We start from the raw sequence: 56,392 nt of genomic DNA on the forward strand, positions 1-56,392 counted from the left end.
ATCACGCCGGTGACGGAGTCTTCGCCGCCGATCAGGTACGACGTGTTGTTGCCCGGATAACCGTTCCACGGCGACGCATAAGCCGAAGACGACTTACCGAAGGTGAAGCCGGCGAATTGCAGGAACACATACTCGACCGCGACATAGCCGCTGCCGGGCGTCATAAGCAGGGTTGTGCTGTTGGCGCCGAGGTTCGAGGCGAGGCCGCCGGGAGCGAACGAACTCTGTCCCAGGGTGTCGTACTGGAAGTCACCCTGGCCGAACGTGCGCACTACGCCGTATTGGGTCGCAGTGCGGGTATCGACGGTGATCGCCATACGGGCACGGGAGACCTCGTGGTTGACGTAGCGATCGCCAAGACCAAGATCGCCGCTCCAGGCCGGCTGATCGTAGATGCTGCCGTTGAACGTGGTATCAACGCGCAGATAACCACCCAGCTTGATGCAGGTATCGGTGCCCGGAATGTAGAAGAAACCGGCACCATACAGGGAGCAAATCTTCACGTACTCGACCGCTTTGGCCTTGACGGGAAGATCGGCTGCCTGAGCCCCACTCATGGCGATAAGACCCGCCGCTGAGCCGAGCATAAGGCTCTTAACCATCTTCATGATAACCTCCAAGTTGCTCTGTAGGGAAGGTTCCGGATCCGCTGGGTGCAAACACCCTAAGGTTGGTTCCCTTAATCCCTTGAAACCCGCTTAGCCGCTTCGCGCCTTCGGACACTCCCGCATGAACGCGAGGGACTTAAGCGAACCACCTAGAACGGGACGACCTCGGGATGCCCCCCTCCGTCGCAACATCACAATTACCGAAGGCTTCTGCACACGCAACAAAGGAACCACTCCGAACGACCTCCGACTGCGCGTTTTTGGAACGGTGTTGCACAAATAACACGCATCCGTGATCGAGATTTCATCGCAAGCCATTGTTCTGCAATGCTGTTTTCGATTAGTTCCATTTGGCGCAAGATCGATGCCTGGGCATCGCCGACGGCCGGTTTTCCACCATCGCCTCGCAATTCCCGCCGAATCGAGCACCGCAAGCCATATCGCCAGCGCGAAAAAACGGAAAATGATTCATCCGACGGTTGCGCGAAACAACCCCGGCCTGCAGCCGTGATATCGCGACTCGCGCCGACGGCATCGCAGTGCCGATCGAACTGCGCGGACGATTTGAAGAGTAATTTGCAATCCCGATCGCTGCGACTCGTTCCGCAGTCGCCGTAGAGAGGACTCGCGAAAAACCCTTATTTTACGGGCCTATTTCTATCTTCAGTCATGACGGCCGATCGCGCGCGCAACAATCGATTCTCGTGCGACGACGTCAATCGAAATCGCTGCGACGACGGTCGACGGGCATGAAATACGAACCCGCGCCGCGAAAAGCAGATTGGTGCGCGTGCGATCGTCGGCGATCGCTGAGCCATTATAAGGTCGCGATGAGGTCGCGGATTTCGCCGCGCCGAATCTGCCGCTTGCGGCTCGCCCCTTCGTCGGGCATATCGGCCGTGATGGAGCTGTGGCCGAGTGGCTGAAGGCGGCGGTTTGCTAAACCGTTATAGGGTTGTAAAGCCCTATCGAGGGTTCGAATCCCTCCGGCTCCGCCACCCCTCGCCCTGCGGGCTACGGGTGGCGGGCCACATTGTTGGGCGTTTCCGACTCAGTAAACCAGACCGGTGCCGGGCGGCTTTTCCATTGCCGCGGCAAGCGAGCGATATTCCTCGCTGTCGGTGCCGGCCAGAGCGGCGATCCGGGTCAGATGATATTCCGCCTGTTCGCGGTTGCCCTGTTCGAGCTGCCACAATCCATAATACTGCCAGGTCCTGACATGGTCGGGGTCGGCCTGCAGCGCGCGCTCGTACCAGATCTGCGACACCTTGTAGTCGCCGAGCTTGCGATAGGAATAGCCGATCAGGGTTGCCACCGAAGCGTTGTCGTCGTGACCGAGCGCCTTCAACTGCTCGATTGCGGCGGCGTAATCGTTGCGGTCGTAGATCGTGGCGTAGGCCGCCCGGTAAGCCGAGACGAACGCCGCATCCTCGATGCGGGGCTGGAGTTCGCTGGTCTTCTTCTTGCCGTTCGTCATCGGCTTGCTGCTGCTCGCCGGTGGCGGCGGCGGCGATGACGGTGTCGGATCTCCGCCGGCGAAACAGACGGACATCAACGTGGGCGCAACCAGCAGCGCCGCCGAGAACATCGCCAGCGTTAGAAACCTGGTCGTAAATTTGCGCATTCGACTCTCCCGATTTTCCAGTGGGCAATTTGGAAGCCAAGATTCCCTGAGTCTGAACCCCGGTACGCGCGTCACATTCCATTAAAGCACGGCGCCCGTGCCGATTGATCGGGGGCCATATGCCCGTCATTCACTTCCGCGTGACGGCCGGTTCGTCCGGCACGGTCGCCGGCCTGCAAATCTACCAGGGAACACGGATGTGGTCCGGAGGAAGACCGTCCTGGTAGCGTCGAACCATTGCCGAATAAGCGCTTTCGATGTGCCGGGTCTGCAGCGCCGTGTCGAACAAAGGCGCGGTCGAGCGATTTTGCGCGAGCCTCGCCCTGATCGCAGCCAACGCCTGCGGCTGTGTCGCCAACTCGATCGCCATCGTCTCAAATTGCTCCCCGGTCCGTGCGATCAGTTCGGGCAGGCCGACCGCGGTCAACAGGCTCGCGGCAACCCTGCCCGCGAAGGTCTCGCCGATTTGCGTCAACACCGGCAGGCCCGCCCATAGCGCGTCACTCGCCGTGGTGTGGGCGTTGTAGGGCAGCGTGTCCAGGAACAGGTCCGCCAGGCGATGCCGCGCCAGATGATCCGCCGATGAAGGCATCCGGTCGGCGAATACCAGCCGGTCCGGATCGACGCCGGCGGCGGCGGCTTCCCTTTGCAAATTGTTCACCGCCGAGGGATTGTCCTTGGTCAGCCACAACACGCTGCCCTCCACGGCTCTGAGCAGGTTCATCCGCGACCGAAACACCCTTGGATTGAATTTATAGGCGTTGTTGAAGCTGCAAAAGACAAAGCCGTTTTCAGGCAAGCCGAATTCGGCGCGGGCGAACGGTCGCTCCGAGATCGCGCGGCTTCTGTCGTCATGCGGCATGAAGCTGTGAGGAAGTTGGACGATCTTCTCCACGTAATTGACGTGATCCGACATCGGCACCAGCACCGGATCGGCTATCATGTAATCGATGTAGTCGGCCCCCATCGTTCCGGCATAACCCAGATATTGCGCCTGGACCGGTGACGGACGCCGCGCGGCGATGCCGGGTCGCCCGTACTTGGTAAGACCGGTCAAATCGACCAGGATGTCGATTTCGTGCGCCCTGATCAGGCTGGCGATCTCGTCGTCGCCTTGCGTTTCGACGTCGACAAATCGCTCGAACGCGGCCTCCAGGCGCTGCCGCATGTCCGAATTGTCATTCGGCCCCCACGATATCGCCGTTGTCTCGAACCTCGATTTGTCGTGGTGCTCGAACAATCCGGCGGTCAGATAAGAAACCACATTCTGGCGAAAGTCGAACGACAAATAGGCGACGCGAATGCGATCGTGGACGTATCGCTCGCCCTGCCAAAGCGGTTGGCTGGAAGGCGGATGCATGACCTTGATCCACATCCTGGCGCATGCGAGCTGGTCGGCGGCCGATGACGGAACCGCGAGGAATTCGAACGGTCCGGCATTAGTGCTGCCGCCCCTCACCGCTGCAATCAGCCGCGCGCAGTCTTCTTCCCAGCCGTTCCAGTGACAGATACAATTCTTGGCATTGATGCGGGCGCTTTCCGCCGCGGTCAGGTCGGGCTTTAACGACAGGGCCCTGTCATAGGCGGCGAGCGCCTCGTCAAATTGAGTGAATTCGCGCCACACGTTGCCGCGGCCGTACCACGCCTCCGCGAGCCCGGACTTGCGCGCCAGCGCCTCGTCATAGGCGATGGCGGCCTCCCGATAGCGCCGCAGCTCGTAGAGCACGTTGCCGCGGCCGAGCCAGGCTTCGGCCAATCCCGCGGCCTTGTCGTAGGCGGCAAGCGCCTCCTCGAACCATTTGAGCTTGAGCAGGCCGTTGCCTCGGCCAAGCCACGCGGCGCCGAGTTCGGGTTTGAGCGCCAAGGCCCTGTCGCAGGCCGCCAGCGCTTCTTGCTCGCGCGAAAACTCGAGCAACACATTGCCGCGGCCGAGCCAGGCCTCGGCCATTGCGTCGTTGAATCCGAGCGCCTTGTCATAGGCGGCAAGCGCCCGGTCATATCGCCTGAGTTCGCGCAGCACGTTGCCCCTGCCGACCCAGGCCTCCGCCGATTGCGGCCTGAGCGCCAAGGCGCCTTCATAGGCAGCCTCCGCCTCCTGATACCGTTGAAGCTCGCATAGCACGTTGCCGCGCGCGACGAAGATCTCGTCGGCGCCGGAATTGAGCGCTTGCGCCCTGTCATAGGCGATCAGGGCTTCATCGAACCGCCGCAGGTCAAACAGCACATTGCCATAGCCGAGCCAGGCGTCGGCCGAGTTCGGGTTCAATCGCAGCGCCCGGTCGAACGAAGCAATGGCTTCGTCGTGACGCTTCAGCTGACCGAACAACACACCGCGGTTGAGATGAGCCTCCGCATAGCTCGGATCGAGCGCGATGGCCTTTTCGATGCCGGCAAGCGCCAAATCATATTGTTGCAGGGCCGTCAGCACGAAGCCGCGCTCGGCCAGCGCCGCAACGTGGTTGGGCTCGTGCAGCAGCAGTTCGTCGAATTTCAGAAGCGATTCCTGCAACCGGCCTTGCTTGAGCAGCGCGCCGGCCAGCACATAGAGTAGGTAGGCGTTGCCGCGATCCGCCTCCAGGGCCTTCAGGCACACCGCGCCGGCCGTTGCGAAATCCTGCAACTGGCACAGCACCGTGGCGTAGTTTTGCGCAAACTGGATATTCGTCGGCTGAACCGACAGCGAGCGACCCATCAGTCGCGCGGCCTCGGCGCGGTTGCCGTTGGCCGCCTCGATAATGGCAAGCGAATGAAGTGCGTTGGCTTCCCGCGGATTCGATTTGATGATCTTGCGGTAGAGCTTTGCGGCTTCGGCAAACCGGCCGCTTCGATGCAGCGAAAACGCCTGTTGCAGGCTGTGAGCTTCGTCACGCTTCGACATAAAATCCGCGTAACAGAATAGCCGCCCTGCTTCAAGTAAAGCCCCGGTCGCGGCCTGTTCCGGCGCCACGCGAGGGTCACGGCCTGCCTCGTCAAGCGCGCTTGCGCTCGAGCGACCACCCGTTGCGGATCAATGCCTGGCGCGCGGCGGCGTGGTCGAGGGGCCGGTGCGGTTTCAGAATGGCCTGCTCCAGCCGCTCGAGGGCGCAACGCCCGCAAGCGCCTGCTGCTCGCCCGCGAAGCGATGCATCTCGATGCTGCAATCGTGGTGCGTTCCCCAGACCGCAATGATCGCCGTTCAAGGTTACCGGCTGGTCTATGTGGCGCCTCGTAAAAACCCGGAGAGCCTATTGCGCGGTCATCCAGGCCCGGGCTTCACGTTGGGCCGCGGCAATCTCGACTTCCGACATCATCTCGGCGACCTCGCGGCGCAGCGGGATCGCATCGGTGCGGCCTTTCAGGGCCGCGAGGTTGAACCACTTATGGGCAGCTACGAGATTGACCACGCCGGAACGCCCGCTCGCCCAGTACAGGCCACGCTCGTACAGCACGTCGGGGATGGCGCTCGCCTGCACCGGTATCGCGGTATCCTGATCGATGGTTCCCTGAAACATCCGCCGTCTCCTTTTTGATCTTGTTGGCCGCGCTCGCGCTACCCGCGCGCGGCTCCCGTCCAAATGCCAAACGTCCCGTTATTCCCCACGCCGTTTGCCGGCTTGTTGGAATGATCATGACCGATCAAATTTGAAGGGCAGTTTAAGTATCGCGATGAACGGGATGTAAACGCTCAGGCGGCGCCGATAGGTGCCGGATTGCAGTAGTCCGCGTGTGACGCGGGTTTCCGCCGCTTTGCCAGATTTGGTTTACCCTGCGATTTCGCGGAACGATAACCATCGGGGCGATTCCACACTCCGGAGGCGGCGCAGCGCGCGGCTGCGGTGGCGGCCTGACCCGCCGGCAGTCGCCGGTGCGGGCGGCTTGGTGCGGCGGATATCGTCAAGTTGGGAAAATCGAGAGCGCCGGGGCAATAGCCACGCGGACGATGGGAACGAGGGCGTCGGCGAACACGTCAGGACCAGATTTCACGTTGGACCCGGAGGTCCGGTGAAATTGCGGAGTTTTCGAGATCCGCACCGAACGAAGAAAAACCGTTTCTTCTGCCGGACCGGTTTTCGTCGGAGCGCGAGTCTCCCCGAAAATAACGATCCAGCCGTTTGACCTGATGTCTCGCCGACACCCTCTTTCGTCGACAGAGCCGCCTATCTAAAATTCGCTTCGAGAAGCAAATCGTCCTGAAGGCTCTCGTGACGTGCCGGCATCAAGCCGCCGGCAATTTTCTTCAAGCGAGATTTACTTCTTCTTGGCGACCTTGCGGGTCTTCTTCGCAGTCTTCTTCACTGCGCTCTTCGCCTTCTTTGCCTTCTTAGCTTTCTTGGCCATGTTGCCCTCCTAATGTAGTGAGATGGCTTAATCGCTGCGTGCACTCGGGAATCGAAATGCACTACATCCCGAATACACCAACACATTGAAAAAAACAGCGTCCCGCTTAAGGAAGTGTTGACGCGCCGAAGCGAGAGCGCGCGCGGCGTATTGATCGACAACATCACGAAGCGTTGGCGCGGCGATGCGAATGTCGCGCGAAAACCTGCATCGGCGAATGTCAAGATTAGAAGAATCGGCTGTGCTGCAGCCATTTCCATCAATCACGCATCCGACCACCGATGCGCACATGATGTCGCTGTGTTGCATCGAAGCCGGCCGAAAGTGCGTTGCGCGGACTCTGAGTCGCCGATTTTGGCAATAAAAAAATTTTCATGCCCACCGGCTTCGCGTCTCATCGGCGCTCGCCAAAACCGGATTTTTGCGCGAATCGCGCGCAGCTGATTCGCGGAGCTCGAAGCGTTCGTCGCGTACGATGCCGCCCGTTTATGGTGAATGATCGGTGCACGCGCAGCCCCTCGAGCGATGCCGCGGCCATGATGCCGCCGCGATCGCAGGCGACGTTCAGATGCCGAGTTTGGACTTGAGCAGGTCGTTGACGGCTTGCGGATTGGCCTTGCCGCCGGACGACTTCATCACCTGACCGACGAACCAGCCGATCAGTTGCGGTTTGGCGCGCGCTTGCGCCACCTTGTCGGGATTGGCCGCAACGATGTCGTCGACCACCTTCTCGATCGCCCCTAAGTCCGTGACCTGCTTCATGCCGCGCGCCTCGACCAGCGCAGGCGGGTCGCCGCCCTCCTGCCAGACGATCTCGAACAGGTCCTTGGCGATCTTCCCCGAGATGGTGCCCTCGCCGATCAAGTCGACGATGGCGCCAAGCTGGCTGGCCGACACCGGCGACGAAGCGATGTCGCGGCCTTCCTTGTTGAGCCGCCCGAACAACTCGTTGATCACCCAGTTGGCGGCGAGCTTGCCGGAGCTAGCCTGGTCGGCGAGACCCGCCAGCATGGCCTCGAAGAAGTCGGCGCTTTCCCGCTCCGTCACCAGCACGCCGGCATCATAGGGCGAGAGGCTGAAATCGGCGATGAAGCGCGCCTTCTTGCGGTCCGGCAATTCCGGCAAGTTCGCCTTCAATTCGGCGACATAGGCCTCGCTGAACTCCAGCGGCAACAGGTCGGGATCCGGGAAATAGCGGTAGTCGTGCGCCTCTTCCTTGGAGCGCATCGAGCGCGTCTCGCCCTTGTTGGGATCGAACCGCCGGGTTTCCTGGTCGATGGTGCCGCCGTCCTCGAGGATGCCGATCTGGCGGCGCGCCTCGTATTCGATGGCCTCGCCGATGAAGGCGATCGAGTTTATGTTCTTGATCTCGCAGCGGGTGCCGAGCGCTGCTCCCGGCCTGCGCACGCTGACATTGACGTCGACGCGGAGGCTACCCTTCTCCATGTCGCCGTCGCAGGTGCCGAGGTAGCGCATGATCGAGCGCAGTTTTGTGACATAGGCCTTGGCCTGCTCCGAGGAACGGATATCGGGCTTGGAGACGATCTCCATCAGGGCGACGCCGGCCCGGTTGAGGTCGATATAGGACATCGTCGGGCTGCGGTCGTGCAGCATCTTGCCGGGGTCCTGCTCGAGATGCAGCCGCTCGATGCCGACGGTCGCGGTCTCGCCGCCGGAAAGCTCGACGACCACCTCGCCTTCACCGACGATCGGCGATTTGTATTGGCTGATCTGATAGCCCTGCGGCAGATCCGGATAGAAATAGTTCTTGCGGTCGAACACCGAGCGCATATTGATTTTCGCGTTGAGCCCGAGGCCGGTCCGCACCGCCTGACGCACGCATTCCTCGTTGATCACCGGCAGCATACCCGGCATCGCCGCGTCGACCAGCGAGACATGGCTGTTCGGCTCGCCGCCGAATTCGGTCGAGGCCCCTGAAAACAGTTTTGAGTTGGAGGTGACCTGGGCATGGATTTCCATGCCGATGACGACTTCCCAGTCGCCGGTTGAGCCCTTGATCAGCTTTGATGGTTTGACGGCGACGTTCATGACGGCTCGGTTGGGCTGCGTCCGAAGACGCGGATTCACGGCAAAAAGCGTTGAAATAATTGAATATTTCTTCGCTAACGATGGGTTTTCGGGCGCCTCGGGCTCGATTCTTCGAGACGATGCCGCACTACTATAAATTAGGCCGCCGCGTGAGCCGATGCAACCGGCCGTCTATGGCAAAACCTTCGCTCCCGATCGCAGCTTGATCCGCAACACCCCGGCCCGCTGGCCTGGCATTTCTTTTTTCAGATTTGCGGATTGGTTTGGCCGATTTTTTTGGCGATATTGCCAGCGTAAATGGCGTAGGGCTCGATATCGCCGCGCACCACGCTACCCGCCCCAACCACTGCGTGCTTACCGATCCGGGACGGGCCCAGCACGACTACGCCGGAAGCCAACCAAACACCTTCTTCCAGAATGATGTCGCGTCCTTCCTTCGGATAGGATGTCACGCGTTCAGGTCCGAACTTTGTGACGTCGTGTGTACCGGTCAACAGCATGACTGTATGCCCGAAAAAACAATCCTTGCCGATTTCGACCCGGCCACTGGACACATTGATCAACATGTCGTTCGGCGGGTACTGCGACTTCCAGGCGATTCGGCTCGGATCGCCAAAAACGCGCCCTACGTGCAGGAGCGTATTGGCGATATGGGGCGCATTGCGCCTCACCAATTCAATGAACTCTGCGTCCGTCATCGCTTCCTCGCGCAACCGCGGTCTCGTCAGCCCCAACGTATCACAACTATCATGAGCACCGAGGGAATGCCATTGCCCGTGCCTGCCGCAAGCCCACCTCGCCGGCCGCGGAGTTCTACAGAATGGTCGAGACCACGGAGCAAACGGATATCAGGTCTGAAAAATGCCCGCGCCAACACTTCAAGTGCGACTCTTTCTGATGCGGAATCCGCGGCGAACTACTAAGCTACGACGGAGCTCAGTGAAGGCCGGAGTGGACACAAAGATGATGAGCGAACCACCAGCGGACGGAATCAAGCTTCATATTGGCGGCTGGGAACAGCGCGAGGGTTGGAAGATACTGGATGCGATCCCGGGGCCGATCGTCGATTACGTCGGGAATTGCACCGACCTGACTTTTCTCGACGACGAGAGTTGCTGCGAGGTTTATGCATCGCATGTACTCGAACATCTCGGATATAATGGAGAGCTTCAAAGTACGCTCAAGGGAATCTACCGAATCCTCAAACCGGGCGGCAGATTAAGGGCGTCCGTCCCCGATCTCGAAACGCTATGCAAGATATATGTCCACCCCAACGTCACGCCTCAGGGGCGCTTTCACGTTATGCGGATGATGTTCGGTGGCCGGACCACGCCATATGACGTTCACTATTCGGGGCTGGATACCGCCATTCTCGGAAGCTTTCTTCACGAAGCGGGATTCCGCGAAATCGAGCGTGTCGAAAAGTTCGGGGTATTCCAGGATACCAGCGAGTTGCGTTTCAGCGACACGCTGATAAGCCTCAATATGATTGCTCGTAAGCCTTTCTAGTTTCTTCCACGCTGTGGATTCAATACTTACCGCCGGGCCGTCATGAACAATGCACAGAACGCACCCTTCTTCAACATCGCACAGATGCTGCCGGGCCTTCCGCGCCTGAAGATCGTGGATGTCGGCGCCATGAGCCTCGGCGAAGGTACCGACGCGTATTCTCCGCTCGCAAACGCCACGCCATGCGACGTCTATGGGTTCGAGCCTGTTGCCGCAGAATTTGCGAAGCTCAAGGCCTCGGCGAAGCCGGGACATCATTATTTGCCGTATTTCGTCGGCGACGGATCGGCGCGAACGTTTTACGAGTGCAATTTCGCAATGACCTCGTCCTTGTTCGAGCCGAACAGCGCTCTGCTCGCCAAATTCCAGAACCTCGAGGAGCTTGCCCGCGTTCAGAAAACCTACCCCGTCCAAACCACGCGGCTCGACGATATTCCTGAACTCAAGGGCACCGACTTTCTCAAGGCCGACGTGCAGGGAGCCGAATTGATGGTGTTTGAGGGAGCGACCAGGCTGCTCGACGAGGTGCTGGTCGTTCACGCCGAGGTGGAATTTGTCGAATTGTACAAGGGCCAGCCGTTGTTCGCGGAGATCGACACCTATCTGCGATCGAAGGGATTTGCGCTCCATTTGTTGGGGAAGGCGGGAAGGACGTTCAAGCCGCTTGTATTCATGAACGATCCGAATGCGATGCTTAGCCAAATCCTTTGGGGCGATGCCGTCTATGTGCGCGACTTCATGTTGTTCGACCGGCTATCCGGCCAGGCGCTGCTCAAGATGGCGACGATCCTTCACGAGACCTATCGTTCGGTCGATCTTGCCGCGGTCGCGCTCGACGCTCACGACCGCCAGCATGGAACCCAGTTGCAGCCGGCCTATCTGAGAAAGCTCGGTGGGGGCTGATCGGAGGCGATCTCCTTGTGGATATCGTCCGTGGGTGACACTGCTCGCGGCGTAGTCAATCTGCCACTTTTCCGTCGCTCGCGATCAGTGCGAAGACGATCTGCTCCCACTCGCTCTCGAGCGAATCCGCCGCGACCGGTTTGCCGGCCCGCCGGTACCAATAACCGGCATTTCCGAGATCACCCTCGACCCGGTGCAGGTAGGCATGGACCCAGGCGGCGTCGGTGGTCTCCTCATCCTGCACGATCTTGTGCGCCTCGTCCCAACCGCCTTTGGCCGCCCACCACAGCGCGGCGAGCGGCGCATGGAGGCCCGGCGCAGGTGTCGCGCCGGAAATACTGGCTTTGAATTCGGCGGCGTTCACCACCACCTCGGCGGCGTGAAGCGGCCGGCAGCCTGCTCGATCACCTCGCCGAGCGAAAACAGCGTTTCCTCGTCGAACGGACGGCCGATCAATTGCAGCCCGAGCGGCAAGCCCTGTGCATCCTTGCCGGCGGGAACCGCGATCCCCGGCAGTCCCGCCATGTTCACCGTCACCGTAAAAATGTCGTTGAGATACATCTCGATGGGATCGCCGCCCTTCTCGCCGATGCCGAACGCCGCCGACGGCGTCGCTGGCGTCAGGATGGCGTTGACGCCCTTGGCAAAGCAATCCTCGAAATCCTTCTTGATAAGCGTGCGGACTTTTTGCGCGCGCAGGTAATAGGCGTCGTAGTAACCGGCCGAGAGCACATAGGTGCCGATCATGACGCGGCGGCGGACTTCGGCGCCGAAACCTCCGGCGCGGGTAGCTTCATACATGTCGCCGATCGAACGGGCGGGCACGCGCAGGCCGTAGCGCACGCCGTCATAGCGGGCGAGATTCGAAGAGGCTTCCGCCGGCGCGACGATATAATAGGCCGGCAGCGCGTATTTGGTGTGCGGCAACGACACCTCGACCAGCTCGGCGCCGGCTGCTTTCAGCCAGGCGGCGCCCTCGCTCCAGAGCTTTTCGATTTCCGCCGGCATGCCGTCGAGGCGGTATTCCCGGGGGATGCCGATCTTCATGCCTTTCACCGATTTTCCGATCGCTGCCTCGTAGTCCGGCACTTCGCGATCGACCGAGGTGGTGTCCTTGGGGTCGTGGCCTGCCATCGAGCGCATCAGGATCGCCGCATCCTGCACCGTGCGGGCGATCGGCCCCGCCTGGTCGAGCGAGGACGCAAAGGCGACGATGCCCCATCGCGAGCAACGGCCATAGGTCGGCTTCAGGCCGACGGTTGCGGTGAACGCCGCGGGCTGGCGGATCGAGCCGCCGGTGTCGGTCGCGGTCGCGCCCATGCAGAGCAAGGCCGCCACCGCCGAGGCCGAACCGCCGGACGAGCCGCCCGGCACCAGTGTGGTGTTGGCACCCTCGCGCCGCCACGGATTGACCACCGGGCCGAAGCACGAGGTTTCATTGGACGAACCCATCGCGAACTCGTCATTGTTGAGTTTTCCCAGCATCACCGCGCCGTCGCGCCAGAGCTGCGAGGTGACCGTGGATTCGTAAGCCGGCACGAAATCGCCGAGGATTTTGGAGCAGGCGGTGGTGCGCACGCCCTTGGTGGCGAACAGATCCTTGATTCCAAGCGGGATGCCGGCGAGCGGACCGCCCTCGCCCTTGGCGATTCCGGCATCGGCCTGCCGCGCCATGGCGCGCGCCTGATCCGGGGTTTCCTTCACAAAGGCATTCAGCGCGCGCGCGGCCTCGATCGCGTCGAGATGCGCGTTCGTCAGTTCCAGCGACGTAAAGGTCTTGTTCGCGAAGCCGCGTCGCGCCTCGGCGAGCGTCAGCGAGGTCAAATCGGTCATTTATCAACCGGGCTGCAGAAGAATGGCGACAGCGTCTTGTCGTTGGCCGGATCGTCCTTGACGCAGGCCTTGTCGGCGGCTTCCAGCGCATCGAGCACGGCATCGACCGCCTTGTCGCGATCGGCCGCCTTGCCCTGCCGCTCCATCGCGTCGAGGTAATTCATGTAGGCCGCATAGGCCTTTTCATCGTCGCAGAGCAGACACATCGGATTTCCCGTCCAAAACTTATTCCACGACTTTCGGTACCAGAAAGAAATAATCGTCGGTCGCCGGCGCATTCCCGACGATGTCGTCGGGGATACCGCCGTCCGTCACCACGTCAGCCCGCTTCTTCATTTCCATCGGCGTCACCGAGGTCATCGGCTCGACGCCCTCGACATCGACTTCCGACAATTGCTCGACGAACGCCAGCATGGCGTTCAACTCGCCCGCTAGATGCGGAATCTCGGCCTCGGAGACCGCGATTCGCGCGAGATGAGCGATACGGCGAACGGTGGCGGCATCGACGGACATTATATAGGGCCTCGGACGGCGGGTTTCAGGGCCGTATAGCAGAGGGGGCTTTTGCGCCGCAACCGCAGTCGTCGTCCGCTCAGCCCGCTATTTGGGCAAGCCGCGCCAGCGCAGCTGCGGCCAGTGCCCGCGTTAGCTCGGCGGCCGGCATGTCGCTCCCCAGTCCTACCGCCTGCCCCGCCCAGAGATTGGTGAAATCGACCCGGCCGAGCTTCTCGGCCGCCGCCTTCAAGGGCGCGAGCGCGGTCGCGGCATGGGGAAAAGCCGGTGCGTCAGGGGAAATCGGGCCGACTTCGCGCATCACTCGGTTCCTGACCCCGCGCGCGAGGCGGCCGGTCATGACGTTGGTGATGACGGTAGAATCGTCCCTCGCCTCGGCTAGCGCGGCGCGCACCGCCGGGGTCACCTTCGATTCCGGACAACGCAGATAGGCGGTGCCGATCTGCACGCCGGCAGCCCCCAGCGCGAAGGCGGCTGCGATGCCCCGCCCGTCGGCTATGCCGCCGGCGGCGATCACCGGTACCTTCACCGCGTTCACCACCTGCGGCACCAGCGCGAAGGTGCCGGGCTGCCCGGCGATATCGTCGGTCAGGAACATGCCGCGATGGCCGCCGGCTTCCGCGCCCTGCGCGATGATGACGTCGACGCCGTTCTGCTCGAGCCAGATCGCTTCCTTCACGATGGTCGCGGACGACATCACGAGGCAGCCCGTGGCCTTGACGCGCTTCAGCAGCGCGGCCTCGGGAAGCCCGAAATGGAAACTGACGATTTCGGGCTTCAATTCCTCGACGAGATCGCACATCGCGCCACCGAACGGCGCACGGTTGGCGGCGTTGACGGGCGCCGCAGGATCGAGCCCCAACTCCTCATAGTAGGGTGCCAGCCTCCGCTTCCACCCGGCCTCGCGGCCGGGGTCGGCATCGACGGGCTGATGGCAAAAGAAGTTCATGTTGAGCGGCCCGGACACCCGCTGGCGGATGACGTTGAACTGCTCGCGTGCTTTCTCCACCGACAGCATTGCGCATGGCAGCGAGCCGAGCGCACCGCCCTGCGCCGCGGCCATCACGAGGTCGGCGTCCTGCACGCCCGCCATCGGCGCCTGCACGATGGGAAATTCGATCTTGAAAAGGTCGAGAATTCGGCGGTCCGGCCACATGGTTCTGATCTTTCGGATAAGAGGGATTGGCGCAAGCGCCAATCTGGACATCAAGCATAAGCCCGGCTAGCATTCATTATAAGTGATTTCTTTAGAACGCTGTCATCTTGAAAACGAAACGGTCAAGCTCATGGAATTGTCCGATCTGGTGACCTTCTCAACCGTTGCCCGCGTCGGCGGCATCACCCGCGCGGCCAGCGAGCTCAACACCGTTCAATCCAACATCACCCAGCGGGTGAAGGCGCTGGAAGCCGAGATTGGCACCGCCCTGTTCGAGCGGCACAGCCGCGGCATGACGCTGACGGGCGCCGGCCGAAGGCTGTTGCCGTATGCGGAGCGGATGGCCGCGCTGTCGCGCGAGGCCCTTCTCGCCGCTCGTGATGACGGCGAGCCCAAGGGGCCTTTGGCGATCGGCTCGCTGGAAACGACGGCAGCGGTGCGCCTGCCACAGTTATTGGCCGCATTTCACCGGCGATTCCCCGCGGTGCAATTGAGCCTGCGGACCGCGACGACGGCGGATCTGGTCGCCGCCGTGCTCGAGGGCGCGCTCGACGGCGCTTTTGTCGCCGGTCCGATCGAACATGCCGAATTGATCGCCGAGACCGCTTTCAGGGAAGAACTGGTGCTGGTGACGGCGCGGCACTGGTCCAGCCTCGCGGCCTTGCGCGCCGCCACGCCCGAATCGGGTCCGACAGCCCTGGTGTTCCGCGCCGGATGCACCTATCGGCAAAAACTTGAACAGGTTTTCGCCGAGTTCGGCTGGCCGTGTTCGGCGCGATTCGAATTCGGCACGCTCGACGGCATGGTCGGCTGCGCGGCAGCCGACATGGGCGTGACGCTGCTGCCGCGCGCGGTGGTCGAGCGTGGCGAGCTCAGCGGCAACATCCGCATCCACAGGCTCAAGCCGTCGCAATCGCGGGTCGATACCCTCTTCATCCGGCGCCGCGCCGCGCATCATTACAGCGCACTGCAAGGTTTTGCCTCCTGCCTGAAGGAAAACGCCGAGGTCATTGCGGCCTGAGGCCAAAGCGCCGCAGCGCGACCACCGCCCAGATCGCCTCGACCAGCCCGAACGGCCAGGCTCCCTGCAAAAATCCGTAAACCGATCCGAGCGCGCAGGCGACCGCGAAGGCCAGCACGAACCAGCGGCTGCGGTCCTCCAGCGCGTAGGTCAGAAGCATCAATGTGACCGCAAACAACCCGAATGATGTCAGCCGGTCCATGCCGTCAGCCTTTCGCCGCTTTTGCACGCATTGGGAGGCGCGTGGTATGCGCTATCCATGCCAGCCCTTATCCTGCCCTTGATCGATGCTGTAACACACTGGCCCGTGCGGGGCCCCCTTGTCGGTCTCGATCTCGGCACCAAGACCATTGGGGTTGCGGTATCCGATCCCGACCGCAGGCTTGCGACCGGCGTCGAGACCATCAAGCGCAAGGCATTCAAATCCGACGCCGCGCGGCTCTTGTCGATCGCGGCCGAGCGCAATGCGGCCGGCTTCGTGCTCGGCCTGCCCATCAACATGGACGGCAGCGAAGGTCCGCGCGCGCAATCGACCCGCGCGTTCGCCCGCAATTTCTCAAGACTCACCGATCTTGCGATCGCACTGTGGGACGAGCGGCTTTCCACCGCCGCCGTCGAGCGCGAATTGATCGGCATGGATATGAGCCGCGCCCGCCGCGCCGAAGTAATCGACGAGCATGCGGCGATCTTCATCCTGCAGGGCGCGCTGGACCGGCTCTCGTCATTGCGAGCGCAGCGAAGCAATCCATAGCCGGCGAGGAAAGTGTGGATTGCTTCGCTGCGCTCGCAATGACGGAAAGGCCCTCTTATCCATGCCCCGCCAGCAGCCAGGTCTGCACCACCGCGGCGAGGTTGTTGAGCCCGTGCATGAAGATCGTCAGCCAGGTCGATTGATAGCGATAGCGGAAATAGCCGAGCAATAGTCCGATCGAAAACACCTCGCCGAAGAAGAACCAGTCATATTGCAGATGCAGCGAGGTCCACACCAGCGACGACAGCAGGATGGCGCCCGGTGGCCGGAGAACGGATTCCGACCAGCCGCGATAGAGAAAACCGCGCGCGAATAATTCCTCCGAGACGGGAGCTGCGACGCTGAACGCGATCACCAGAAGCCACAATGCGCCATCGGCCTGAGCCGATTGCAGTACGTCGCCCATGAATCCGGGCTCGACATCGCGCCCGGCCGCGCGCGACACCAGGTCCCAACCCGTTACCAGCACGCCGAGCGCGACCGCGCCGATCAGGAAATGGACCCAGGAGGTACCACGCAACGCGAGATAATCGGCAAATGGCGTCCGCGTCGGACGGATCGCGATCCATAACGCCGCCAGCACGGCCGGCAACCCCATGATCACGGAGAGCGCAATCGTCAAGCCGCGGCCGCTGACGGCGGGGATGGAAGCAAGATCGATCGGCCCTCCCCGCTGCAACACGAACCAGGCCACGACAGCCATTTGCCCGACAAACATCGCGGCGAACACGACGAGGCCCCAAAGCAAGGTGCCCCAGAATTTCCAGATGCGCGGCGGACGTTGGGCTGGAACGACCGGAGCGGTCGCGGCGGGATTTTCGGGATCGAGGGAATCCATCAATGGGCTTTCAGCTTTTTGCCGTCATGCCCGGCCCTGTGCCGGGCATCCACGTCTTTCTTTGTACCGAGGTGGCTTAAGAAGACGTGGATGGCCGGGTATAGGCGAGCGGAAGCGACGCCGTCTTTCAGACGGCTATGCCCGGCCATGACGGGAGAGATATTCACGGCAATGCCCGTTCCAGCAACCTTCTGACATCGTCGGTCGCAAGATCGACGGCGCCGTACATGCTGGCGTGATTTTGCGCAAGCCGGGTTCTCGCAAACAATTCGGCGTGATGCGGCGATATCGCCTTGAGCGCGGCGCTTGCGGCAAGCAGCGCCAGTTTTTCGACGGCCAGCCGCGCCACGCACTCGCCGTCGGGCCGGCGGAAAGTCTTGCCGATGAAGGTCACAGCGTCGCCGGCGCCCGGCAATCCCCTGGTTTCCTCGGCCAACTCCTGCAGAACGGCGGAGGCGGCCTCGGCCTCGCGCGACAGTGCCCGCAGCACGTCGAGGCACATCACATTGCCGGAGCCTTCCCAGATCGCATTGACCGGAGACTCGCGAAAATGACGCGCCAGAATGCCCTCTTCGACATAGCCGTTGCCGCCGAGGCACTCCATCGCCTCGTACAAAAATCCCGGCGCGCTCTTGCAGACCCAGTATTTTATCGCCGGCGTCAGGAGCCGCATATAAGCAGCCTCGGCCGGATCATGCGGCGCGCGGTCGAATGAACGGCATAGCCGCATGACGAGCGCGATCGAAGCCTCGACATGCAGCGCCATGTCCGACAGTACCGCCTGCATCAGCGGCTGATCGGCGAGATGTTTCTGGAATACGCTGCGATATCTGGCGTGATGCAGCGCATGGGCCAGGCCCGAGCGCATCAGCCCGGCGGAGGCGATGGCGCAATCCTGCCGCGTCAGCTGCACCATCTGGATGATGGTGCGGATGCCCTTGCCCTCGTCGCCGACGCGCTCCGCATAGGCGCCGACGAATTCGACCTCGGAGGAGGCATTGGAGCGATTGCCGAGCTTGTCCTTGAGCCGCTGGAACTGGATCGCATTGACCGAGCCGTCCGGCCGAAAGCGCGGCATGAAGAAACAAGTGAGGCCTTCGTCGGCCTGCGCCAGCACCAGAAAGGCATCGCACATCGGCGCCGACATGAACCATTTGTGGCCGGCGATGCGGTAGGCCTCGCCGTCGCGTTCCGCCCGCGTCATGTTGGAACGCACGTCGGTACCGCCCTGCTTCTCGGTCATGCCCATGCCGAGCGTCATGCCGCGCTTGGTCCACCATGGCGCAAAGGTGGGATCGTAGGCGCGCGTGCCGATGACCGGCATGGTCCTTGCCAAAAGCTCCGGTTGCGCCGCCAATGCCGCAACGGACGCGCGCGTCATGGTGATCGGGCAGAGATGCCCGGTCTCCACCTGTGCCGCCATGTAGAATTTTGCAGCGCGGCTGACCTCGGCGGCGCCGCCGGCCGGCTTGCCATCCGCGTTCCAGGTCGAGTTGTGCACGCCGGCATGCGCGCTGCGCGCCATCAGCTCGTGATAGGCGGGATGAAACTCCACCTCGTCGCGGCGATTGCCCCGCGAGTCAAATGTCCGAAGTTTTGGTGTGTTCTCATTGGCGATCCGGCCGCGCTCGGCCATCGCGGCCGAACCCCAGTGTTTTCCGAATTCGGACAGTTCGCTTTCCGACGCAGCCCCGCCATTGGCCGCGACCGCTTCCAAAAGCGGCCGATCGACGGCGAACAGATCGACGTCCCAAAACGGCGGCGACTGGTTGAACACTTCGTGGGTGGCGAATTTGGCCTGGGTCATGGCCGCTCCTCGCGGTCGAACGATATCGGATCAAGCGCTCGGGCAGACTCAGCGGTGCTGCGCCGTGATCGGAAAATCATACGCCGGCCCACCTGTGCCCGGCAGCGAAAAATGCCACCACTCCTTGGCATAATTGACAAAGCCTTGCTTCGCCATCGCGCCAACCAGCAGGTCGCGCCAGCGGCGCTGCTCAGGGGTAATCGACCTGGCAGCGGTATGCGCCTTGAGATCGGAACAGTCATAGCCGGTGCCCATGTCGACGCTGGCTTCCGGCGCGCGGGCGGGTGCCGGCGCGATGCAGTCCGCATAGGACTTGTTAGCGTCGAAGACTCCGGAATTGTCGGCCTTCAGATCAACCAGCGTGAGGTCGACTGCGGAGCCTGTGGAATGGCCGGAGTGCTCGGCGATATAACCGAGGCGGAACAGGTCCCTCTTGGAGAATGCCGGATTGTAACGCCGCTCGACCGCCGTCTCCTTCCCGTTTTGCGCCCACAGCACCATATCGTGCACCGCGCGCGCCGGGCGGTAGCAATCCAGCATTTTCAACGACAGTTTTTGCGGCGCGAGTTCCTGCTGGACGCGCTTCAGCGCCAGCCCAACCTCCCGCTTCACCACGCATTCGCCCGCCCCGTAGCCGGCGAGCGGCCGACCCATGAAATTGTTGATCCCGGCGTAGCGGATGTCCTGGAGGATCGTCGGATCGATGTCGCGCAGCAAGACAAAACTGCCGGGCAGGCTCTGCGCGGAAGCCGGACTTGCGAAGAACAGAGCCACGAGCGCGATCACAATTGGTTTCACGAAAATAGCATCCTCAATCGTCACGGCCGGACTTCCACCTTCGCCAACCGCCTTCGTCCGAAGGCGGACTTCTGCGGTAAAGAGGCTTCGGCGGACCGGCACCGAAAACCCGGCGAAGCCTTGGTGCAGACGGGTGTTCCGGCCATCGACGTCTTTTTTACGGTTAACAAGAAAATGAAGACGTGGATGCCCGGCACAAGGGCCGGGCATGACGAGGAGGGAACAGACCGGGGGATAACTCGCGCAGCCTCTATTCGCCCTTGCCCCGCGCGCCAACCCTGCCTATAGCTCTGGCTTTAATGACCCCTGCATCGAAATCGACCTATGTCTTCGGTCACCGGCACCTGCTGGGAATCGAGGGGCTTTCGGCTGCCGATATCACCGGCCTGCTCGACCTCTCCGAGGAATATGTCGAGCTCAACCGCCAGATCGACAAGAAGCGCACCTCGCTTCGCGGCCGCACCCAGGTCAATCTGTTCTTCGAGGCGTCCACCCGCACCCAGTCCTCCTTCGAGATCGCCGGCAAGCGGTTAGGCGCCGACGTCATGAACATGTCGGTGTCCTCCTCCTCGATGCGCAAGGGCGAGACCCTGATAGACACCGCCGTGACGCTGAACGCCATGCATCCGGACATCCTGGTGGTGCGCCACCACGCCTCCGGCGCGGTGGAACTGCTGGCGCGCAAGGTCGACGGTTCCGTGATCAATGCCGGCGACGGCGCCCATGAACATCCGACGCAGGCGCTGCTCGATGCCCTGACCATCCGCCGCAACAAGGGCCGGCTCGAGGGGCTCACGATTGCGATCTGCGGCGATGTCATGCATTCCCGCGTCGCGCGCTCCAATATCCTGCTGCTCAACACCATGGGCGCCCGCGTCCGCGTGGTCGCGCCATCGACCCTGTTGCCGCGCGGCATCGAGCGGATGGGCGTCGAAGTCGCCCGCGACATGCGCGAGGGCCTCGACGGCGCCGATATCGTGATGATGCTGCGGCTGCAGCGCGAGCGCATGAACGGCTCGTTCGTGCCCTCGACCCAGGAGTACTTTCACTATTTCGGGCTCGACCAGAAAAAACTCGCTTACGCAAAACCCGGCGCGCTGGTGATGCATCCGGGGCCGATGAACCGCGGCGTCGAGATCGACTCCATCGTCGCCGACGGCGCGCAATCGCTGATCCGCGAGCAGGTCGAAATGGGCGTGGCGGTGCGGATGGCGGTGCTGGAAGCGCTCGCCCGCAACCTGCCGAACGCGTAAAGCGCGATGCTGACCGACCGCCGCCCGATCCTGCTCGCCAACGCCCGGCTGATCGACCCGTCGCGCGATTTCGACGGTCCCGGCGACGTGCTGATCGCCGACGGCGTGATCCGTGAGTCGCGCCGCGGCATCGGTGCGGCCGGCGTGCCCGAGGGCACCGACATCGTCAATTGCGCCGGCAAGGTCGTGGCCCCCGGGCTGATCGACATGCGCGCCTTCGTCGGCGAGCCCGGCGCCAGCCACCGCGAGACCTTTGCCTCCGCGAGCCAGGCCGCCGCCACCGGCGGCATCACCACCATCATCTGCCAGCCCGACACCTCGCCCGTGATCGACAATTCGGCGACGGTGGATTTTGTCCTGCGCCGTGCCCGCGACACCGCGATCGTCAACATTCATCCGATGGCGGCGCTCACAAAGGGTATGCGCGGCGAGGAGATGACCGAGATCGGGCTGTTGAAGGCGGCCGGCGCGGTCGCCTTCACCGACGGCGACCGAAGCGTCACCAACGCCCAGGTGATGCGCCGCGCGCTGACCTATGCGCGGGATTTCGATGCGCTGATCGTGCATCACACCGAAGACCCCGACCTCGTCGGCGAAGGCGTCATGAACGAGGGCGAATTCGCCGCGCGCCTTGGCCTGGTCGGCATCCCCAACGCGGCGGAAGCCGTGATCCTGGAGCGCGACATGCGCCTGGTGGCGCTGACCGGCGGGCGTTATCACGCGGCTTCGCTCAGTTGCAACGAATCGCTGGAAATCCTCAAACGCGCCCGCGACGCCGGGCTCGCGGTCTCGGCCTCGGTCTCGATCAACCATGTCACGCTGAACGAGAACGACATCGGCCCCTACCGGACATTTTTGAAACTGTCGCCGCCGCTGCGCACCGAGGACGACCGGCTGGCGCTGGTGGCAGCGGTTGCCTCCGGCTTGATCGACGTCATCATGTCCGACCACAATCCGCAGGACGTCGAAGTCAAGCGGCTGCCGTTTGCGGAAGCAGCCGCAGGCGCGGTCGGCCTGCAGACCATGCTGCCGGCGGGCTTGCGTCTGGTCCACAGCGGCGACATCGATTTCAAGACGCTGATCCGCGCAATGTCGACGCGTCCGGCTGAGCTTCTGGGCCTGCCCGGCGGCACATTGCGCGCGGGCGCGCCGGCCGACCTCATCGTGATCGACGCCGATACGCCCTGGATTCTCGATCCGGCCGATCTGAAATCGCAATGCAAGAACACGCCATTCGACGAAGCCCGCTTCTCCGGCCGAGTGGTACGCACTATTGTCGGCGGACGCACGGTCTATGAGCATGTCTAAAGCGTTTTCAAGCGAAGTGGGCACCGGTTCGCGTCAAGAAAACGCGTCAAAAAGAGGCTCTAATACGCGAAGGATTTGTCGCGACGACAGGAGACACGGCGATGTCGGCTGACGCATTCCTGCCGGTGGCGTTCATCATTGGCTATCTCTTCGGCTCGATCCCGTTCGGGCTGATCCTGACGAGACTCGCCGGCACGCAGGATCTGCGCTCGATCGGCTCCGGCAATATCGGGGCCACCAACGTGCTACGCACCGGCCGCAAGGGCCTTGCGGCGGCCACTCTTATTCTCGACGCGCTGAAGGGCACGGCGGCGGTGATCATTGCCGGTTATTGCGCAGGCCCCAATGCCGCGATGCTGTCGGCGCTCGGGGCCTTTCTCGGCCATCTATTTCCGGTGTGGCTGAAATTTCGCGGCGGCAAGGGCGTCGCGGTCTATATCGGCGTGCTGATCGGCCTGTTCTGGCCGGCCGCCGTCGTGTTCTGCGTCTTGTGGCTCGCGATTGCCTTCACCACGCGCTACTCCTCGCTGGCGGCACTGGTGGCAAGCTTCGTCACGCCGATCTTTTTGTGGTGGTTCGGCCACCCCGCGCTGGCTTCGCTGTTCGTCGTGCTCACGCTGCTGTTGTTCTACAAGCACCGCGAGAACATTGAGCGGTTGCAGGCGGGAACGGAAGGCAAGATCGGGGCGAAGTGACGGCGTCCGCATTCCCTCGTCATGCCCGGCCTTGTGCCGGGCATCCACGTCTTTCTTGCGCGAACGGAAGCAAGACGTGGATGGCCGGGACGAGCCCGGCCATGACGATTAATTCCTCATCCCCGCGCCAGCACCTTCTCGACAAAACGCGCCGCGTTCAGCGCCCCCGCATCATCGCCAAATCGCGCGATCACCTGCACGCCGACCGGCAATCCGCCGTCGGCGACGTCAGCTGATACGTTGACGCAAGGCACACCCATCAGCGTCCACAGCTTGTTGAATTTTGTGTCGCCGGTCGAAGCCAGTCCCTTTGGCGCAGCGCCCGGGGCCGAGAAGGTGAGCAGCACGTCAACGTCATTAAAGACCTCGAAGAGCGCGCGCCGCGCCCGGTTCGCGACGCCGCGCGCGGCGTCGTAGGCCGCCGGCGCGATGTCGCGGCTGTCATCGAGCCGTCCGCGCAGGAGCGGCGGCATCGCATCGTAGTTTTCGCGGTATTCCCAGGCGAAAGCCTGATGCGCCTCGAAATTCTGGATCGTCCCATGGATGCGCCACGCTTCGGCGACGATATCAGGCAATGCAAGCGTGCGGACCGAGGCTCCCGCGCGTTCGGCCGCAACACGAGCGATTCCTAGCGCCTGCTCGCTTGCCGCTTCCGGCGCGCCGGCAAAATCCTGCAGCACTACGCCGATGCGCGGCGTTCTCACCGCGGCATCCGGCAACAGTTCGGGCCGGTCGGTGATGGCAGCGAGGGCGCAGGCGAGATCCTCGACGCCGGCGGCAAACAGCCCGACCGTATCGAGCGTCCACGAAAAGCACTTCACGCCGACCCTCGGCAGCAGGTTGAACGACGGTTTTATCGCGGCGACACCGCAGAACGAGGCCGGCCGGATCACCGAGCCGCCGGTCTGGGTCCCGACCGCCAGCGGAATCATCCCGGCGGCCACGGCCGCCGCCGAGCCCGAGGACGATCCGCCGGGCGTATGGCCATGATTGTGCGGGTTGAGCGTTGGGGTCGGATCGTTCGCCGCGAACGCCGTGGTCGTGGTCTTGCCGATGACGGTGGCGCCGGCCTGCTTCAGCAGCATCACCACGGACGCGTCCGCGCGCGGCCGCCAGCCGCGGTAGATCGCCGAACCCATCTCGGTCGGCATATCCGATGTATCGATAATGTCCTTGATGCCGACCGCGACGCCGCGCAGCGGACCGGAAGCCGCCGCGCGCGGCTCCCCGGCGCGGCAGACGAAGGCGCCGATGGTCCCTTCGTGGGCGTCGATCGCCGCGACAGACTGGGCGATGGCGGCCTCGGCCGAAAGCTCGCCGGAATGGATGCGGCGCTGGAGATCGGCGAGCGAGATCATGGAGGCGTTCCCTTGCGAAAGACCGGATCGCTTTTAGGGACCGGGCCGGGATGCGGCAAGCCGATGAACCGTCATTTGCGGTCTGCGCCGGCGATGGCACCCCCTTCCCCACATCCTCCAGTTGATCCAAACTGGGCGCGGGGGCCGCATGGACAACAAGACGCCGACCACGACACACCTGACCGACGCGCAGCGGATCGACTCGCTGCGGCTGATCCGGTCCGACAATGTCGGCCCGCGCACCTTCCGCTCCCTCGTCAATCATTTCGGCAGCGCCCGAACCGCGCTGCAGCGGCTGCCCGAGATGGCGCGGCGCGGCGGCGCGGATCGGCCGGGACGAATCCTGAGCGAGGAAGACGCGCGTACCGAGATTGCGGCGGGTGAACGCATCGGCGTTCATCTGGTCGCGCCGGGCGAGGACGGCTATCCGCCGCGGCTTGCGGAACTGGACGATGCACCGCCGCTGCTCGGCGTGCGCGGCGTTCGCGATGTCCTGATGCGGCCGATCATCGCGGTGGTCGGCTCGCGAAATGCCTCCGGCGCCGGGCTGAAATTCGCTGGTTCCCTTTCGCGCGATCTCGGGGAAGCCGGTTTTGTGATTGCCTCAGGGCTGGCGCGCGGCATCGATGCGGCGGCGCATCGCGCCACCATCCCAAGCGGCACGATAGCGGTGCTGGCGGGCGGGCACGATCGGGTCTATCCGCCGGAACACGAAGGCCTGCTGGCGGAACTGATCGCCGCAGGCGGCGCGGCGATCTCCGAAATGCCGCTCGGGCATTCGCCGCGCGCGCGGGATTTTCCACGCCGCAACCGGCTGATCTCGGGCGTAGCGCTCGGCGTGGTCGTGGTCGAGGCCGCGCATCGCTCGGGCTCGCTGATCACGGCACGGATCGCCGCCGAACAGGGCCGCGAAGTCTTTGCGGTCCCCGGCTCGCCGCTCGATCCGCGCGCCGCCGGCACCAACGACCTGATAAAACAGGGCGCGACGCTGACCACCGAAGCCTCCGACGTCATCGACGCCGTCGAGCCGATCATGGGCCGGCCGATCATGTTGCGCGAGGGCGACGATGAGCCGCTGGCCTCCGAACCCGATGCCGGCGATCGCGCCCGCATCGTCAATCTCTTGGGACCGACCCCGATCCTGCTTGACGATCTGATCCGGATGGCCGGAACCACGCCTGCGATCGCGCGCACGGTATTGCTCGAGCTGGAACTCGCAGGCAGGCTCGAGCGCCATGGCGGCGGGATGGTGTCGCTACTCTGAAAGCGACGCTTTACGCGGAATCATTGCGCCGGTCGAACCGCGCCCGCGCATCCTCGATCTCGGTCTGATGATCGTGCGCCCATTTGCCCAGCGCTTCCACGGGCTGCCACAGGCCGCGTCCGAGATCGGTCAGTTCGTAGTCGACCCGCGGCGGAATCGTCGGGAACACGGTTCGCGTCACCAGCCCATCGCGCTCCAGTCCGCGCAGCGTCAAGGTCAGCATCCGCTGCGAGATGCCGCCGACCATGCGCTTGATCTCGTTGAAGCGCCGCGGTCCCGCACCCAGCAGCATGATGATGAACACGCTCCATTTGTCGCCGACCCGCGCCAGGATCGAGGCGACGCCGCGGCAATCGCTGTTCTCGTGGGCGTAGGGCTCCAGGACAGTCACATCGGTGTGCTCAGGTTTCAACGGTGTGCTCGGGTTTCAAAAATGTGCGTTCTTGCGGGGTTTGCGGACGGTCACTCATATAGCCCCAGTTACAAACTTATACCAAGGGTGACCACCATGAAACTTCTGCATATCGACTCCAGCGTTCTCGGCCCCCACTCCGTCAGCCGCCAGGTTTCCGCCGCGATCGTCGATCGCCTGCGCCAAACCACCCCTCGCCTCGAGATCGTCTATCGCGACCTGACGTTGACGCCGCTGGCGCATCTGTCGGGTTCGCATCTCGCCGCCGCCCAGGGGGCGGCACCCGAAGCCGCCCTCCAGCCGGACCTCGCCGCCGGCAAAGCCGTCCTGGACGAATTTTTGGCCGCCGACATCGTGGTGCTCGGCGCACCCATGTACAATTTTACCATACCGAGCCAGCTCAAGGCCTGGATCGACCGCATCGTGGTGGCGGGCAAGACATTTAAATACGGCGCGCAAGGCGCCGAGGGCCTGGCCGGCAACAAACGCGTGATTATCGCAGTCTCGCGCGGCGGATTTTATGGCGCCGGCACGCCGGCGGCGGTCGGCGAACACCTGGAGACGTATCTGCGCTGGGTGTTCGGCTTCATCGGAATCACAAATCCCGAATTCATTTCCGCCGACGGAATCCAGGTCGGACCGGAACATCGCGAGAGGGCGCTGGCGACCAACCTTCACGCCGCATGAGATGATATCAAGACGCCGCCTGCCTTCGTGCAATCACGGCGGCGGGCGCGCGTCATCGATATCAAAGCTAGCTAGTACCAGACGCCCTGAACGCCCATGAGAATTGCGACCAGGGAAATCAACAGGCCGATGCCGGAAAACAAGGCGACTGAAACAAGATCGTTGCGTTCGGTTTTCTTCTCGGATGAAGCGCTCGTGGCGGCAATCGGTGCAGCAACGTGAATGGCCGTCGGCATGTCAGGCTCTCCAATCAATGAGTTCTAAAATCCCAACCCATCGGATTGTCCTGGCAGTGCCGACGAAGGTTCAATGTATCAACTGAGTTCCATTAGATCATATTCGCGATACATGTGAGATGTTTCACAGATCGCGCAGATCGAATCTGATAGTCGCCATGCAGCTTTCTCGACCGCGGCCGATCGGTGCACGCCCGCGGGACAAGATTTTCACGCCTGATATTCGGCGCATCGTCGGACGCGAAGTTTTGAACCGTGTTTGCGGATTCCACGGCGTCGCCAGGCTGGTTGCGCAAGCTCTAAGCCGGTAAACGATTACGTGCGGGAATGCGAAGACGCGTCCCGCCGCGTGATCATCTCAGCCCTCACGACAAATTGCGTTTGCTGCGGAGCCTGACGCGTTCCTCCGCTTCCAACTGCGCCATCGAGAGCAGGAAGCCGAGCATGGCAAGTTCGTGCCGCCGCGCCAGCCCGACCAGGCTCGCGACGGTTTCCGCAATGAAGGCCGCGGCCTCGTCCGGTCCGCCCTCCCCGTCAAGTTCCTCAGTTCGCGAACGCCGACCCCTGCCCTGATCGGCCCGCGTTCGCCGGCCCGGTTTCTTGGTCAAACGGCTTGCATCCAGATCCGCCAATCTCCGACGGATAGCCTTTTTGGCGGCGCAACTCTAGGAGGTATTTCACAACTTTTCAGATAGGATACACCGGCCATCCGACCCTCCTTCAACATCTGTCGATTTGACAGGGGCGTTCCCACCACCCATGTTCGCTTGCGAAACGGCCGACGCGAATCTCGCGGAACCGGCCTTTATTTTCCCCGTAAGCCATTGGAATGACATGAATATCGTCATTGTCGAGTCGCCGGCGAAGGCCAAGACGATCAACAAATATCTGGGAGCCTCCTACGAGGTTCTGGCCTCCTTCGGCCATGTCCGGGACCTCCCGGCCAAGAACGGGTCGGTCGATCCGGAGGCCAATTTCCAGATGATCTGGGAGGTCGATCCGAAGGCCGCCGGCCGGCTCAACGATATCGCCCGCGCCATCAAGGGCGCCGACCGCTTGATTCTCGCCACCGACCCCGACCGCGAGGGCGAAGCGATCTCCTGGCACGTGCTGGAAGTGCTGAAGGAAAAGCGCGCGCTGAAGGATCAGAAGATCGAGCGCGTGGTGTTCAACGCCATCACCAAGCAGGCGGTCACCGACGCGATGAAGCATCCGCGCCAGATCGACGGCGCGCTGGTGGACGCCTATATGGCGCGCCGGGCGCTCGACTATCTGGTCGGGTTTACGCTTTCGCCGGTGCTGTGGCGCAAATTGCCGGGCGCGCGCTCGGCCGGCCGCGTGCAGTCGGTGGCGCTGCGGCTGGTCTGCGACCGCGAACTCGAAATCGAAAAGTTCGTGCCGCGCGAATATTGGTCGCTGGTCGCGACCCTATTGACGCCGCGCGGCGAAGCCTTCGAGGCGCGGCTGGTCGGCGCCGACGGCAAGAAGATTCAACGGCTCGACATCGGCTCGGGCGCCGAGGCCGAGGACTTCAAGAAGGCGATCGAGGCGGCCAATTTCACGGTCACGACCGTCGAAGCGAAGCCGGCGCGGCGCAATCCGCAAGCCCCCTTCACCACCTCGACGCTGCAGCAGGAAGCCAGCCGCAAACTGGGGTTCGCGCCGGCCCACACCATGCGGATCGCGCAGCGGCTCTATGAAGGCATCGATATCGGCGGCGAGACCACCGGTCTCATTACCTATATGCGAACCGACGGCGTACAGATCGACAGTTCGGCGATCGTTCAGGCGCGCAAGGTGATCGGCGAGGATTACGGCAACGCCTATGTGCCGGATGCGCCACGGCAGTATCAGACCAAGGCCAAGAACGCGCAGGAAGCCCATGAGGCGATCCGTCCGACGGATTTGTCGCGACGGCCGGCCGACATGCGCCGCCGGCTCGATACCGATCAGGCGAGACTCTACGAGCTGATCTGGATCCGCACCATTGCAAGCCAGATGGAATCGGCCGAACTGGAACGCACCACGGTCGATATCGCGGCGAAGGCCGGCTCCCGCGTGCTGGAACTCCGCGCCACCGGGCAGGTGATAAAGTTCGACGGCTTTCTCGCGCTCTATCAGGAAGGCCGCGACGACGACGGCGACGACGAGGATTCGCGCCGCCTTCCCGCCATGAGCGAGGGTGAGGCGCTGAAACGGCAAGCCCTAGCCGTCACCCAGCATTTTACCGAGCCGCCGCCGCGATTCTCCGAGGCCTCGCTGGTCAAGCGGATGGAAGAGCTCGGCATCGGCCGACCCTCGACCTACGCCTCGATCCTGCAGGTCCTGAAGGACCGCGGCTATGTCCGGCTCGAGAAGAAGCGCCTGCATGGCGAGGACAAGGGCCGCGTCGTGGTCGCGTTCCTGGAAAACTTCTTCGCCCGCTATGTCGAATATGATTTCACCGCCGACCTCGAGGAGCAGCTCGACCGCATCTCCAACAACGAGATTTCCTGGCAGCAGGTGCTCAGAGATTTCTGGGGCGATTTCATCGGCGCCGTCAACGAGATCAAGGATCTGCGCGTCACCGAAGTGCTGGACGCGCTCGACAACATGCTGGGGCCGCACATCTATGCGCCGCGCGAGGATGGCGGCGATGTCCGGCAGTGCCCGACCTGCGGCACCGGCAGGCTCAATCTGAAGGCCGGAAAATTCGGCGCCTTCGTCGGCTGCTCCAATTACCCGGAGTGCCGCTACACCCGTCCGCTCGCGGCCGACAGCGAGGCCAGCGCCGACCGCATCCTCGGCAAGGACCCGGAGACCGACCGCGACATCATCGTCAAGGCCGGCCGCTTCGGGCCATACATCCAGCTCGGCGAGCAGAAGGATTATGCGGAGGGCGAAAAGCCGAAGCGCGCCGGCATTCCCAAAAACACCTCGCCTTCCGACATCGAGCTCGATCTCGCGTTGAAACTGCTGTCGCTGCCGCGCGAAATCGGCAAGCACCCCGAGACCGGCGAGCCGATCACCGCAGGATTAGGCCGCTTCGGTCCGTTCGTGAAGCACGAGAAGACCTATGCGAGCCTGGAGGCCGGCGACGAGGTATTCGACATCGGGCTCAATCGCGCCGTGACCCTGATTGCAGAGAAGATCGCAAAAGGCCCGAGCGGCCGGCGCTTCGGCGCCGATCCCGGCAAACCGCTCGGCGACCATCCGACCCTTGGCGGGGTCGCGGTCAAGAATGGACGCTACGGCGCCTATGTGACATCGGGCGGCGTCAATGCCACGATCCCGAGCGACAAGACGCCGGATACCATCACGTTACCGGAAGCCATTGCCCTGATCGACGAACGCGTGGCGAAGGGCGGCGGCAAGCCAAAGCGTGGCGGCGCCAGGGCCAAGGCGGCAAAACCCGCCAAGGTTGAAGCCGGTGCGGCGGCTTCAAAGCCGGTGAAGAAAGCCGTCGCGAAGAAGTCGGTGACCAAGCCGAAATCCGACGCCGTCAGCAAGGCGCGCGGATCGGTTGTGTCGCCGGCTAAACCATCGGCTGTGAAGGCACCTCCGGCCGCCAAAGCAGCGGCGAAAAAGAGCGCCGGCAAGGCGCGGGGATAAAGTGGCGAAAAACCGCGAGCTTGGCTTTCCGGCCCGGGACGCCATCGTCGCCTACATCCGCGCGCATCCGGGCGAGACCGGCACACGCGAGATCGCGCGCGAATTCGGCCTCAAGAATGCCGACCGTGCTGAGCTGAAGCGAATCCTGCGCGAACTCGCCGACGACGGCACCATCAAGAAGAGCGGCAAGAAGATCAGCGAACCCGCAGCCCTGCCGGCAACCCTGATGGCCGACATCTCGGGACGCGACAGCGATGGCGAACTGATCGCGGTTCCCGCCGAATGGGACGAGGTGGAAAGCGGCGAGCCCCCGAAAATTCGCATCCATATTCCCCGCAGGCCGCAGCCGGGCACGGCGGCCGGCGTCGGCGACCGCGCGCTGCTGCGGATCGAGAAGCTGGAGGACAGCGCGGGCGCGGTCTATCGCGGGCGCGTCATCAAGGTCATCGATCACGCCAAGACCCGCGTGCTCGGCATCTTCCGCGCCCTTCCTGAGGGTGGCGGGCGCCTGGTCCCGGTCGACAAGAAGCAGGCCGGCCGCGAATTGAACATCGCCAAAGCCGATACCGGCGGCGCCGTGGACGGCGATCTCGTCAGCGTCGACCTCCTGCGCTCGCGCGGCTACGGGCTTGCCTCCGGCAAGGTCAAGGAGCGGCTGGGTTCGCTCGCGACCGAAAAAGCGGTCAGCCTGATCGCGATCCATGCCCACGAAATTCCGCAAGCCTTTTCCCCCGCCGCGCTGCGCGAGGCGGAGGAGGCAAAGCCCGCAACGCTGAAGGGCCGCGAGGACTGGCGCGAATTGCCGCTGGTCACCATCGATCCCCCCGACGCCAAGGACCATGACGACGCCGTTTACGCCGAACCTGATCCTAATCCCAACAACAAGGGCGGCTACATCGTGACCGTCGCGATCGCCGATGTCGCGTTCTATGTCCGGCCGGGCTCGGCGCTCGATCGTGACGCGCTGACCCGCGGCAATTCGGTGTATTTTCCGGATCGCGTGGTGCCCATGCTGCCCGAGCGCATCTCCAACGATCTCTGCTCGCTGGTGCCGGGACAGCCGCGCGGCGCACTCGCCGTGCGGATGGTGATCGGCAATGATGGCCGCAAGCGTTCGCACAGCTTTCATCGCATCCTGATGCGCTCGGCGGCGAAACTGAATTACGCGCAGGCGCAAGCCGCGATCGACGGCCGACCAGATGATGTCACGGGGCCCCTGCTCGATCCGATCCTGAAACCGCTCTATGACGCCTATGCGATCGTCAAACGCGCGCGCGACGAGCGCGATCCGCTCGATCTCGACATTCCCGAGCGCAAGATCCTCCTGAAACCCGACGGCACGGTCGACCGCGTCATCGTGCCTGAGCGGCTGGATGCGCACAAACTGATCGAAGAATTCATGATCCTGGCCAATGTCGCGGCCGCCGAAATGCTTGAAAAGAAGGCGCTGCCGCTTATTTACCGGGTGCACGATGAACCGACGCTGGAGAAGGTTCACGCCTTGCAGGAATTCCTGAAGACGCTCGACATGCCCTTTGCGAAAAGCGGCGCGCTCCGGCCTGCGCTGTTCAATCGCGTGCTGGCGCAGGTCAAGGGACACGATTCCGAACCGCTGGTGAATGAAGTGGTGTTGCGCAGCCAGGCCCAGGCAGAATACGCCGCCGAGAATTATGGCCATTTCGGCCTGAACCTGCGGCGTTACGCTCATTTCACTTCGCCCATCAGGCGATACGCGGACCTGATCGTGCACCGCGCGTTGATCCGCGGCCTTGGGCTCGGCGAAGGCGCGCTGCCGGAGACGGAAACGGTGGAAACGCTGAGCGAAATCGCGGCGCAGATTTCGCTGACCGAGCGCCGCGCCATGAAGGCGGAGCGCGAGACCGCTGACCGGCTGATCGCGCATTTCCTCGCCGACCGCATCGGCGCGACCTTTCAGGGCCGCATCTCCGGCGTCACCCGCGCCGGCCTGTTCGTCAAGCTCGCCGACACCGGCGCCGACGGCCTGATCCCGATCCGCACGCTGGGTAGCGAATATTTCAACTATGACGAGACGCGCCATGCGCTGGTCGGCTCGCGCAGCGGTGCCATGCACCGGCTGGGGGACGTGGTCGATGTCCGTCTGGTAGAAGCTGCCCCCGTGGCCGGTGCATTGCGGTTCGAACTGCTGTCGGAGGGCAGCGTGCCCTCGCGCGGGCGCAGGCGTCCAGATGTTGCCAGGGCGCAGCCGAAGGCCCATCCCGGCCGGAGCCCGAGCAAGAAGGATCGCCGGCCGGGCAAAAGCAAGCCCGGCAAGTCGAAGAAAGGCAAATCATGGAAACCTTGAGCGCACGTCCGACCGTCTGGACTCGGGAAACCGGTGTGATCGAGAAGCGCGACGTCTGGACCGCGTTGAAGCGCGGCTTTCGTGGCCGCTGCCCGCGCTGCGGCGAGGGAAAGCTGTTCCGCGCCTTCCTGAAAGTCGACAACAATTGCAGCGTCTGCGGGCTCGACTTCACGCCGCACCGCGCCGACGATCTGCCGGCCTACCTCGTCATCGTCATCGTCGGCCACCTCGTGGTGCCCCTGGCGCTCCTGATCGAGACCAATTATTCGCCGCCGGTAGCGCTGCAATTGGAGATCTATTTGCCGATGACGCTGATTTTATCGCTTGTGCTCTTGCAACCGGTGAAGGGCGCCGTGGTCGGCATCCAGTGGGCGCTGCGCATGCACGGCTTTGACGAGAATGCTACCGATGATATTCCACCGGTCTGATTGAACGAGAACAAGAACAAGTGGGGATGGAATGACTGACGCCGCCAATGCCTCGACCGAAGCCAAGAAGGAAGAAAAAGAGGCCGATCATCATCCCTATCGCCGTCCGGTCGACGCCGCCACGTTGATCCTGGTCGACCGCACCGCCTCCATTCCAAAGGTTCTGGTCGGCAAGCGCCACGACAAGGTGGTGTTCATGCCCGGCAAATTCGTCTTTCCCGGCGGCCGGGTCGACAAATCAGACAACCGCGTCCCCGTCGCGGCGCCGATTCCGCAGGCGCTGGAAGGAAACCTCCTGAAGGGCAGCCCGAAGATTTCGGCCTCGCGCGCGAAATCGCTGGCGGTTGCCGCGATCCGCGAGGCCTGCGAGGAAACCGGCCTCTGCCTCGGGCGCAAGAGCAGTGGGGCCACCCCGAAGCTGGAAGGCGCCTGGAAACCGTTCACCGAGGCCGGGCTTTTGCCCGATCCGTCCGGGTTGTTCCTGATCGCACGCGCCATCACCCCGCCCGGCCGCGTCCGCCGCTTCGATACGCGCTTCTTCACGGCCGACGCCTCCGCGATCACCCATCGCGTCGAGGGCGTGATCCATCCCGATGCCGAACTGATCGAACTGGTCTGGGTCGAGATCGGCTCAAAGCCGCTGGCTGATCTGCATCCCATGACCAAGAATGTCCTGGGTGAACTGGAGCGACGCCTCGCCACCGGCCCACTCAAGCACGACGCGCCGGTGCCGTTTTTCCATTTTTACGGCGGCAAGATGCAGAAGGATGTGCTGGCGTAAGGTGCGTTTTGACTAGAACGGGTTTCGAGCACCGGGGTTATATGCGTCGATGGCTTCTTGCATTTTTTCGTGAGCTCTTCGCTTTTGAGCATCCGTGGGCTTTTTCGTTTCTTTTCCGTCGATTTGTCCTGGGTAACCAGTGTTTCTCCTGACCAAAATCACAGTGATATCTGGTTTCCCAGCTGCCTTCTCTTCGTCTGCGATTAAATCCAAAACCTGTTTACTGGGTCCACGTGGGCCAGTTTGCGTTCTAGCGCCAAACTCACCGTAGTAGATTTTCTTAATAGGCTTGGCTTTGATTGCGTCGAGCAAACCGGCGTGGATAATACCTTTCTTATCGAGATGCCTGATTTTCTTGATCATAGTGCCCTCCTTACAAGCGATCGGCATCGTCCCCGAACCTCATCCTGAGGAGCATCGCGAAGCGATGCGTCTCGAAGGATGGCCGCGGGCGACGGTCGTCCAAGCCGCCATCCTTCGAGACGCAAGCCTTCGCCCTAAGGGGCGATGGCTTGCTCCTCAGGATGAGGTCAGAGTGCCTGGAAGCGACCGGTTTCATGGAATCGGTTGTCTAGTCAGAATTCAATGCATTTTTCTCGATGGAGACCAAAAAACAGAATAATTATTCGTAAACTGAGCGATGGCACAAGTGCACTCTGTGCCTATGTGTTTTCGACAACATCACCGCGGAAACGAATTCATGGCAAAGCGTCAACTCAGGCTCGGCGCCTTCATGCGGCCGGTCTCTATCCACACCGGCGCCTGGCGTTATCCCGGCGCCTGGCCGGACGCCAATTTCAATTTTGGCCATATCAAGCAGCTGATCCAAAAACTGGAGGCGGGAAAATTCGACGCCTTCTTCATGGCCGACCATCTGGCCGTGCTCAACATGCCGGTCAACGCCTTGAAACGCAGCCACACCGTGACTTCGTTCGAGCCGTTCACGCTGTTGTCGGCGCTGGCGGGCGCGACCGAACACATCGGCCTGATCGCGACCGGCTCGACCACGTTCGACGCGCCCTATCATGTCGCCCGCCGCTTTGCTTCGCTCGACCATATCAGCGGCGGCCGTGCCGGGTGGAACATCGTCACCACCTCAAACCCGGACGCGGCGCTGAATTTCGGCATGGACGATCACATGGAGCATGCCGAGCGCTACAGGCGCGCGCGCGAGTTCTATGACGTCGTCACCGGCCTGTGGGATTCCTTTGCTGACGACGCGTTTGTGCGGGACGTCGAAGCCGGGCTTTATTTCGATCCCGCCAAGATGCATGTGCTCGACCACAAGGGCAAATATCTGAAGGTGCGCGGCCCGCTCAACATCGCCCGCCCGGTGCAGGGCTGGCCCGTTATCGTCCAGGCCGGCGCGTCCGACGACGGCCGGCAGCTCGCGGCGGAGACGGCGGAGGCCGTGTTCACCGGCGGCGGACCTCTTGCCGACGGCCAAAAATTCTATGCGGACATCAAGGACCGGATGGAAAAGGTCGGCCGCAACCCCGAGCATCTGAAAATCCTGCCCGGCGCCTTCGTCGTGGTCGGCGACAGCGTCGAGGAGGCCAAGGAAAAGCGCGCGCTGCTCGACAGCCGCGTGCATTACGACAGCGCGATCGCTTCGCTCTCGGTGCAGCTCGGCACCGACGCCTCCAGCTTTGATCCCGACGGACAATTGCCGCCGATCCCGGAAACCAATGCGAGCAAGAGCGGCCGCCAGCGCCTGGTCGATGCCGCCGCGCGCGACAAGCTGACGGTGCGTCAGCTGGCGCAGCGCGTCGGCGGCTATGGCGGGCTGTCGTTCGTCGGCACGGCCTCAACCATCGCCGACCAGATGGAGGAATGGCTGACCAGCCGCGGCTGCGACGGTTTTAATATCATGTTCCCGTTCCTGCCCGCGGGCCTCGACGATTTCGTCGACAAGGTCGTGCCTGAGCTGCAGAAGCGCGAAATCTTCCGCCGGGAGTACGAGGGCAAGACCTTGCGCGAGAACCTCGGCCTGCCGCGGCCGAAGAACCGCTTCTTCGAAGCCTAGGCCGGACGGTGCGCCCGCAGGAAGGAACGGATCTGTCGCACCACCAGCGGGATCCGTTCCTTGGGCTCCTTCCACGGGAACAGGCTGACTTCCGCGTTCGGCGCGAGCATCGCCGTTTCCATCGCGACCGCGTAGGGATGCGCGGGAACATCGTCGGGCAGGATCAGGACCGGCGTCTGGCAGTTGCGCACGAAGTCGCGCGTCACCGTGAAGACGAAATCGGGGTTGGTGCGATACATCCGGGTCAGGAATTTCTCGGCCATCTCCATCGTGAGGTCGGGCCGGCGTTTGACGAGGTCCGGCGCCCATCCCTTCATGTTGTTGTCGTAGAACAGGTCGCGCATCTCCGGACGCGACCCGCTCGGCTGCGCCAGCACCGCCGCGACGATGCGATTCTGCGCCCGCCGCAGCAGGTTCCAGATCAGGGGTCCGCCGATGCAGAATCCCATGACCATGAACTTGTCGATGCCGAGATGGTCCATCAGGCTGAGCTGGTCATCGGTGTGCGAATCCCAGGGACGATCGAGCTCGAGCGGGCCTGTGGACTGGCCGGGGTTGGCGTTGCGCAGGTCGAAGGCGATGCAGCGGTACTCGTTCTTGAACTCCTCGAACGCCTTGAAGGGCGGATAGGTGCCGGTGATGCCCGCGATCGTCGAATTCAGTCCCCCGCCCGCGATCAGCAGCAACGGGAAGCCGGAACCGGCCTCTTCAAAATGGATTTTGACCGCGCTCTTTTCGTAAAAGCCCATGACGTCTCTCCCTTGCCCGTTTTTGTAGCGCAAACAGCGGCACGCCCGCACTTGCCGCCGCAGCGTGATTGCCAAACGCTCTAACACGGGTTCCGTCGACGCTGAAGGCCGGCCGGCGCAAGGCTGAAAACCACCTTGTTTTCAGCCTCAATCCTCGGAAATCGCGCGGTTATTTGAACTCAAAACCTTGACTTTGGACTGTCAGAGGCTAGGTTGCGCGGCAAATGCAGGCCGGTCCGGCCGGCGCCCAATTTTCCCGGATTTTTGAGGTCCTCACATGGCCAAAGCGGTCACCATCAAGGTCAAGCTCGTTTCCTCGGCGGACACCGGCTTCTATTACGTCGCCAAGAAGAATTCGCGCACCATGACCGACAAGCTGGTCAAGAAGAAGTACGATCCGGTCGCGCGCAAGCACGTCGAATTCCGCGAATCCAAGATCAAGTAAAATCGCGGACGTTACTGACTTGAACGGGGCCTTTACGGCCCCGTTTTCATTTGCGCCGATACCGTGTCCCGGACGCGGCGCAGCGTTCTTCACGACGCGCCGCAGAACCGGGACCCATCGACGCAGCATTGGACCCCGGATCAGCAGCGCACCACGCCGCAAGTGCGGCGCGCTGCGCCGCATCCGGGGAACGCAGGCGACGTCTCAGGCGGTCTTCAGCATCGGCGGCGCCGACGGTTTTATGAGCGCGAACGCGACCTGGATGATGCCGGCCGCGAGCCCCAGCGAGACCCCGATCCGCCAGGCCAGATCGTAGGAACCGAGCGCGTCGTAGATCAGGCCTCCTCCGTATGCGCCTATAAAGCTGCCGAGCTGGTGGCTGATGAAGGCGAGCCCCTGGATCATCGCCTGCCATTGCAGCCCGAACAGTTCGGCGACCGCGCCCGCCACGAGCGGGCCGACGCCGAGCCAAAGGAAGCCCATCATCGCGCCGAACAACAGCGTGGTTTCCGGCGTCGGCGGCAGCATGAAGTACCAGGCCAGCGCCAGCGAGCGGAACACGTAGATGCCGCCGAGCAGCGCCAGCTTGTTCCAGCGCTGGCCGGCCCAGCCGAAGAACAGGCTGCCGAGCACGTTGAAGCCGCCGATCACGCCGAGCGTCTGCGCGCTCAGCATCGGGTCCATGCCGCAGATGGCGAGATAGGACGGCAGATGCGTGGTGATGAAGACAAGCTGCATGCCGCAGACGAAATAGGCGCAGGTCATCACCACGAAGGAGGCGTTGCCGAAGGCGATTTTGGCGGCCACGGCGGCCGACGTATCGGCGATCTGGTCGGGCGCGCGCGGCGGCAACGGCACCCTGTCGACCCGGCCCGCGAACCAGGCCGCCGGCAATAGCGCCACCGACAGCACGACGAAGCCTGCGAGGCCGGTCCGCCAGCCGAAATCCTGATTGAGCACCTGCCCGATCGGCGCCGACAACAGCGCCCCAAGTGAACCCGCCGCCGAGACGATGCCGAGCACCGTGCTGCGCACGCCGGCAGGCACCGCGCGCGCCGCAACCGACATCGCGATCGCTGCCGCCGTGCAGGCCAGCGACATCCCGATCAACACCCCGGCGCCCAGCATGACGCCGAGAAGACCCTGCGCGCCGGCCATCATGACCAGGCCCGCGATGTAGAGTAGCGCGCCCACCATCATGATAGGGCGAAAGCCGTAGCGGACCGTCAGCGCACCGGCGAACGGTTGCAGGAAACCCCAGGCGAGATTTTGCACGGCAATCGCCAGGGTGAAATCGGAGACCGAGATCCCGACGTCGTGGGTCAGGGGTTGCAGGAAGATGCCGAGGCTCTGGCGCAGGCCCATGCTCAGGGACAGCATCAGCGAGGCGCCGATCAGGATCGGAAGCGCGGGACGAAGCGTTCGCAGCAGGGTCATTTTTTGTTCTCCGTTGCCAAGGCTGGCTCGAAAGCCTTAGGCCTGCTGTCGGAATCGAGCTTGATTACACCGATCTGTGTAACTAAGGTAAAGCCGCCGGCCTTGTCAAGCCCGAATAACACAGGTCTGTGTAATCATGCCGTCACCCGTAAAACCCGACATGAAGCAGCGGATTCTCGATACCGCCGACCGGCTGTTCTATCTGCACGGCATTCGCGCCATCGGCGTCGATACGGTCGCCGCCGAGATCGGCATCTCCAAGCGCACGCTCTACAACCACTTTCCCTCCAAGGAAGAGTTGATCAAGGCCTACCTCGCGCGCCGGTCCGTCACCCTGCCGCCCTCCGACAAGCCGCCGGTCGAACAGATCATCGGCACCTTCGATGCGCTGGAGCGGCGCTTTGGGGCAAAAGATTTTCGCGGTTGTCCGTTCGTCAATGCGGTGACCGAGCTCGGCGCGGAGGATCACGCGGTGCGCAAGATCGCGACCGCCTTCAAGGACGGCCGCCGCGCCCGCTTCCGCGAGCTGCTCAGGCAGATCGGTGCCACCGACCCGGACCGCGTTGCGACGCAGCTGCAGCTTCTGGTCGATGGCGCGATCGCCGCCGATCTCGTTCACAACGATCCGTCGATGGCAGTCGCCGCGAAGCAGGCGGCCATCGTATTGCTCAGGAATGCGGGGGTCGAGGTTGGCGACCGCATTTCGACGTCGTCTCCGCGAAAGCGGGGACCCCTACGCCGGGCCGATGCGGGGTGAAAAAGGTGGCCGTTACAGACTTCTTTCCAGCAAGGGGGCCGCCATCGGCTACTTTGCATGGGGTTGTTTTCGATATTTTTGTTGTCCGGCCACAAAAGCCTCAGCCCGGACCTGAATTCATCAAGCTTTGGGCAGGAAGGGCGGATTAAGCCGCCTGCGCCACCACGCGGTTGCGGCCGTCATGCTTGGCGCGGTAGAGCGCGGTGTCGGCGCGCTTGAGCACGTCGGCGACCGATTCGCCCTTCAGCTCCAGCGTCGAGAGCCCGATCGAGATCGTGACCTCGATGCGTTTGGCTCCCTTGTTGACCGAAAACGGCTCGCCGGCGATCGAGCGGCGCAGCCGTTCCGCCACCATGCCAGCGACATGCAGGTCGGTTTCCGGCATCACGATGACGAATTCCTCGCCTCCGTAGCGGCAGGCGAGATCGATGCCGCGGATCGATTTGCGGACCCGGACGGCGAATTCGCGCAGCACGTCGTCGCCGGCGTCGTGGCCGTAACTGTCGTTGATCGACTTGAAGAAGTCGATGTCGAGCATCATCAGCGCCAGCGGCTTGCCCCGGCTCGCGGCCTGTTCGGCGAGCGTGCCGAGATGGCTTTCCATGTAGCGGCGGTTATGCAGGCCGGTCAGCGCGTCGGTGATCGCCATCTCGATCGAGTTCTGCACGTTGTCGCGCAGATGGTCGGTGTAGCGGCGCTTGCGGATCTGGGTGCGGGCCCGTGCCAGTAATTCGTTCTTGTCGACCGGGCGCAACAGGTAATCGTTGACGCCGATCTCGAGCCCGCGCAGCAGGCGGGCATTGTTGTCGGCATCGGCAATGGCGAGGATCGGCACCTGGCGGGTTCGCTCCAGCGAGCGCGCCTGGCTGCATAGCCGGAGGCCGTCGAAATTGTCGAGCCCGAGCGAGACGATCAAGAGATCGTAATTGCCGTCGGCGGCGTGAAACACCGCTTCGGCCGGATTGGTCTCGACGTCGACGGTGTGCTCGGTGGCGAGCACCGGCGCCAGCCGTTCATAGGACGACGGCCGGTCGTCGACCAGAAGGATGCGGCCGCCCCGTCCGGTATCGGCCACCGCACTGCGCTCCGGCGCCTGCACGCCGATCTCGAGCGAGGTGATCGCGCGCATCCGCAGCTCGTCGGTCATCATCTTCAGCCGCGTCAGCGAGCGCACCCGCGCGATCAGCACGATGTCGGACACCGGCTTGGTCAGGAAATCGTCGGCGCCGGCCTCGAGCCCGCGCACGCGGTCGGCCGGGCTGTCGAGTGCGGTGACCATCACCACCGGAATGAAATGGGTCGCCGGATTGGATTTCAGCCGGCGGCAAACTTCGAAACCGTCCATGTCCGGCATCATCACGTCGAGCAGGATGATATCGCATTCGGCGCGGGCGCAGATCGAAAGCGCCTCCGCGCCGTTGGACGCCGTCAGCACATCGAAATACTCGGCCGACAGCCGTGCCTCCAACAGCCTGACGTTGGCAGCGACATCATCGACGACCAGAATGCGCGCGGACATCGAAATTCCCCTTACCCGATAAACCGTCGGACCGTTTCAATGAATTTGCCGACCGAGATCGGCTTCGACAAATACGCCTCGCAGCCGCCCTCGCGGATGCGTTCCTCGTCACCTTTCATGGCAAATGCGGTGACGGCCACCACCGGGATCGAGCGCAGCTCCGGATCGTCCTTGATCCAGCGCGTCACCTCAAGGCCGGACACCTGCGGGAGCTGGATATCCATCAGGATCAGATCGGGACGCAGCTTGCGCACGAGGTCGAGCGCCTCGAAACCGTTGGAGGTGCCGGAGGTCTTGTAGCCGTGCGCTTCCAACAGATCGCGAAAGAGCTTCATGTTCAGCTCGTTGTCCTCCACGATCAGGACGGTTTTCGCCATCCCGTCCCTCCCCTCCGCAAGCTATAGGCCCGGAATGCGGCGCATCGGCGCCGTCATCGGGCGTGTCAAAAAGTGAATTCAAACTAGCGCCAGATTCGCTCTAACCCGTTAAGCTCGCATGCCATCTTTGTGCGAAGTGGTTTCCACTTGCTTGAACACATTCCGCAGACTCGGGCATGATGGCTCCCAAAATAGAGACCATAAGTTAGCGAAAGGCAAATATCGCGCTTGAAGAAGCCTGTTCGAAACCCCCGGGAAGTTGCTGAAATCGTTGCGGTTCAGGCGCTTTCCTTCATTGCCGGCGACGCCGAGCGGCTGGGATTGTTCCTGGCCGAAAGCGGGTTGGGTCCGGAGACGCTGCGTCATGCCGCCGCCGACCCGCGCTTTCTCGCCAGCGTGCTGGACTTCGTGATGCGGGATGACGCAACCGTGAAAGCCTTTGCGAGCGTCTCGCAACTTCATCCGACCAACATCGCGGCCGCGCATCAGGCCCTGAACGATCCGAAATGGGAGCGCGATGTGCCGTGAACGCTACCGCGCCAGCCGTGGAGGGACCGACCTGCTTCTGCCGGGACTGCCTCCATGATCTGGACTTCACGGTGCGGCGATGCCGCGAATGCGGCTCGCCCCGGCTGGTTCGGCACCACGCACTGCCCTCGCTGACGCTTGCCCATATCGACTGCGACGCCTTCTACGCCACCGTCGAAAAGCGCGACAACCCAGATATCGCCGACAAGCCCGTCATCATCGGCGGCGGCAAGCGCGGCGTGGTCTCGGCCGCCTGCTACATCGCCCGCACTTTTGGGGTGCGCTCGGCGATGCCGATGTTCAAGGCCTTAGCGCTGTGCCCGCAGGCCGCCGTGATCCGGCCCGACATGGCAAAATATGTCCGGGTCGGCCGCGAGGTGCGCCACGCCATGCAGGCGCTGACGCCGCTGGTCGAGCCGCTCTCGATCGACGAGGCCTTTCTCGATCTGGCCGGCACCCAGCGCGTGCATGGCATGATCCCGGCCAAGGTATTGGCGCGGTTTGCCCGCGAGGTCGAGCGCGGAATCGGCATCACGGTATCGGTCGGCCTGTCCTGCAACAAATTCCTCGCCAAGATCGCTTCCGACCTCGACAAGCCGCGCGGGTTTGCGGCGCTGGACCAGGAGCAAGCCTGCGCGATGCTCGCCGAAAAGCCGGTCGGCTTTATCTTCGGCGTCGGACCGGCGACCCAGGAAAGGCTGATCCAGCGCGGCTTTCGTACCATCGCCGACCTGCAGCGCGCCGACGAAATCGAGTTGATGAAGCAATTTGCCGGCGAAGGGCGCAGGCTGTGGCGGCTGGCGCGCGGCATCGACGATCGCCGCGTGGTGCCCGATCGCGGCGCCAAGACCATTTCAAGCGAGACCACCTTTGAAAACGACATCCGCGATTTTGCCACGCTGGAGCGGATGCTGTGGCGGCTGTCGGAGAAAGTATCGGCGCGGCTGAAGAGCGGCGAACTTTCGGGCTCGACCATTACGCTGAAACTGAAGACCGCCGATTTCAGGCAGCGTACCCGCTCGCAATCGATCCAGGCGCCGACGCAATTGGCGGCGAAGATCTTCGCCATCACCCGGGAAATGTTGGCCAAGGAAATCGACGGCACGTCGTTCCGCCTGATGGGCGCCGGCGTCAGCGCGCTGCGGCCGGGTTCGCAAGCCGACGACACCGATATGCTCGACCGCCGCTCGGCCCACGCCGAACGCGCGATCGACGATTTGCGCAAGAAGTTCGGCCAGGCCGCCGTGATCCGGGGGATCTCCTATGAGGGGCCGGAGAAGGCGGAGTAGTGCAGCCACCACCGTCATTGCGAGGAGCCCTTGCGACGAAGCAATCCACGCTTCTTCGTCTCCGCAGCAGCTATGGATTGCTTCGCGGAGCCTGTCATCGGGCGGCGCTTGGCGCCGACCCGTTGGCTCGCAATGACAGCGCGGACTACGTCCGCGCCGTCACTTACACGGCTTGGCGTCCTTGACGTCGAACTTGCCGAGCGCGCCCGACACCACGAAATCATTATAGTCGAGCACCAGCGCGCGGGAGACGCCGTTCTCGAACAGCTCGAACGACATCGCATAGATCGGCGTCTGCTCGCCGTCCGTGGCCTTGGCGTCGCGATCGTAGTAGGTCACCGTGACCGGCCAGCGCGTCAGCGATTTCATCTGGTCGTTGGTGGTGGAGGGATCGGGCGAGGGCGTGGTCCGGTCGCCGGGGATCGGCTGGCCGATCACGCTCATCGTGTAATAGACCTTCTCGCCATTGTCGGAGCCGTCGAAGACCGTCAGTTCGAGCAAGGATTTTCCTTCCCTGGCGGCTGCGATGATGCGCCGGATCTGCTCGGTCGGAAACACGGTTGAGCCGTCGAGGGTAAACGTCTTGGCTTCCGGCTGCTTCAGCTTGACGGTGATGTGGTCGCCGTCGCGCTCGGCGATCCCGTCGACCGAACTGGAATCGGTATCGTTCATGCGGGAGTCGACCTTGAAACGATAGCTCTTGCCGTCGGCATCTTCCCACGAGGTCGAGCGCAGGTCGCTCAGCGTCACGCTGCCCTCGCCGCTGCTCAGTTCCGAGACCTGGCGGAATTCGGAAGTATAGCCCTCGCAAGGACTGCCGGAGAAATTATAGAGGATGCGCCCGCGCGCGCTGTCGATCGAGGCCGAACCGCGCGACTTGACCAGGCTGAGGTCGTAGAGCGCCTGATGCGGCAGGAACGCGGTGGTCGCAGCGGCCCTCGCCTGCCCTGCGGCCATCCCCCATCCCGCGGCGACGGCGGCGATCGCCAGCAGCACCAATCGGGAATGCGGAATCCGAAACCGGCTCACCATGTGTCTTCCCTGTGAAATGCGCTGTGAATCCCGACCTTATTCATCGCGCTATTGCGCCGCAACTAGGTCCGCTTCACGAAAAAGTAGGAATCGGCCGACCGCAAGCCCTGTTTTTTGGCATTTCAGTGCCGAGCCGCGCTCTCTTGCATGTGCCGTCGCGATGCGCGAAACAAAGCGTTCCCGATCGGATATCGCTCGGGCGCTTACATCAAACGGGGACGAAACATGGCGGGTACGGTCGAGCAGAAACTGGCGGCAGAAGGCGTGGTCCTGCATCAGGCGCCAAGCCCGGTGGCGAACTATGTCGGTTTCGTGCGCTCGGGAAACCTGCTGTTTGTCTCGGGGCAGGTTTGCTTCGACCCACAGGGCAAGCTGATCGCCAAGGGCAAGTTAGGGGCCGGCGTCACCACCGAACAAGGCAACGCCGCCGCGCGCGGTTGCGCCATCAACCTGTTGGCGCAGGTCAAGGCAGCCTTGGGCGACCTCGACAAGGTGGTACGCGTGGTCCGGCTCGGCGGCTTTGTCAATTCGGCACCGGATTTTCTCGAGGGACCGAAAGTGCTGAACGGCGCATCCGATTTGATGGTCGCGGCCTTCGGGGACAAGGGCCGCCATGCCCGCACCACCGTCGGTGTCGCCTCCCTGCCCGCCGATGCCGCGGTCGAGGTCGAAGGGATATTCGAGGTTTCCTGAAGCGGAGCGCGCCGCATGCGCGCACCCGCCTGGCTGACGGCTCGGCCGGTGGCCCATCGCGGCCTGCACGATCGCGCCCGCGGCATCATCGAGAACATGCCGGGTGCGGCGCAGGCCGCGATCGCCGGCCGTTTCGGCATCGAATGCGACATCCAGCTCACCGCCGATGGCGAGGCGATGGTGCATCATGACGACGAACTCGGCCGCCTCACCGAGGCGAGCGGCGCGCTCAAGGAAAAGACGGCGGCCGAGCTCAAAGCGGTCAAATTCAAGGACACCGAGGAGCGGATGATGTCGCTGGCCGATCTCTGCGCGCTGGTCGCAGGCCGCGTGCCGCTGGTGATCGAGATGAAAAGCCATTTCGACGGCGACCGCAGGCTGGTGAAGCGGATGGCCGAGGTGCTCGCATCCTATTCAGGGCCGGCGGTCGGCATGTCGTTCGACCCGGATCAGGTGCTGGCGTTGCGCGAAATCATGCCGGCGCTGCCGCGCGGCATCGTCGCTGAAAGCACCTATGATGCGGCCGATTGGCCGGAGGCGACGCCCGCCCAGCGCCAGGGCATGACCCATCTGCGCCACGCCTTCCGCACCCGGCCGCATTTTGTTGCCTATTGGGTCGACGAGTTGCCCGCCGTAGCGCCCTGGATCGCCCGCAATTTGTTCGGCCTGCCGCTATTGACGTGGACGGTGCGCACGCCCGAGCAGCGCGCCCGCTCCGCCCGCTACACGGATCAGATGATCTTTGAAGGGTTTGTGCCGGGAACCTGAGGTACCTGCGCACGCCCTTGAAGTCATCGCTGCAATGCACGATCTTTGCATTGGTTCAACGCATTCGTCATCCTTTGCATTCGTCATCGGATGCGTGGCCAATGGCCGACCGTAACGCGTGACCGGTACAAATCGTCGATGGATTCATCCGAAATAACGCTCGAGGCCGTCTCATCCGTCAGCCAGGTACCGGCTGCGGATTGGGATGCCTGCGCCAATCCGGCGGTGCCAGCAGACAGCATCCACGGCCTCGACCGGCTTGCTTCATCCGATACCGCGGACGTTTCCTGCGCTGGATCAAAAGCACCTTATAACCCCTTTGTTTCCCATGCATTTTTCTCAAGCCTGGAAGCCTCAGGCTCGGCCGTGGCGCGGACCGGATGGGGGCCGCGGCATCTCCTCTCCCGGCTCGACGGCGAGATCGTCGGACTCGTGCCCTGCTTTCTGAAATCGCATTCGCAAGGCGAATACGTGTTCGACCGCGGCTGGGCCGATGCCTATGAGCGCGCCGGCGGCCGCTATTATCCAAAGCTGCAGGCTTCGGTTCCCTTTACCCCCGCAACCGGCCCACGCCTTTTGATCCGCGATGGCATGGACCGCGAGCGCGTCGGCACCATGCTCGCCGCTGGACTGGTGGCGCTGTGCGAGGCGACCAAGGCATCATCTGTTCATGTGACCTTTGCGCCCGAAGCCGAATGGAAATTCCTCGCCACCCACGGCTTCCTGCAGCGCACCGATCAGCAATTCCACTGGCACAACCTGGGATTTGGCAGCTTTGACGATTTCCTCGCCACCCTGAACTCGCGCCACCGCAAGGCGATCAAGCGCGAGCGGCGCGAGGCGGTGGCGAACGGCATCACGATCCACGCGCTCACCGGCAGCGACATCACGGAGGATGCCTGGGACGCCTTTTTTGCCTTTTACATGGAGACCGGCTCACGCAAATGGGGCCGGCCGTATCTCACGCGCACGTTCTTCTCGCTGATCGGCGAGAGCATGGCCAAGGACGTGCTGCTGGTCATGGCCAGGCGCAACGGGCGCTGGATCGCCGGCGCTATCAATTTCATCGGCTCCGATACGCTGTTCGGCCGCAACTGGGGCGCGATCGAGCATCATCCGTTCCTGCATTTCGAGGTCTGCTATTACCAGGCGATCGATTTCGCCATTCGGCGCGGCCTGAAGACGGTCGAGGCCGGCGCGCAAGGCGAACACAAGATCGCGCGCGGCTATCTGCCGCAAACCACTTATTCGGCGCATTACATCGCCGACCCCGATCTGCGCCGCGCGATCTCGGACTATCTCAGGCGCGAGCGCGCCTATGTGGCGGAAGCCGGACGCGAGCTTGCCGAGCACGGCCCGTTCCGCAAGACTGACGAACCGTCCTGAGCCAAGAAAACATTCGGGAGCCGCCATGCCTGCCTACGATCCGCAAAACCCCTTCGCAAAGATCCTGCGCGGCGAATTCCCGAGCTACAAGGTCTATGAGGACGACCATGTGCTGGCCTTCCTCGACATCATGCCGCGCTGTCCCGGCCATACGCTGGTGATTCCGAAGGCGCCTGCCCGCAACATCCTGGATATTTCGCCCGACGACTACGCCCATGTCGCGCGCGCCGCCCACAAGATCGCAGCGGCCGCGATGAAGGCTTTCGACGCGGACGGCATCACCATCCAGCAATTCAACGAACCCGCCGGCGGACAGGTGGTGTTTCATTTGCACTTGCACGTGATGCCGCGCCACGAAGGCACGCCGCTGTTGGCGCCGGCGAGCCGGAAGGAAGACGGCAAGGTGCTGGAAGCGAATGCGGCGAAGCTGAAGGCGGCGCTAGGGTAGTTGCGTCACATACCACCGTCATTGCGAGCGAAGCGAAGCAATCCATTCTTTCTTTGCGGGTCCATGGATTGCTTCGTCGCTTCGCTCCTCGCAATGACGGAGGGGGTCCTCACTCCGTCTCGAAATCGCCGGCTTGCGGCGGCGCCAGCGGGGTGAATTCGCAGCGATCCGGTTTCAGGTCGAGCAGCGGCGTCTCGTCGAGGCAATCGAGCCCGCGCACCAATACCGTCGAGCCTTCGATCCCGACCAGCTTGACGATCGAGGTGCCGATCGGATTCGGCCGCACCGGGGAGCGCAGCGAGAACGTGCCGCGCGTCGACTTGTTGTTCTTCGGTGACTGCAGCACCAGATCGCGGCGCGACAGGTGCAGCCAGTAAATCACTTCGAGGTTCGAGTAGAAATCGACGCCCTTCAGCGCCGGCACCCAGGGCTCGAAGATTTCGAGCCGGCAGACCGGGCCGTCATGACGCCCCTGCCGCGGGGCCTCCAGCCGTGAGGTCCAGGGCGTGCGGATGCGGCCGATGAAGACGAGGCCGGCGTCGCGCGGCGGCGGCGTCTCGACGGCGAGTTCGCCCTCGCGGATTTCACTCTCTCGCACCATGGTTTCAGTCCAATGTTAAATTTTGCGATTTTATCACGCCCGACCACCTGACACGCTCGGCCGCCATGAACTCGCCGATGTCAGCCGGACTGCGCGGACGGAGCGCCGTAAACCCGACCTTCTCGATCGCCGCCCGAAAACCTTCGTCATTCATCACCCGATCGAGACTATCGGTCAGGATCCGCGTCACGTCATCCGGCAATCCCGCAGGGACGGCAAGTCCGTTCCAGACACTGACGAAATATCCGCCGTAGCCGCTTTCCGCAATGGTCGGAACATCGGGGAGAGCCGGGTGCCGCTGTACAGAGCCGATGCCAAGCGGCCGCAGCTTTCCGGATTGTATCAGCGGCAGCGCGGTAGAGACCGATTCAAACATCAGCTGGATGTTGCCCGACATGACGTCGGTCAGCGCCGGAGCCGCCCCCTTGTAGGGGACATGGGTCATCTGGATGCCGGCCATCTGCTTGAACATCTCGGCGGCGAGATGCGTAAAGCTCCCGGTTCCGGAGGAGCCGAAATTGAGCTTGCCGGGGTTTTGTTTGGCATAGGCGACGAATTCGGCGACCGTCTTCACCGGCAGCGACGGATTGACGCAAAGCACCACCGGCACGTCCGTCACCAGCGCCAGCACGCGCAAATCCCTGGCAGGATCGTAGGGCAGTTTCTTGTACAGCAAGGGATTGAGCACGATGACCGAACCGGAGGTGCCGAACAGCGTGTAGCCATCGGGATCGGAGCGCGCGACCATTTCGGCGGCGATGGCGCCTTGCGCACCGCCCTTGTTCTCGACGATCACCGTCTGCTTGAGGTCTCGGCCGAGATATTCGGCCAGCATCCGGCCAAAAATATCCGTCGGCCCGCCCGCGGCATAGGGAATGACGAGCTTGATCGGATGCGTCGGAAACTCCGCGCGCGCAACCGGCGCGGCCGCCATCGCGGCCACGATGCCGAGGCAACCGATCAAGGCCGGTCTTGTACGCGAATTCATGCCGTTACTCCCTGGTTTTTTTGATTGGTCTCAAGAGTATCAGCCCACCCACCATTTGCCAGCCGGCATCAGCCATTCGTCGCAGGCGACACGCCTGTTCATCCCCGCATGTTTTTCAGCACAAAGCACGCCCCACCGGCACGCCGGATGCGGTTGCAGAGATCGTCCGCTGCAGGCCGCGTGTCGGCGCCGATCCGCACCTGGTAGAAGGTGCGGGTGCCGCGGTTGCGCATCATCGAGCTCAGCAGGCTCGGGTCCTGGTCACCGATCACACCGCGCAACCGCGACATGGCGCGGGCATACATCGCGAGCGCCTTGTCGCGGTCGAAGCCGGCGGCGAGCTGCACGCCCCACAATTTCGCTGCGGCGAGTTGCACATGCTGTTCCAGCTCGGTGACGAAGGAGTTCGGCGCGCGCCGGAGCAGCGCCATCAATTCGCGGCAACTCGAATGCGGCGCACGGTCCGGCATTTTCGCTGTAATGCCCGCCCTGGCCCAATCGTCGACGCTGCTGCCGGTGATCGCGCTGACGTAATTGCGCGTCTCCTGCGGCATCGCGCCTGTTCCTGCGAGCCATTCCTGCACCCGGCGCGGGCCGGCATTGTAGGCGGCCGCCGCCAGTCCGAGATTGCCGAACTGGCTGCGCAATTCGCTCAAGAATTCCGCCGATTTCGGCAGCGCTTGCACCGGATCGAAGGGATCGAGCAGCCGCCGCTCGCTGGCGGTGCCCGGCATGAACTGCGCGATGCCCTGCGCGCGCTGCCCGTTGCGGGTGAGCGGGCCGACCGCGTCGGATTGAAAGCGGCTCTCCTGCCAGATCACGCGGGCGAAGAATTCCAGCGGCAGATCGTTGGCCCGCGCCGCCGATTCGATCATCAGGCACATCGCCTCGCGGGTATCGGTTTCGCGACCGCCCTCCGGGGGCGTGGCCAGTTCCTCCACGCTCGGCCGCGCGACGTTGGTCTTGGCCGGCGCTGTGTCCTCCGCCACGGCGGGCGTCAAAATGATCGCTGCCGCGACGCCAAGCGCGGCACGCAGGACTATCCTCGTTCGCATCGTCGTTCTGTTTGCCGCAAGGCCGCGCTCGATATGGGGACAGATTTTCCAGTCATTCCAGACAATGATGGCGTGCTTATGAGGGCGCAAGGCCGGGCCGGCCCGCGGCGGCATAGGCCTCCGCTCCCCTTCAAATCCCTCAAAATCCCGATCGTTCGGGCGTCGATCGGTTTACGTTAACGCGGCATTTCGGCCCCCCCGGTCTTTCGCCGGCGATGAAGCGGGGTATGGTGCCCCTCTTGACAAGGAGTGGAACGATGCTGGATCGACGCCAGAGCACGCGCGACAAGGTGATTTTCGGCGGCGTCGCCGAGATCGACGGGCATGGCGAAAAACGGGATTGCGTGGTGCGCAACATCTCGGACAACGGCGCGCACATCGAATTCAGCAACGTCGTCAGGCTGCCGAAAGAGAAGCTGTCGCTGACGATCGCGCGCAAGGGCCGCTCCTTCCTCGCCAAGGTGGTGTGGTGGCGCGACAACTTCGTCGGCGTCGCCTTTTCCTCGGAGCAGCCTTACGAGCTGCCGGTCTCCGATCTCGAGGAGCGCCTGCGCAGAAGCGAGAAGAAAAAGCGCCAGCTGCAGCGCCGCATCAACGAGCTGCTCGGCGAAGGCTGAGAGCAAACTTTCCGGAACACCCATCAAGCGGGCCAGCCTGGCCAGAACCACACCAGCCCCTCGCAGTTGCACGTAGCGGCCTGTCCGGGATTGCGGTAGCCAGTCGATGCCAGGACTGGAGCCGCCTACCCAATGTCATCATCCGTCATCGAGCATGCCGATGGCCTGCCCAAGCCGCAGCGCAATTGGGCCATCCTGACGATTGCGCTCGGGCTCATCCTGGCGGTGGTCGACGGCGCCATCGCCAATGTCGCGCTGCCCACGATCGCGACCGACCTCGACGCCAGTCCCGCCTTTTCGATCTGGATCGTCAACGGCTATCAGCTCGCGATCACGATCTCGCTGTTGCCGCTGGCCTCGCTCGGCGAAATCATCGGCTATCGCCGGGTCTATCTGGCGGGGCTCGTGCTGTTCACCCTCGCCTCGCTGTTCTGCGCGCTGTCGCACACGCTACTGCTGCTGACCGTCGCGCGCATCGTGCAGGGGTTTGGCGCCGCGGGGATCATGAGCGTCAATGCGGCGCTGGTGCGCTTCACCTATCCGCGCGCTTTGCTCGGTCGCGGCATCGGCATCAATGCGCTGGTGGTCGCGATCTCGGCGGCGGTCGGGCCGACGGTGGCCGCCGCCATCCTGGCGGTCGGAACCTGGCCCTGGCTGTTCGCCATCAATATTCCGATCGGGATCGCCGCCTTCACGCTGGGCTGGCGCTGCCTGCCGCACACCACGCGCGGCAGTCACGCATTCGACTGGCAAAGTGCGGCGCTGAGCGCGATCGCCTTCGGCGTCGGCATCGCGGCCATCGACAGCGTCGGCCATGGCGAGGTGCCGTTCGTCTGGCTGTCGGAGTTCTCGGTCGCCGCCGTCGCCGGCGTCCTGCTGGCGCGCCGGCAGACCCACATGACTTCGCCGCTGCTGCCGGTGGACCTGTTGCGGATTCCGATCTTCGCGCTGTCGATCGGCACCTCGATCGCCTCGTTCTGCGGCCAGATGCTGGCCTTCGTCGCGCTGCCTTTTTATCTCGAACACCGGTTTGGCTATTCGGCGGTCGAGATGGGCCTTCTGATCACGCCGTGGCCGATCGCGGTGGCGTTCGCGGCACCGCTGGCGGGACGATTGATGGAGCGCTACCCGGCCGGCCTGTTGGGCGGCATCGGGCTTTTGCTGTTCGCCATAGGCCTCGCCACGCTGGCGCTGTTGCCGGCCGATCCGCCGCTCGTCGATGTGATCTGGCGGATGGCGCTGAGCGGCTTTGGCTTTGGCCTGTTCCAGACCCCCAACAACCGCACCATGATCGCGGCCGCGCCGCGCGAGCGCAGCGGCGGCGCCAGCGGCATGCTCGGCACCGCGCGGTTGTTGGGGCAGACCACGGGTGCGGCGCTGGTGGCGCTGTTCCTGGCGCGCTATCCCAGCGACGGCACCCGGATTTCGCTGTGGGCCGGCGCCTTCTTTGCGCTGATTGGCGCCGTGCTGAGCCTGCTGAGGCTGTCGCCCGCGGGCACCCGCGGCGCCGAACGGGTGCGGGTCCATGCCGACCAGCGGCTGAAGGGCGAGTAACCGGCGACACGACCGAGGGCGACGCCGTTATTATTTTTCGATTGATAAATAGCCTGCAAAACTGAACACTGCCGCCAGAAAAGAACCAGGGCTTGAGGAAATGGCCGAGGCGGTCGAGCAGGACAACATGCTCATCGAGTGGGACGCCGGGATCGTCATGGACGACGGCCTGGTGTTGCGGGCGGACGTGTTCCGCCCCAAGGCGGCAGGGAAATGGCCGGTGCTCCTGACCTACGGCCCCTACGCCAAAGGTCTCGCCTTTCAGCAGGGATATCCGAGCGCCTGGCAGGCCATGATCGCGGGCCACCCCGACGTCGCTTATGGCTCGACCAACAAATATCAGAACTGGGAAGTGGTCGATCCGGAAAAATGGGTGCCCGATGGCTACGTCTGCATCCGCGTCGACTCGCGCGGCACCGGCCGATCGCCGGGATATGTCGATCATTTCTCGCCCCGCGAGACGCGCGACTTCTATCGATGCATCGAATGGGCCGGCGTCCAACCTTGGTCGAATGGCAATGTCGGGCTCAATGGCATCTCCTATTACGGCATCAACCAGTGGCAGGTGGCCTCATTGCAGCCGCCGCATCTGAAGGCGATGTGCATCTGGGAAGGTGCGGCCGACTGGTATCGCGACATGACCCACCATGGCGGCATGCTCTCCACCTTCTGGGCGAACTGGTACGACATGCAGGTCAAGACCGTGCAATATGGCCTGGGAGAAAGAGGCCCGCGTAGCGCGGTCACGGGCGCGCTGGTGTGCGGCGACGAGACCTTGTCGGATGACGAGTTGGCACGCAACCGCTGCAGTTTCGGCGACGACATCCTCGCCCATCCGCTCGACGACGATTATCACAAGGCGCGTTCACCGGATTGGGACAAGGTGACGGTGCCGCTGTTGTCCGCGGCGAACTGGGGCGGCCAGGGCCTGCACCCGCGCGGAAATTTCGAAGGTTTTGTGCGCGCCGCGTCGAAAGAGAAATGGCTGGAGTGCCACGGGCTGGAACACTGGACGCATTTCTACACCGACTACGGCCGCAGTTTGCAGAAACGCTTCTTCGATTTCTACCTCAAGGGCGAAGCCAATGACTGGCCGCGGCAACCGAAGGTGCAGTTGCAGGTCCGCCATGTCGATCGCTTCGTCGAGCGGCATGAGGCCGATTGGCCGCTGCCCTCCACGGCCTGGACCAAATTCTACCTCGACCCCAGGGATCAGACGCTTTCGCTGCAGCCGCCGGCCGAGAACGCCGAGATCAGTTTCGCGGCGATGGGCGACGGACTGACCTTTGTCTCGAAGCCGTTGACGGAAGACACCGAGATCACCGGGCCGCTGGCGGCCAATTTGCGAATTTCCTCCTCGACCGCGGACGCCGACCTGTTCGCCGTGTTCCGGGTTTTCTCCGCTGACATGCGCGAGGTGACGTTTGTCGGCGCGATCGATCCGCACACGCCGGTGGCGCAGGGCTGGCTGCGCGCCTCGCACCGCAAGCTCGACGAAACCCTGTCGCTGGCTTACCGGCCCTATCACAGCCATGACGAGGTGCAGCCGTTGCAGCCGGGCGCTCCCGTCGATCTCGCCATCGAGATCTGGCCGACCTCGATCGTCGTGCCAAAAGGATATCGCATCGCCCTGAGCATTCGCGGCAGGGATTATCGTTGGCAGGCGATCACGGGCGCAAAACTCTCCAACTTCAAGAACGAGCTGTTGGGCTGCGGACCGTTCCTGCACGATGATCCCCGCGACCGCCCGCGCGGTCTGTTTGAGGGAACGACCACGTTGCATATCGACGACAAGGGTTTTTGCCACGTTCTGGTTCCGATCATCGCAAAGCCGCCAGCATAGATCACAACAATCGGCCGCTGAGGGCCGAAACGGGAAACGTCAGGGAGAAACATCATGGGAATTTCACGTCGTGGATTTGTCACGGGCGTTGCGGGACTCGGTCTCTCGCCCGTCATCGTCCCTCGCCGCGCGCGCGCCGACCAGGGCCCGATCCGCATCGGCCTGTTGACGGTCAAGACCGGGCCGCTCGCGTCGGGGGGCATCGACATGGAACGCGCGCTGGTGATGTTCCTGAAAGACCGCGACAACATGCTGTCGGGCCGCAAGGTCGAACTGATGACGGCCGATACCGCCGGGGTGCCAGCGACCGCCCGCACCAAGGCCCAGGAAATGGTGGAAAAGAACAACGTCCATTGCCTGATCGGCCCATTGGCCGCCTTCGAGGCGCTGGCAATCGACGACTATCTTCGCCAGACCCAAACGCCGACGCTCTCGGTCGCCGCGGCCGAGGACATGACGCAGCGGCATCCGAACCCCTGGTTCGTGCGCGCGACCTCGACGTCGTCGCAATGCGCGCACCCGCTCGGCGAATACGCCGCCAAGGAGCTCAAATACAAGAAGATCATCACGATCGCCGACGACATCGCCTATGGCCAGGAAATGGTCGCCGGCTTCCAGCGCACCTTCGAGGACAATGGCGGCGAGGTCATCCAAAGACTATTTCCGCCGCTGACGGTCCCCGACTACGGCAGCTATGTCGGGCAGCTGAAAAAGGCGGACGCGATCTTCTTAGGGTTTGCCGGCTCGAATGGCTTTCGTTTCTTGCGGCAATTCGTCGAATTCGGGCTGAAGGACAAGATGCAGGTGATCGGCGGCATGACCGCGCTCGACGAAGCGGTGCTGCGCAACATGGGCGACGAAGCGCTCGGCATCGTCACCACCTGCTGGTACTCGGCCGAACTCGACGCCAAGCCGAACCAGGTCTTTGCGCCGGCCTTCCGCAAGGAATTTTCCTACGATCCCGGATTTTATGCGGCGAGCACCTATGTGAACGGCGCCGTGCTGGAAGCGGCCATCAAAGCCGTCAACGGCAATGTCGAGGACAAGCCGGCGCTGATGGCCGCGCTTCGAGCGACCAATGTCGACACCGTGCGAGGGCCGGTCAAATTCGACGATCTCGGCAACGTCGTCGGCAACGTCTATTTGCGCAAGGTCACGCGCAAGGACGGCCGGCTGGTCAATTCGGTGTTCAAGACCTATCCCGACGTCAGTCAGTTCTGGACCTACGGCAAGGAGGCCTTCCTCGCCAACCCTGTCTATTCGCGCGACTTTCCGCCGGCCAAGCATCTGGAGCCGTGACAGTTCACGCGTTCATCGCGCCGGCAGGCGTCGCGCAGCAAAAAAGCCGGCGGTCTCGCGACGCGCCGGCTTCCAGATTGGCAAATCGACCGCTCACACCTTGACCAGCGGACCTCGCGAGGCCGGGCCTTTCGAGCCCCCGCTCGGACCGCCCGGCGGCTTCGGCCTGCGCGGCATCGTGCGCTTGCGCGTGCCGGGGAGTTTCTCCGGCTTCGGCGTCACCGGGCCCTCGACATATTCGAAGCCGATTTTTTCCTGGGCCGCCTCGCCCGCCGCCTCGTCCTTGACCAGCACGACGCGGACATGTCCGCCGCCCTTGAGCTTGCCGAACAAGACCTCGTCGGCCAAGGGCTTCTTGATGTGCTCCTGGATCACGCGTGCCATCGGCCGCGCCCCCATCTGCTCGTCATAGCCGTGCTGAATCAGCCAGGCTTTCGCCGGCTCCGACAGTTCGATGGTGACGTCGCGGTCGGCGAGCTGCGCCTCGAGCTGCAGCACGAACTTCTCCACCACCATGCCGATCACGTCGGCATTGAGATGGGCGAACGAGACGATCGCATCCAGCCGGTTGCGGAATTCGGGGGCGAACTGGCGATTGATCGCCTCATGGTCGTCGCCTTCCCGCTTGCTGCGGGTGAAGCCGAACGCCGCGCGCGCCATGTCGGCGGCGCCGGCATTGGTGGTCATGATCAGGATCACGTTGCGGAAATTGACCTGCTTGCCGTTGTGATCGGTCAGCCGGCCGTGATCCATGATCTGCAGCAGAACGTTGTAGAGATCGGGATGCGCCTTCTCGATTTCGTCGAGCAGCACCACGCAATGCGGATGCTGGTCGACGCCGTCGGTCAGAAGGCCGCCCTGGTCGAAGCCGACATAGCCCGGAGGCGCGCCGATCAGGCGCGACACCGTGTGCCGCTC

55 protein-coding genes and 1 tRNA gene (1 of these 56 cut by a window edge) are annotated in these 56,392 nt (G+C 63.3%); 27 read left to right on the forward strand and 29 right to left on the reverse strand.

Features of this window, described 5'->3' with window-relative positions; translation table 11 throughout:
- The coding region (locus tag VK804_RS10690) for a porin (RefSeq protein WP_325370763.1) at positions 1-608 on the reverse strand (608 nt) is incomplete at its 3' end.
- A 904-nt stretch (positions 609-1,512) separates the two neighbouring features.
- Between VK804_RS10690 and VK804_RS10695 the strand changes: the two genes are divergently transcribed.
- Positions 1,513-1,606: transfer RNA gene (locus VK804_RS10695), tRNA-Ser, on the forward strand.
- A gap of 53 nt (positions 1,607-1,659) precedes the next feature.
- Here VK804_RS10695 and VK804_RS10700 read toward each other — a convergent pair.
- The 5 genes from VK804_RS10700 to VK804_RS10720 form a co-directional block, all read right to left on the reverse strand.
- Positions 1,660-2,232, reverse strand: coding sequence for a hypothetical protein (locus VK804_RS10700; protein ID WP_325370765.1), 573 nt, complete (start codon positions 2,230-2,232; stop codon positions 1,660-1,662).
- A gap of 181 nt (positions 2,233-2,413) precedes the next feature.
- On the reverse strand, positions 2,414-5,110 hold the full coding sequence (locus VK804_RS10705) for a tetratricopeptide repeat protein (RefSeq protein ID WP_325370767.1): 2,697 nt from the start codon (positions 5,108-5,110) through the stop codon (positions 2,414-2,416).
- 346 nt (positions 5,111-5,456) lie between these two features.
- Entirely contained in the window at positions 5,457-5,723 is a 267-nt protein-coding gene (locus VK804_RS10710; RefSeq protein ID WP_325370769.1) for a hypothetical protein, read from the reverse strand.
- Between the two features lie 1,390 nt (positions 5,724-7,113).
- On the reverse strand, positions 7,114-8,598 hold the full coding sequence (gene gatB, locus VK804_RS10715; RefSeq protein ID WP_325370771.1) for an Asp-tRNA(Asn)/Glu-tRNA(Gln) amidotransferase subunit GatB: 1,485 nt from the start codon (positions 8,596-8,598) through the stop codon (positions 7,114-7,116).
- A gap of 245 nt (positions 8,599-8,843) precedes the next feature.
- Positions 8,844-9,311, reverse strand: a complete 468-nt coding sequence (locus VK804_RS10720) for an acyltransferase (RefSeq protein WP_325370773.1) — start codon at positions 9,309-9,311, stop codon at positions 8,844-8,846.
- Between the two features lie 250 nt (positions 9,312-9,561).
- Here VK804_RS10720 and VK804_RS10725 point away from each other — a divergent pair, with 250 nt between their 5' ends.
- Both VK804_RS10725 and VK804_RS10730 read left to right on the forward strand, forming a co-directional pair.
- Complete coding sequence (locus VK804_RS10725; RefSeq protein ID WP_325370775.1) at positions 9,562-10,107, forward strand: class I SAM-dependent methyltransferase; 546 nt, start codon at positions 9,562-9,564, stop codon at positions 10,105-10,107.
- Between the two features lie 42 nt (positions 10,108-10,149).
- Complete coding sequence (locus tag VK804_RS10730; protein ID WP_325370777.1) at positions 10,150-11,010, forward strand: FkbM family methyltransferase; 861 nt, start codon at positions 10,150-10,152, stop codon at positions 11,008-11,010.
- A gap of 55 nt (positions 11,011-11,065) precedes the next feature.
- On the opposite strand, the gene VK804_RS10735 is transcribed toward VK804_RS10730, so the two are convergent.
- From VK804_RS10735 to VK804_RS10755, 5 genes are all read right to left on the reverse strand, one after another.
- On the reverse strand, positions 11,066-11,380 hold the full coding sequence (locus VK804_RS10735; protein WP_325370778.1) for a hypothetical protein: 315 nt from the start codon (positions 11,378-11,380) through the stop codon (positions 11,066-11,068).
- On the reverse strand, positions 11,371-12,843 hold the full coding sequence (gatA, locus tag VK804_RS10740; RefSeq protein ID WP_325370780.1) for an Asp-tRNA(Asn)/Glu-tRNA(Gln) amidotransferase subunit GatA: 1,473 nt from the start codon (positions 12,841-12,843) through the stop codon (positions 11,371-11,373). The genes VK804_RS10735 and gatA overlap by 10 nt, the downstream gene beginning before the upstream one ends.
- On the reverse strand, positions 12,840-13,049 hold the full coding sequence (locus VK804_RS10745; RefSeq protein ID WP_325370782.1) for a hypothetical protein: 210 nt from the start codon (positions 13,047-13,049) through the stop codon (positions 12,840-12,842). The genes gatA and VK804_RS10745 overlap by 4 nt, the downstream gene beginning before the upstream one ends.
- Positions 13,050-13,068: 19 nt before the next feature.
- The gene (gene gatC / locus VK804_RS10750) at positions 13,069-13,356 is read right to left on the reverse strand and encodes an Asp-tRNA(Asn)/Glu-tRNA(Gln) amidotransferase subunit GatC (protein ID WP_325370784.1); all 288 of its coding nucleotides are present in this window, start codon (positions 13,354-13,356) and stop codon (positions 13,069-13,071) included.
- Between the two features lie 79 nt (positions 13,357-13,435).
- Positions 13,436-14,512, reverse strand: a complete 1,077-nt coding sequence (locus tag VK804_RS10755) for a nitronate monooxygenase (protein WP_325370786.1) — start codon at positions 14,510-14,512, stop codon at positions 13,436-13,438.
- 130 nt (positions 14,513-14,642) lie between these two features.
- Between VK804_RS10755 and VK804_RS10760 the strand changes: the two genes are divergently transcribed.
- A complete protein-coding gene (locus VK804_RS10760; RefSeq protein WP_325370787.1) occupies positions 14,643-15,533 on the forward strand; it encodes a LysR family transcriptional regulator in 891 nt (296 codons plus the stop codon).
- Here VK804_RS10760 and VK804_RS10765 read toward each other — a convergent pair.
- Complete coding sequence (locus VK804_RS10765; RefSeq protein ID WP_325370788.1) at positions 15,520-15,735, reverse strand: hypothetical protein; 216 nt, start codon at positions 15,733-15,735, stop codon at positions 15,520-15,522. The two genes, VK804_RS10760 and VK804_RS10765, sit on opposite strands and share 14 nt — an antisense overlap.
- Before the next feature lie 57 nt (positions 15,736-15,792).
- On the opposite strand from VK804_RS10765, the gene ruvX reads away from it, so the two are divergent.
- Positions 15,793-16,284, forward strand: coding sequence for a Holliday junction resolvase RuvX (gene ruvX, locus VK804_RS10770; RefSeq protein ID WP_325370789.1), 492 nt, complete (start codon positions 15,793-15,795; stop codon positions 16,282-16,284).
- A gap of 55 nt (positions 16,285-16,339) precedes the next feature.
- Here the strand turns inward: ruvX and VK804_RS10775 are convergent, their stop codons facing one another.
- From VK804_RS10775 to VK804_RS10785, 3 genes are all read right to left on the reverse strand, one after another.
- Positions 16,340-17,122 carry a type II CAAX endopeptidase family protein gene (locus tag VK804_RS10775; RefSeq protein ID WP_325370790.1) on the reverse strand — a complete coding sequence of 261 codons (783 nt, stop codon included), beginning with the start codon at positions 17,120-17,122 and terminating at the stop codon, positions 16,340-16,342.
- 163 nt (positions 17,123-17,285) lie between these two features.
- Complete coding sequence (locus VK804_RS10780; RefSeq protein ID WP_325370791.1) at positions 17,286-18,929, reverse strand: acyl-CoA dehydrogenase family protein; 1,644 nt, start codon at positions 18,927-18,929, stop codon at positions 17,286-17,288.
- Positions 18,930-18,977: 48 nt separating this feature from the next.
- A complete protein-coding gene (locus tag VK804_RS10785; protein WP_325370877.1) occupies positions 18,978-19,727 on the reverse strand; it encodes a M15 family metallopeptidase in 750 nt (249 codons plus the stop codon).
- A gap of 299 nt (positions 19,728-20,026) precedes the next feature.
- Here VK804_RS10785 and VK804_RS10790 point away from each other — a divergent pair, with 299 nt between their 5' ends.
- From VK804_RS10790 to plsY, 3 genes are all read left to right on the forward strand, one after another.
- A complete protein-coding gene (locus VK804_RS10790; protein WP_325370792.1) occupies positions 20,027-20,980 on the forward strand; it encodes an aspartate carbamoyltransferase catalytic subunit in 954 nt (317 codons plus the stop codon).
- Positions 20,981-20,986: 6 nt separating this feature from the next.
- Positions 20,987-22,288 carry a dihydroorotase gene (locus VK804_RS10795; protein ID WP_325370793.1) on the forward strand — a complete coding sequence of 434 codons (1,302 nt, stop codon included), beginning with the start codon at positions 20,987-20,989 and terminating at the stop codon, positions 22,286-22,288.
- Positions 22,289-22,389: 101 nt separating this feature from the next.
- Positions 22,390-22,983, forward strand: coding sequence for a glycerol-3-phosphate 1-O-acyltransferase PlsY (gene plsY, locus VK804_RS10800; protein WP_325370794.1), 594 nt, complete (start codon positions 22,390-22,392; stop codon positions 22,981-22,983).
- Between the two features lie 116 nt (positions 22,984-23,099).
- On the opposite strand, the gene VK804_RS10805 is transcribed toward plsY, so the two are convergent.
- Positions 23,100-24,341 (reverse strand): amidase, encoded by a 1,242-nt coding sequence (locus tag VK804_RS10805; RefSeq protein WP_325370795.1) that lies wholly within the window; start codon positions 24,339-24,341, stop codon positions 23,100-23,102.
- A 148-nt stretch (positions 24,342-24,489) separates the two neighbouring features.
- Here VK804_RS10805 and dprA point away from each other — a divergent pair, with 148 nt between their 5' ends.
- Complete coding sequence (dprA, locus tag VK804_RS10810; RefSeq protein WP_325370796.1) at positions 24,490-25,605, forward strand: DNA-processing protein DprA; 1,116 nt, start codon at positions 24,490-24,492, stop codon at positions 25,603-25,605.
- Positions 25,606-25,615: 10 nt separating this feature from the next.
- Here dprA and VK804_RS10815 read toward each other — a convergent pair whose 3' ends face one another.
- Positions 25,616-26,017 (reverse strand): helix-turn-helix domain-containing protein, encoded by a 402-nt coding sequence (locus VK804_RS10815; protein ID WP_325370797.1) that lies wholly within the window; start codon positions 26,015-26,017, stop codon positions 25,616-25,618.
- A gap of 96 nt (positions 26,018-26,113) precedes the next feature.
- Between VK804_RS10815 and VK804_RS10820 the strand changes: the two genes are divergently transcribed.
- On the forward strand, positions 26,114-26,704 hold the full coding sequence (locus VK804_RS10820; protein WP_325370798.1) for an FMN-dependent NADH-azoreductase: 591 nt from the start codon (positions 26,114-26,116) through the stop codon (positions 26,702-26,704).
- 71 nt (positions 26,705-26,775) lie between these two features.
- Here VK804_RS10820 and VK804_RS10825 read toward each other — a convergent pair whose 3' ends face one another.
- Positions 26,776-26,940, reverse strand: a complete 165-nt coding sequence (locus VK804_RS10825) for a hypothetical protein (protein ID WP_325370799.1) — start codon at positions 26,938-26,940, stop codon at positions 26,776-26,778.
- A gap of 365 nt (positions 26,941-27,305) precedes the next feature.
- The gene (locus VK804_RS10830; RefSeq protein ID WP_325370800.1) at positions 27,306-27,548 is read right to left on the reverse strand and encodes a hypothetical protein; all 243 of its coding nucleotides are present in this window, start codon (positions 27,546-27,548) and stop codon (positions 27,306-27,308) included.
- A gap of 226 nt (positions 27,549-27,774) precedes the next feature.
- Between VK804_RS10830 and topA the strand changes: the two genes are divergently transcribed.
- The 4 genes from topA to VK804_RS10850 are packed head-to-tail and all read left to right on the forward strand — an operon-like array spanning position 27,775 to position 34,063.
- Positions 27,775-30,531 carry a type I DNA topoisomerase gene (gene topA / locus VK804_RS10835; RefSeq protein ID WP_325370801.1) on the forward strand — a complete coding sequence of 919 codons (2,757 nt, stop codon included), beginning with the start codon at positions 27,775-27,777 and terminating at the stop codon, positions 30,529-30,531.
- 1 nt (position 30,532) lies between these two features.
- Complete coding sequence (rnr, locus tag VK804_RS10840; RefSeq protein WP_325370802.1) at positions 30,533-32,854, forward strand: ribonuclease R; 2,322 nt, start codon at positions 30,533-30,535, stop codon at positions 32,852-32,854.
- A complete protein-coding gene (locus VK804_RS10845) occupies positions 32,842-33,282 on the forward strand; it encodes a DUF983 domain-containing protein (protein WP_325370803.1) in 441 nt (146 codons plus the stop codon). Before rnr ends, VK804_RS10845 begins: the two co-directional genes overlap by 13 nt.
- 31 nt (positions 33,283-33,313) lie before the next feature.
- Entirely contained in the window at positions 33,314-34,063 is a 750-nt protein-coding gene (locus VK804_RS10850; protein WP_325370804.1) for an NUDIX hydrolase, read from the forward strand.
- A gap of 12 nt (positions 34,064-34,075) precedes the next feature.
- On the opposite strand, the gene VK804_RS10855 is transcribed toward VK804_RS10850, so the two are convergent.
- A complete protein-coding gene (locus VK804_RS10855) occupies positions 34,076-34,426 on the reverse strand; it encodes a hypothetical protein (RefSeq protein WP_325370805.1) in 351 nt (116 codons plus the stop codon).
- Positions 34,427-34,763: 337 nt separating this feature from the next.
- Between VK804_RS10855 and VK804_RS10860 the strand changes: the two genes are divergently transcribed.
- Complete coding sequence (locus tag VK804_RS10860) at positions 34,764-36,089, forward strand: LLM class flavin-dependent oxidoreductase (RefSeq protein WP_325370806.1); 1,326 nt, start codon at positions 34,764-34,766, stop codon at positions 36,087-36,089.
- Here VK804_RS10860 and VK804_RS10865 read toward each other — a convergent pair.
- Positions 36,086-36,838, reverse strand: coding sequence for an alpha/beta fold hydrolase (locus VK804_RS10865; RefSeq protein WP_325370807.1), 753 nt, complete (start codon positions 36,836-36,838; stop codon positions 36,086-36,088). The genes VK804_RS10860 and VK804_RS10865 overlap by 4 nt on opposite strands.
- A gap of 277 nt (positions 36,839-37,115) precedes the next feature.
- Here VK804_RS10865 and rpmG point away from each other — a divergent pair, with 277 nt between their 5' ends.
- Entirely contained in the window at positions 37,116-37,283 is a 168-nt protein-coding gene (rpmG, locus tag VK804_RS10870; protein WP_045008041.1) for a 50S ribosomal protein L33, read from the forward strand.
- 204 nt (positions 37,284-37,487) lie between these two features.
- Here the strand turns inward: rpmG and VK804_RS10875 are convergent, their stop codons facing one another.
- A complete protein-coding gene (locus tag VK804_RS10875) occupies positions 37,488-38,720 on the reverse strand; it encodes an MFS transporter (protein ID WP_325370808.1) in 1,233 nt (410 codons plus the stop codon).
- A 136-nt stretch (positions 38,721-38,856) separates the two neighbouring features.
- Here VK804_RS10875 and VK804_RS10880 point away from each other — a divergent pair, with 136 nt between their 5' ends.
- A complete protein-coding gene (locus VK804_RS10880) occupies positions 38,857-39,477 on the forward strand; it encodes a TetR/AcrR family transcriptional regulator (protein WP_325370809.1) in 621 nt (206 codons plus the stop codon).
- A 145-nt stretch (positions 39,478-39,622) separates the two neighbouring features.
- Here VK804_RS10880 and VK804_RS10885 read toward each other — a convergent pair whose 3' ends face one another.
- Positions 39,623-40,996: a PleD family two-component system response regulator gene (locus VK804_RS10885; RefSeq protein ID WP_325370810.1), complete on the reverse strand. Its 1,374-nt coding sequence runs from the start codon at positions 40,994-40,996 to the stop codon at positions 39,623-39,625.
- A gap of 11 nt (positions 40,997-41,007) precedes the next feature.
- Positions 41,008-41,373: a response regulator gene (locus VK804_RS10890; RefSeq protein WP_325370811.1), complete on the reverse strand. Its 366-nt coding sequence runs from the start codon at positions 41,371-41,373 to the stop codon at positions 41,008-41,010.
- Positions 41,374-41,601: 228 nt separating this feature from the next.
- Between VK804_RS10890 and VK804_RS10895 the strand changes: the two genes are divergently transcribed.
- Complete coding sequence (locus VK804_RS10895; RefSeq protein ID WP_325370812.1) at positions 41,602-41,901, forward strand: DUF3572 domain-containing protein; 300 nt, start codon at positions 41,602-41,604, stop codon at positions 41,899-41,901.
- Positions 41,880-43,190, forward strand: coding sequence for a DNA polymerase IV (locus tag VK804_RS10900; RefSeq protein WP_325370813.1), 1,311 nt, complete (start codon positions 41,880-41,882; stop codon positions 43,188-43,190). The genes VK804_RS10895 and VK804_RS10900 overlap by 22 nt, the downstream gene beginning before the upstream one ends.
- A 159-nt stretch (positions 43,191-43,349) precedes the next feature.
- On the opposite strand, the gene VK804_RS10905 is transcribed toward VK804_RS10900, so the two are convergent.
- Entirely contained in the window at positions 43,350-44,222 is an 873-nt protein-coding gene (locus tag VK804_RS10905; protein ID WP_414642752.1) for a cell envelope integrity EipB family protein, read from the reverse strand.
- 225 nt (positions 44,223-44,447) lie between these two features.
- On the opposite strand from VK804_RS10905, the gene VK804_RS10910 reads away from it, so the two are divergent.
- The 4 genes from VK804_RS10910 (at position 44,448) to VK804_RS10925 (ending at position 47,517) form a co-directional block, all read left to right on the forward strand.
- Complete coding sequence (locus VK804_RS10910) at positions 44,448-44,915, forward strand: RidA family protein (RefSeq protein ID WP_325370814.1); 468 nt, start codon at positions 44,448-44,450, stop codon at positions 44,913-44,915.
- Between the two features lie 15 nt (positions 44,916-44,930).
- Entirely contained in the window at positions 44,931-45,683 is a 753-nt protein-coding gene (locus VK804_RS10915; RefSeq protein ID WP_325370815.1) for a glycerophosphodiester phosphodiesterase, read from the forward strand.
- Between the two features lie 138 nt (positions 45,684-45,821).
- Positions 45,822-47,069 (forward strand): GNAT family N-acetyltransferase, encoded by a 1,248-nt coding sequence (locus VK804_RS10920; RefSeq protein WP_325370816.1) that lies wholly within the window; start codon positions 45,822-45,824, stop codon positions 47,067-47,069.
- 25 nt (positions 47,070-47,094) lie between these two features.
- Complete coding sequence (locus VK804_RS10925) at positions 47,095-47,517, forward strand: HIT domain-containing protein (RefSeq protein ID WP_325370817.1); 423 nt, start codon at positions 47,095-47,097, stop codon at positions 47,515-47,517.
- A 109-nt stretch (positions 47,518-47,626) separates the two neighbouring features.
- Here VK804_RS10925 and tsaA read toward each other — a convergent pair whose 3' ends face one another.
- From tsaA to VK804_RS10940, 3 genes are all read right to left on the reverse strand, one after another.
- Entirely contained in the window at positions 47,627-48,118 is a 492-nt protein-coding gene (gene tsaA, locus VK804_RS10930) for a tRNA (N6-threonylcarbamoyladenosine(37)-N6)-methyltransferase TrmO (protein WP_325370818.1), read from the reverse strand.
- A 4-nt stretch (positions 48,119-48,122) separates the two neighbouring features.
- Complete coding sequence (locus VK804_RS10935; RefSeq protein ID WP_325370819.1) at positions 48,123-49,106, reverse strand: tripartite tricarboxylate transporter substrate binding protein; 984 nt, start codon at positions 49,104-49,106, stop codon at positions 48,123-48,125.
- A 98-nt stretch (positions 49,107-49,204) separates the two neighbouring features.
- The gene (locus tag VK804_RS10940) at positions 49,205-50,161 is read right to left on the reverse strand and encodes a lytic transglycosylase domain-containing protein (protein ID WP_325370820.1); all 957 of its coding nucleotides are present in this window, start codon (positions 50,159-50,161) and stop codon (positions 49,205-49,207) included.
- 257 nt (positions 50,162-50,418) lie between these two features.
- Here VK804_RS10940 and VK804_RS10945 point away from each other — a divergent pair, with 257 nt between their 5' ends.
- From VK804_RS10945 to VK804_RS10960, 4 genes are all read left to right on the forward strand, one after another.
- A complete protein-coding gene (locus tag VK804_RS10945) occupies positions 50,419-50,778 on the forward strand; it encodes a PilZ domain-containing protein (protein ID WP_325370821.1) in 360 nt (119 codons plus the stop codon).
- A 132-nt stretch (positions 50,779-50,910) separates the two neighbouring features.
- Positions 50,911-52,332, forward strand: a complete 1,422-nt coding sequence (locus VK804_RS10950; protein WP_325370822.1) for an MFS transporter — start codon at positions 50,911-50,913, stop codon at positions 52,330-52,332.
- A gap of 100 nt (positions 52,333-52,432) precedes the next feature.
- Positions 52,433-54,175 (forward strand): CocE/NonD family hydrolase, encoded by a 1,743-nt coding sequence (locus VK804_RS10955; RefSeq protein ID WP_325370823.1) that lies wholly within the window; start codon positions 52,433-52,435, stop codon positions 54,173-54,175.
- A 54-nt stretch (positions 54,176-54,229) separates the two neighbouring features.
- Positions 54,230-55,474: an ABC transporter substrate-binding protein gene (locus VK804_RS10960; RefSeq protein ID WP_325370824.1), complete on the forward strand. Its 1,245-nt coding sequence runs from the start codon at positions 54,230-54,232 to the stop codon at positions 55,472-55,474.
- Between the two features lie 93 nt (positions 55,475-55,567).
- On the opposite strand, the gene clpA is transcribed toward VK804_RS10960, so the two are convergent.
- On the reverse strand, positions 55,568-56,392 hold the 3' end of the coding sequence (clpA, locus tag VK804_RS10965) for an ATP-dependent Clp protease ATP-binding subunit ClpA (RefSeq protein ID WP_325370825.1). It continues 1,599 nt past the right edge of the window; 825 of the gene's 2,424 nt are visible here — the last part of the coding sequence; its start codon lies beyond the right edge, outside the window — the gene reads right to left on this strand; the stop codon is at positions 55,568-55,570.

The organism is Bradyrhizobium sp., from assembly GCF_035484855.1.
Lineage (GTDB): Bacteria > Pseudomonadota > Alphaproteobacteria > Rhizobiales > Xanthobacteraceae > Bradyrhizobium.

Bases quoted from the DNA above. Each gene is read 5' to 3' on its own strand.
- VK804_RS10745 (WP_325370782.1), bottom strand. From the start codon at position 13,049: ATGTGTCTGCTCTGCGACGATGAAAAGGCCTATGCGGCCTACATGAAT.
- VK804_RS10865 (WP_325370807.1), bottom strand. From the start codon at position 36,838: ATGGGCTTTTACGAAAAGAGCGCGGTCAAAATCCATTTTGAAGAGGCC.
- VK804_RS10860 (WP_325370806.1), top strand. From the start codon at position 34,764: ATGGCAAAGCGTCAACTCAGGCTCGGCGCCTTCATGCGGCCGGTCTCT.
- VK804_RS10925 (WP_325370817.1), top strand. From the start codon at position 47,095: ATGCCTGCCTACGATCCGCAAAACCCCTTCGCAAAGATCCTGCGCGGC.
- VK804_RS10780 (WP_325370791.1), bottom strand. From the start codon at position 18,929: ATGACCCAGGCCAAATTCGCCACCCACGAAGTGTTCAACCAGTCGCCG.
- VK804_RS10710 (WP_325370769.1), bottom strand. From the start codon at position 5,723: ATGTTTCAGGGAACCATCGATCAGGATACCGCGATACCGGTGCAGGCG.
- VK804_RS10850 (WP_325370804.1), top strand. From the start codon at position 33,314: ATGACTGACGCCGCCAATGCCTCGACCGAAGCCAAGAAGGAAGAAAAA.
- VK804_RS10845 (WP_325370803.1), top strand. From the start codon at position 32,842: ATGGAAACCTTGAGCGCACGTCCGACCGTCTGGACTCGGGAAACCGGT.
- VK804_RS10880 (WP_325370809.1), top strand. From the start codon at position 38,857: ATGCCGTCACCCGTAAAACCCGACATGAAGCAGCGGATTCTCGATACC.
- VK804_RS10960 (WP_325370824.1), top strand. From the start codon at position 54,230: ATGGGAATTTCACGTCGTGGATTTGTCACGGGCGTTGCGGGACTCGGT.
- VK804_RS10765 (WP_325370788.1), bottom strand. From the start codon at position 15,735: ATGGACCGGCTGACATCATTCGGGTTGTTTGCGGTCACATTGATGCTT.
- dprA (WP_325370796.1), top strand. From the start codon at position 24,490: ATGGACAACAAGACGCCGACCACGACACACCTGACCGACGCGCAGCGG.
- VK804_RS10920 (WP_325370816.1), top strand. From the start codon at position 45,822: ATGGATTCATCCGAAATAACGCTCGAGGCCGTCTCATCCGTCAGCCAG.
- VK804_RS10775 (WP_325370790.1), bottom strand. From the start codon at position 17,122: ATGGATTCCCTCGATCCCGAAAATCCCGCCGCGACCGCTCCGGTCGTT.
- VK804_RS10955 (WP_325370823.1), top strand. From the start codon at position 52,433: ATGGCCGAGGCGGTCGAGCAGGACAACATGCTCATCGAGTGGGACGCC.
- VK804_RS10935 (WP_325370819.1), bottom strand. From the start codon at position 49,106: ATGAATTCGCGTACAAGACCGGCCTTGATCGGTTGCCTCGGCATCGTG.
- VK804_RS10940 (WP_325370820.1), bottom strand. From the start codon at position 50,161: ATGCGAACGAGGATAGTCCTGCGTGCCGCGCTTGGCGTCGCGGCAGCG.
- VK804_RS10855 (WP_325370805.1), bottom strand. From the start codon at position 34,426: ATGATCAAGAAAATCAGGCATCTCGATAAGAAAGGTATTATCCACGCC.
- VK804_RS10700 (WP_325370765.1), bottom strand. From the start codon at position 2,232: ATGCGCAAATTTACGACCAGGTTTCTAACGCTGGCGATGTTCTCGGCG.
- VK804_RS10945 (WP_325370821.1), top strand. From the start codon at position 50,419: ATGCTGGATCGACGCCAGAGCACGCGCGACAAGGTGATTTTCGGCGGC.
- VK804_RS10875 (WP_325370808.1), bottom strand. From the start codon at position 38,720: ATGACCCTGCTGCGAACGCTTCGTCCCGCGCTTCCGATCCTGATCGGC.
- VK804_RS10805 (WP_325370795.1), bottom strand. From the start codon at position 24,341: ATGATCTCGCTCGCCGATCTCCAGCGCCGCATCCATTCCGGCGAGCTT.
- topA (WP_325370801.1), top strand. From the start codon at position 27,775: ATGAATATCGTCATTGTCGAGTCGCCGGCGAAGGCCAAGACGATCAAC.
- tsaA (WP_325370818.1), bottom strand. From the start codon at position 48,118: ATGGTGCGAGAGAGTGAAATCCGCGAGGGCGAACTCGCCGTCGAGACG.
- VK804_RS10900 (WP_325370813.1), top strand. From the start codon at position 41,880: ATGGGAGCGCGATGTGCCGTGAACGCTACCGCGCCAGCCGTGGAGGGA.
- VK804_RS10820 (WP_325370798.1), top strand. From the start codon at position 26,114: ATGAAACTTCTGCATATCGACTCCAGCGTTCTCGGCCCCCACTCCGTC.
- VK804_RS10725 (WP_325370775.1), top strand. From the start codon at position 9,562: ATGATGAGCGAACCACCAGCGGACGGAATCAAGCTTCATATTGGCGGC.
- VK804_RS10950 (WP_325370822.1), top strand. From the start codon at position 50,911: ATGTCATCATCCGTCATCGAGCATGCCGATGGCCTGCCCAAGCCGCAG.
- VK804_RS10905 (WP_414642752.1), bottom strand. From the start codon at position 44,222: ATGGTGAGCCGGTTTCGGATTCCGCATTCCCGATTGGTGCTGCTGGCG.
- VK804_RS10755 (WP_325370786.1), bottom strand. From the start codon at position 14,512: ATGTGGCCGGACCGCCGAATTCTCGACCTTTTCAAGATCGAATTTCCC.
- gatA (WP_325370780.1), bottom strand. From the start codon at position 12,843: ATGACCGATTTGACCTCGCTGACGCTCGCCGAGGCGCGACGCGGCTTC.
- VK804_RS10885 (WP_325370810.1), bottom strand. From the start codon at position 40,996: ATGTCCGCGCGCATTCTGGTCGTCGATGATGTCGCTGCCAACGTCAGG.
- VK804_RS10915 (WP_325370815.1), top strand. From the start codon at position 44,931: ATGCGCGCACCCGCCTGGCTGACGGCTCGGCCGGTGGCCCATCGCGGC.
- VK804_RS10795 (WP_325370793.1), top strand. From the start codon at position 20,987: ATGCTGACCGACCGCCGCCCGATCCTGCTCGCCAACGCCCGGCTGATC.
- VK804_RS10790 (WP_325370792.1), top strand. From the start codon at position 20,027: ATGACCCCTGCATCGAAATCGACCTATGTCTTCGGTCACCGGCACCTG.
- VK804_RS10890 (WP_325370811.1), bottom strand. From the start codon at position 41,373: ATGGCGAAAACCGTCCTGATCGTGGAGGACAACGAGCTGAACATGAAG.
- VK804_RS10825 (WP_325370799.1), bottom strand. From the start codon at position 26,940: ATGCCGACGGCCATTCACGTTGCTGCACCGATTGCCGCCACGAGCGCT.
- VK804_RS10910 (WP_325370814.1), top strand. From the start codon at position 44,448: ATGGCGGGTACGGTCGAGCAGAAACTGGCGGCAGAAGGCGTGGTCCTG.
- plsY (WP_325370794.1), top strand. From the start codon at position 22,390: ATGTCGGCTGACGCATTCCTGCCGGTGGCGTTCATCATTGGCTATCTC.
- gatC (WP_325370784.1), bottom strand. From the start codon at position 13,356: ATGTCCGTCGATGCCGCCACCGTTCGCCGTATCGCTCATCTCGCGCGA.
- rpmG (WP_045008041.1), top strand. From the start codon at position 37,116: ATGGCCAAAGCGGTCACCATCAAGGTCAAGCTCGTTTCCTCGGCGGAC.
- VK804_RS10705 (WP_325370767.1), bottom strand. From the start codon at position 5,110: ATGTCGAAGCGTGACGAAGCTCACAGCCTGCAACAGGCGTTTTCGCTG.
- VK804_RS10760 (WP_325370787.1), top strand. From the start codon at position 14,643: ATGGAATTGTCCGATCTGGTGACCTTCTCAACCGTTGCCCGCGTCGGC.
- ruvX (WP_325370789.1), top strand. From the start codon at position 15,793: ATGCCAGCCCTTATCCTGCCCTTGATCGATGCTGTAACACACTGGCCC.
- VK804_RS10730 (WP_325370777.1), top strand. From the start codon at position 10,150: ATGAACAATGCACAGAACGCACCCTTCTTCAACATCGCACAGATGCTG.
- gatB (WP_325370771.1), bottom strand. From the start codon at position 8,598: ATGAACGTCGCCGTCAAACCATCAAAGCTGATCAAGGGCTCAACCGGC.